Genomic DNA, 57,671 nt, shown 5'->3' on the forward strand with positions numbered 1-57,671 from the left:
GCCGTCAGCGGCAATCTCGACGTCACGGCGAAGGGCGGTGCCGGCGGCGGCGATGTGACTATCGGCGGGGCGGCCACCGCGTTCGGCGCGATGCAACTGCAAGCCGCGCGGGACGCTTCCGTTGCGGGTGCAATCAACACCGGCGGCACGACGACGATCAATGCGGCGCGCAGTGTCGCGCTTTCGGCCGTCAATTCGGCCGGCGATCTCGCCGTAACCGCTTCGGGCGGCAACGCGAGCGCGACGAGCCTGACGACGCAGGGCAACCTGAACGTCGTTGCGGCACAGGACATCGCGGTGACCGGGCAGAGTGTCGCGGGCGGCAATGCTTCGCTGAACGCGGGCCGCGACATGACGCTCGCAGGCGTTGGCGCGCAGCAAAGCGGCACGTTGACGGCGGGCGGCTCGGTGAATGCCGGCGCGATCGCGTTCGCGCACCAGGCGAACGTCAACGCGGGCGGCAATATTGCGGTAACGGGCAACGTCGCGACCAACGGCGATCTCGCGATGACCGCCGGCAACGACTTGTCGGCCGGCTCGGTTCAGGCGGGCGGCGCAATCGGATTGCAGGCGCAGGGCCGCAACGGCGCCGGCGACGTGATGGTGAACGGCGCGGTGACGTCGGGCACCGCGACGACGATCGCGGCCGCGCGCGATGCGGGTATCGGTGCGGCATCCAGCGGCGGTGCGCTGAACGTGACGGCGGGACGCGACCTCGGTGTCGCGGGCGCGATCCATTCGACCGGCGACGCGACGCTGACCGCGACGGCGGGCAATCTCGGCGTCGGCGGCGCGGTCGTGTCGACCGGCAATCTCCGGGCCAATGCGGGCGGCGGCCTCGCGCTGCTTTCCGGCGGGCTCGTGAACGGCGATACGACGTTGACGTCGGGCGGCGCGATGACGCTCGGCGGCGCGCTGTTCGGTCTCGGGGCCGCGACTATCGACGCGGGCGGTGCGCTCGGCGGCGGCGCGGCACTGACGTACGGCAAGGACATCGCCGTCAATGCCGGAAACAGCATCACGCTCGGCGCGATTCAGGGCGCCGGCAAGTTGACGGCGGTGTCCGGCGGCGACATGTCGCTCGGTGCGACCACCGCGGTCGGCGACGTGTCGGCAAAGTCGACCGCCGGCAGCGTGTCGTTCGGCGGGTTGTTGCAGTCGGGCGGCAATGTCGTGGTACAGGCTGCGAACAACGTGTCGCTCGCGGGCGGCGTGGGTTCGATGGGCACGGTCGACATCAACGGCATCGGCGGCAACGTGTCGGTCGCGGGCGTGTCGGCGAACGGCGACGCGACGCTGCATGCGGGGCAAACCGTCGCGTTGACCGGCAACAGCATCGTGGCCGGGCAACTGGGTGTGTCGGGCGGCAACGTCACGCTGAGCGGTTCGGCCGTCGGATCGAAGAACGTGACCGTTTCCGCGCAGGGAACGGTCGATGCCGGCAATGCATCGCTCGTCGCATCGCAGAACCTGCAGGTGAACGGCTCGAACGTGACGCTCGGCAATGCGACGGTCGGCGGCGCGCTCACCGCGCAGGCGTCGAACCAGCTCACGCTGGCGGGCGGCAAGGCGGTGAACGTCGTCGGCAACGCGACGCTGGCTTCGCAGAACGGGCTGTACAACGCCGCGAACGTGCTGGCCGGATCGCTCAACGTGTCGGCGCCGAGCCTGACGAACGCGGCCGGTGCGTCGCTCGCGTCGATCGGCACGACGACGGTCAATGCGTCGAGCTTCGCGAACGCCGGGCTGGTGAACGGGACGACGACCAACGTCACCGTCGGGGGCGCGCTGACGAACGTCGGTGGTTCGCTGATGGCGGTGAACGCACTCAACGTCAATACCGGTACGCTGAACAACCAGAACGGGATCGTTTTTGCCGGCAATCCGAAGGCCGCGACCGGTGCGACCGGCGACGTGTCGCTGACGATCAATGGCGGCAATGGCGCGTTCTACAACGCGGGCGGACAGTTGCTCGCGCAACGGGACATGGGGATCAGCGCGGTCAACATGGCCTTCGATCCGTCGCAGGGGACGATCAGCCAGGGCGGCAACCTGTCCATCACCGCCGGGTACGTGAATGTCGGCGGCACGTGGAATTACGGCGGGCAGAGCGTTTCGCTGACGGGGCTGAACGGGATCACGAACGACGGCACGATCACCGGGACGTCGCCGTTGACGCTGACGGCAGGCGGCAGCTTCGAGAATCACGGGCAGGTTACCGGGTCGGATGTGACGTTCAACGGCACGCTGAATAATGCGGCCGGGGCGGTGATGCATGCAGATAACGCGTTGACGCTGAACGGCGATACGACGAACCGCGGGACGGTTGAGGCGGGGAACGTTCTCAACGTCAATGGTGGCAACTACGACAACCAGGGCGCGACGACGCAGTCGAAGGGCGATGCGGTGTTTCGCTTGGGTGGGACGCTGCAGAACACGGGTGGATCGATCTTTGCGCAGCGGAATGTCGATATTTCGGCGGCATCGGTCGTGAACGATCAGACGGCCCCGGGTGTCGCTACTACGACGACGCGGGACGTTGTCGATCCCGAGTTGCTATGGTCGGGGGCGGTAGGGACGAAGACCGAGTGGCAGTTGCAGCGTGTTCCGGCGCCGGGCGATAGCGGTGGATATTATGTGCCCAGCCCGCATACCGTCAGCGCGACCCTGGGAGATCTTCTTTCGCCATCCGGGTTGTCGACGGACTCTGCCAATCGGCAGTGTGCCGGTTTGGACCGGTGCTTTATCGTGGGTACACAGCCCGCGGCTGGTTCTGGAGCTATCACGTTTGGCCAGTACAACGCGTACCTGGGAACAGGGAACGCCATTGATAGCGCTGCTCCCAGATGGGCGATCGAAACGGGCGCGACGACGCCTTCTTCCACTACGCAGACCTTCACGCTGCCGACTGTTCACGAAACGGTCACAAGCCAGCAGGCTGGTACTTCGGGCGTCATTTCCGCAGGAAATTCGATTTCGCTCACGGCATCGTCTCTCTCGAACCGAGGCGGTCAGATTGCGGCGCAGGGCGATATACGGCTGAATGTCCAATGGCTGGACAACAGTGCAGTAGCGCCTACACTCGTCAATCAAACGGTTCGGCAAGTCGATCAAGCACAGTACACGGCGTTCCTGACGCAGCTCAATGACACACTGGCGAAAACGGGATCGCAGAGTGCATGGCTCGGCGGGATGTACAGCACTTTTGGCCCGGTATTCGTGAAGGGGTCGGGCAGCCCGTCGGATGGTTTGCCGGTAACGACTTTTAAAATTGCGGTCAACAGTATTGCCCCAACGTCCACTGGGACCCTGAGCTCGTCTACACCGACCGGCATGATTGCGGCCGGAAATGACCTGTCAGTGGGCGGCGGAAATCTCGTCAACTCGGGCCTGCTTTACGCAGGCAACAATGTCGCGATTACATCGGGTACCCTGACCAACCAGGGGGGCAACCAGCAGAACTATTCGAGCCAGGTCGGCTGCGCCTCCGGCGTGCCGAACTCCGCCTGCGGCAACGCAGGCCAACCGCGCGGCAACAACCCGACCACGACGACGTTCGGCTACAGCCAGAACGACGCGACGATCTATGCCGGCCACGATCTCGTGATCGCAGCCGGCCAGATCAACAATACGTACGGCAACCTGCTCGCGGGCCACGACATCGTCATCGGCGGTGTCGGCACGACAGCGAGTTCGACCACGCCCGCACAGAGCCTGAACAACACGTCCGGCAACATCGTCGCGGGCAACGACATCAAGCTCAACGTTTCGGGTGCGATCACCAACAATCTGCCGCCGCCCGTGCCGGTACACGAGAACTACGGCAAGCACGAGCAATACTCGGGCTGCATGACAGCCGGCGGCTACAAGGAAAGCTACTGCGAGGGCTATGTCGACCAGCAGTCGGGCAGCTCGTCGGTGATCAGCGCGGGCAACAACCTGCAGATCAATGCGGGCAGCCTGACGAACATCGGCAGCCTGATCGCGGCCGGCAACAACGCGACGATCGCCGTCGCAGGCCCCGTCGTGAATGAGGCGCAGGTGCTGAACGCCTACTGGCACTCGCATTGGGTGCAGGAAACCGGCATGTTCAGCAGCGACAAGCGTCACGACATCTGGGCGTGCGGCACGCCGGAGCAGTGCAAGGCGTTGTACGGGAGCGCATACACGAGCACTGGCGGCACGATCGATCCGCCGACGCCGGTCGGCAATATCGCGGCGACCATTCAGGCGCCGAACCTGTCGATCTCGTCGAACGGACAGATCCAGAACGTCGGCAACGTGATCGGCACGTACGTGTCGCTGACGGGCCAGAAGCTGATCAACGGGATCACGACCGCGAACACCTACACGCCGCGTGTCAATGCGCCGTCGCAGGTCATTTCGCTGAGCCCGGTGGACTTGCCGGGGCTGAACCTGTCGGTGCCTCGTGCAGTCGGCACCGGCAAGCTGCCGACACCGGTCGCGGGCGCTGCGTCGTACGTCGACGCGTCGCTCGGCGGTTCCGTGCTGGGCTCGCTCGGGCCGCAGGACTTGCTGAACAATCTGCCGTCGGCGCTGCAGCCTTCGTCGACGCTGTTCTATTACAACCCGCAGGAAGAGGATCTGCTGTTGCAGCAGGCGGCGCTGAAGCAAACCGGCAAGTCGAGCTTCGTCGACGGGCTGACGTACGACAACGAGAAAAACCTGTCGGTGACGGCGCAGGAAAAGATGTACCTGTACCAGAACGCGGTCGATTACTCGAAGGCGCACGACCTGCAACTGGGCGCCGCGCTGACGCAGGAGCAGATCAACACGCTCGACAAGCCGATGCTGTGGTACGTCGAGCAGACGGTGCCGGACCCGACGTGTCACGCGACGGGCACGGCGTCGTGCCCGACGATTACGGCGCTGATGCCGCAGGTGTATCTGCCGCAGGACACGCAGGCGATGTCGGCGGGCGGCAACATCTCCGGACACGACGTCACGCTGAAGTTCAATCAGGACGGTAACGGCAGCATTCTCAACACGGGGAGCATCACGGCGTCGGGGACGCTGAGCGTCGACACGCACACGCTGACGAACCAGGCGAATCAGGTCAACGTGGGGGAGATCTGGCAGAAGGTCGATGGCGGGTATCTGAAGACGACGGGCACAGTGGTGCAGCCGGGCGGGTTCATGAGCGCGGCGAACATGGAGTTGAATGTTCAGGCGCTCAATCAGATTGGTGGGGCGCTGCAGAAGCTCAACGCGGACGGGACGGTTGACGCAGCTTCGACGCAGGCGATGCTTGCATCGCTGCAACATCAACTCGGCGGCGGCTTCGCGCAAGAGACGGTAGCGGACCATCTGCATTCGGATTTCGTACAGCAGGGTGGGTTCGGTCCGGAGCAACTTTTTTCGATGGCGGCCTCTGTCGCGCTGTCCGTGATGGGGATGCCTGTCGTTGGCGCCATGGTGGCGTCCGCGATGAATCAGGCGTTCAGCGATCAAGGGTTCAGCCTGGGGCAAGTTATCAAAGCCGGCGTGATCGCTGATTTGACGCAGGGGTTGATGGAAGGATTGGACCTCAACGCGTTGCCGATGCAGACGATCGGAAACAACATCGCATCGAATACGATCACCTCGGAGCAGCTTCTTCAGGGTGCGTTCGAAATCGCAGGTCGGGGGTTGGTATCGGCCACTGTGAATACGGTCGCGTATGGGGGTAGCTTCGGGACCGCGTTGAAAGGGAGCGTTGTTAGCGATCTCGCGGCTGTTGGGGCGAGTGCAATTGGGCAATTCGATCAACTCCACCTATTTGGGGATGGCGAGCTCGGCAAAGTCGGGTATGTGGCGGCGCATGCGGCACTCGGGTGTGCTGCGAGTGCTGCGAGCGGTACCGGCTGTGCGGGTGGGGCGATCGGGGGAGCAACAAGTGCGGTGCTGTCGCCTCTGGTACTAGGTGCGATCGACCCGACGCACGCGCCGCTTGATCAAGGACAAGTGGCGTTGCTCGGAGCAGTTGCGACGTTTGCAGGTGGTGGTCTTGCCGGCCTTGCAGGTCAGAATGCGGGGGCGGGCGCGACGGCTGCGCAGAACGAGGCGCTAAACAATAGCGCGGACCACTGGGGCCAAAACAAGAGCGAGGCCCAGCGCGAGCAAGATGAACTACATAAGCAACAGAGTAAGGAGAAAGCCCAACTCGGCGAAAGTTCGATCGTCGATGAAGGGGACGGCGTCAGCGTCCTTAGCCCGAATCCGATGGCGTTTGGAGGCGCCACAAAAAATGGCGTGCCGACCAGCCTAAGTGGTTTGGCGAATCCGAATTCGATTCGTTTTACGCAAGATAGCATTAGCTCAACGTTTAAGGACGGAACGTCGCTACAAGACACGATCGCGGCTTTGCAATCAGGTGTGGTCTCGCCGGCCGATTTGCCTGCCATTCGTGTGTATTTAAAAGACGGACTTGTGTACACGCTCGACAATCGGCGACTATTTGCTACGTATCAGGCCGGAACTCAGGTTAACATAACCCCGGCTACCCCCCGAGAGGTTTCGAAAGAGGGGTGGAAGTTTACGACCCGAAATCAAGGGTGCATCATTTGCGTGAAAGGTGGACCCAAGCCGTAGGAGAAAGACATGGAACTGTCGGAGCTGGTTGCAAGAATTGAATCCAAAGAGGAGTTGGCGGATTTTGTGGGCCAGCTGCTAAAGGATCTGGAGGAAAATAGAACCGAGTGGGAAAATCCAACGCTTGAGCGATTTCTTCTTGCAATGGAAAGTTGGATCAGATCTATGGATGGTTTTTACAAAAATACTAACCAAGAAGTTCCGGTAACTCCGAATTGGAGAACGTTGGGCGATATTCTCTATGCTGCGAAGATATACGAATGACGAAATAACGTAGCCTGATTGGGGGTCGGCGTCTCTCCGATATCAACCGATTATGCGAACTCGGCGGCGAGCCGAGTTCGCACTTTGTGGTGTTGAACGGCATTGTGTCGACGGCGGAACTTGGGCCATCCTCTTCACAGCAACCTATGATCACCGAAACCGTCATCATTTAACGTTTCGAAGTTCGCGTGGACCTGAACAATGTCGGCATCAACCACGCAAGATCGTCAACCCACCAGCACGAATTGCCGCTACGAAGCCCGTAAGGTCCGACAGGCTAAAGGAATTTTTTCATAATCGGCACCGCAGTGGAAACTTTGTTTAGGCATGTATGCTCTTTGATCCAGTTCGTACAAGAGAGGTGATGATTGAGGGAACTCTTCCCCGAGTTATGCGCACCGTTTGCCCGGACGGACAACCGATCGGAAATATTGCTGCGCATAACATGTCCGATGTGGTTCGGGCATGGCTGGTGGGGTTGGCTGAGGAGGCTACCCCAGTAATCTCTCGCTCGCTTAGTTGGATTGAAAAGGCAATCGCATCGGATGAGGACTTCGGGGTGAACAGAGATCTTCATCGAGTTACGTTGCATTGGGCGAAAGCGATCGCCGAGTGGATGGATACCGGCTGGAACAGTGCCGAGTGGGAGAACGCGAGAATCCTCGAAGAGGCCGCCTGGCGCAATGAAGCCCGCCCGTGGCCAATGAACGAGATCGTTCGAGAGTGCCTCGATGACTACATGGCGTTCGCCTATCAAACAGGCGACGATGCTACGCCGGACGGTATGGAGGGCTTCGAAAACGGTATCCAGATGTACGAACATTGGGTCAACGACAAGCCGCCCAGTCTTGCGAAGACGCTCAAGCCACGCGAGTACGCCTATGCCCTGTGTCTATATGGCTGCCGTCCAGAGATCGCTCACGCCAACGCTTACACGCCCGATGCTTTGTTCGAAGCGGGCCGACGTATGTTGAAGGCGAACCTCGAATCGCAATGGTTCGGTGCGGGGCAGTTCATACGCGGTGCGACATGGCTCAAGATCGTCTACGGGAATCGCGACCCATCGCTGACACCGTTGCAAACCGTCCTGAAGGCATACGATGACATGCCGAACGTAAAACGACCGCATTTTGTCACGGGCTAGTGAAGAACTCGGAACGAGGCGATAGCGACGAATAGCTCGTCCATCGCGCCTCGCCACGACGCTCGAATCATCATGTCCATCGGGTGCTATGGAGAATCAACATGAGCGATGCGCATTCGGCAACATTTGTCGAACGCATTATCGACAGCCGCGACATCGATTACATGACAAGCTACAGAAATTCGTAAATGCCGCCATAGCCTTCGCTGGTGAAGCGTCTCAATACGGGTTTTCGCTGCCTGTTGCGATGAGGGCTCTGAGCGGCCGCGCTGCGGCGTCGGTTGCATCGCAGAGTCCGCAGGAGACGGTGAACTGGGCAAAGGCGGCGGGATCGGCTGCTGCGTCGTCAGTGAAGGATGGAACTTGGAAGCAGTATCGCGGCTCTGGTCAAGACCATGGAAATATTGCACGCCCAAATGTCAAGGAAACTGGGATAAACAATGCTCCAGATGGGAGCCAGTTCATAGGAAAGCCCAAGGTGCGTGAGCCCCGATCAGATGAATTTCCAGGAGGAAGGTAATGTATAACGACAAGTCATTCGATTTCGCCTCATTTGTTGCTGCCAATCCGCCGGGTAGTGTTTCTGGGCTTGACTACGTGCATACTGTCTATAAGGCTCATGGGCTGGTGTACGACTTCGTCTTTCATTTTGCAAAATTATTCTTCCCGGATTCTAGGGTTTTTGGCGGTGGGGTATTTGTTTCTGAATTGTTCAGCGATGAAGAGTACGGGGATTTGTTGAGCAAAGGGAAGGCCATTCATGAGATTCAGTTCTGGATAAATCTGCTTGAAATAACCGGGATGTTCGATGACATTGATACCGACCAGGCTGCCGAACTCGCAAAATTGATCGTCGATGGCTGGAATGTGAAATTGCAGAGGGAGTTCGGTGATGTGTCGGTGCCGGCACGGGTTATGTGTGATGATGAAACTGGGGAGGTTTTTGTGACGATCGGATATCAAAAATAGACGGCGGGAAAGTGGTGATTTTCTGAGGGGCGATTGGGTTGCAATTTCCAAGCGGGAAATTGACTTTGCAGGTCTCCATGCTTAGGGGATTTGGCTGCAATCTGCTGTCCGCCTCTGCTTGCGCGGACAGCCGCTGCGGCATAAAGATCGGGGTAACCTAAGACGGTATTCCGAGTGACTGTCTGGAAAACCGGTTTTTACCAAATTTAGTTTGGCTCGCTACTTCGAGAGTTCTGCGGCTTCTCTTTATCTGAAGGAAAGCAATGTGTGGGTACTGTACTTCAGGGCGAGCCGATTACATTGACGAAGTATCCTTCTTGGAGCGGGTCGCACTACTTGGTGCGGTCTGCGAGTCGGCGAAGGAGTAACTTCTCCAGTTGCCGAGGAGAACGGTAACGAACGAGCTGTAGAGTTGCCCGAAGCAATGAGCAAATTTTCACGGCGGTTGCTGGTGTAAATAAGGCAACTGGAAACTTGGTGATTGTGCCTGTAAAAGTAAAGTGAAGGAGAGATTTGTGACGAAAATTCCAACTACCGAGGAAGCGGCTAATCGGTTGAATCATGTCTTGGAGAGGCGTGCGTTCGATGTTTCGAGTGGTGTGCTGGATAATTGTATTGCTAATATAGAAGGTGATTTGGGTGATCCGTCCGGATGTCTGCGTACGTTAATGAGTTATGCGGAGGCATCGGCAATTTCGGTATGGTATGAGACTGGCGATGTTGCAGCCTTTAAGCAATGGTTCTATGTCCGTGCAAAGCTGGAGTATATTCTCTCGCAGCCGAAATATAATGAGCCTATTGGCGCATTGGCATGTGAGTGCAGGGCGATTAATGGGATTTATTATTTGATTTCGGGTCATGAGGGATTGGTTGATTGGTATGCTGGAATTGATTCTGAATTCGACATCAAAAGAATAAATAATCATAATTTATTTGATTTTTGGACGGGGCAGTTTTTTGTTGCATTACGTGGGGATTGGGGTGTTTTGAGGGGGGCGCAGTGAACGGGTAATTTCAAATCCGCCAAAGGGCAGTAGGGAGAGGAAATTTTTAGTGGATCATAAATTTTATTTGGCACTCGCGGAAGGGGATATTAATGGGATGAAGGATGCAATTGATGAATTGGTTTCGCCGAAATCAATTTGCGAGCGTGCATCTCTGGATGGGGGTTTCTTTTTCAACTTAATTTGTGCTCCGGCGGTTATTTATAGCAAGCTTGTTTGGCGGAGTGGTTATGAGGTGGATGTTGATAGTGCATACGTGCCGATGGAATGGATTTCGGAAATTGGACCGAAGGCGTATTTCGATGAATTTGAGTTTATGTCGAGCTATATGATTTGAGTGGGTTTTGTTTTTGGTGGTGAGCTATCTAATTTTCAAGATGGATTTGAAACCCGGATAGTCTTTCGGCATTGTTGGCGCCGTTGGCCGCGGAGAATCAACACAAGTGATGCATATTCCACAACATTTGACAAACGCATTATCGACAGCCGCGACGTCGATTACAGCAGAGGGTGAACTCCCGGCCGCCACCCGAAAAGACCTTCTTCAGTTAATCGAAGCTCTATCGGTGACCGAACACGCCGATGCGGGGTACTTGCGCCGCGCGCGATTGGCTGTGATCTGTGCGAGAGAGGTGCTAGGCCGGCTGAGTCCGTATCCGAGCGTGTTGACGGCGGCCGAAGCGATCCTGGCGAGCGGCATCGACGCGTTATCGGGAAAATGCGATTTTCCCACCCTCGAAATAGCCAACGGCGAGTACCACACGAAGGTTATCGATCTTTTCCAACATGGCGAACCGGCCTTTGTCTCCGTTTATGCGGGCATGGCCGTTTTCTCGGCGATGAATACGATTTTGTACGACACGAACTTCGATGTAGTCGGCGAAAGCGAACAGAGCGTACCTCCGGACGATTGGGATGCCGGCTATTACGGAGCGCTCGCGGTATCGGGCAGTGCGATCTGGGAAGCCAAGGGAGGCGCCGAACGCCGTCGATCATACTGGCTCTGGTACTTGCAAAACGCTGCTCCCGTAGCCTGGGATGTTCTTGTGCCGCTGCGTCGCGACTGAAGTGTTTTCCCGATCGACAGATTGAATTCAAACGTGGGTTTGACTTCATCGCTCGAGCCAACGGCCGAGCAAGGGGCCTTACGGAGCCCCGGAACAAATCCCCTAGAAAATTCCCTCGATAAACCCCCCTAAAGAAATCCTCGCCGCCGCCGTTACCCTTCCTCGGTAGCTCAAAAAAAGTATTACCAGAGCTGTAGGACCAAACCACACGACCAGATAACCGAGGGGGCGCCCGGCCGGCGAGGCCGCGCGCATGACCAGAAGATGGGATGCACCGATTCGATGGGGCGCGCAGGCACCGGGGGCTCGCGCGCGCTGTGCCTTTGCCTTGCCGCGGCATGCCTGCTGCTGCATGCGGTTCTCACCGTTGCGTGCGCGTTCCCGCACGACCACACCTCCACGCTCGTATCCGTCGTGCCGAATATCCGGCAACCGACGAATCCCGCATTGCTCTTCCCCTACACATCACACCACGCACTCAACGTCACTCGAGGAGGCCCACACACCACACCCGAAAAGTAACCCGATTCGAATCTGAACCACTAAAAAAAACGCATCAAAAAAATCGAGGATTGAATTGAACAAGCATTCCCTTTGTCTGCTGACCGCAGCCGCGATCTCGGTATTCGTCGTCGCTGGTTGCGGCGGCGGCGACGGCTCGTCGAACGCAAGCAGCGGCACGCCCGCCAACACCGGCGGCGCCAACAACGCAGCCAGCGCACCGTCCGTCGCGTCCACGCCGCTCGCGGCTCCCCCGGCAAGCGCCCCCGTCGCATCGTCGCAGCCGGTGACGGTTGGCGAGGCGCTGCCTAGCCTGACGACCCCGCAAGACGGTTCGACGGCCGCAACGGCAACCGGCCCGGTCGGGATCTGGTCGGCATCCGGCAACCTCGGCTACTCGACCATCGCCCTGGTCGACCCGCACAACAACCTGAGCACGCTCAATCTGCTCGGATCGTTCGTGATGTCCGACGATTTCACGAATCTGACCGTCAACGGTTCGACGTGGTCGCTTGCCCCGGGTATCAACTTCGCAGGAACGAGCGGCATCGTCACGAAGATCGATTCGGGCTCGGGCGCATACAGCCCGAAGCAGACGTTGTCCGGCACGATCACCCGCAACGGTACGGCGTCGAATTTCACGTGGACCTACAACGCCGCGAACGCACTTGCCGTCACGCAGGACAGCGTGGTGGGCACGTGGGCGACGACCAACGCATCGTTCGCGATTGCATCGGGCGGTACGCTGACCGGCACGCTGAGCGGTTGCAACCTGAGCGGCACGTTGCTGCTTTCCACGCCCGGCTCGAGCCAGAACATGTACGACATGACGGTGACGGCCTCCGCATCGACGGGCTGCAAGCTGCCGGCCGGCGTTCCGCTGTCGGGCAATGCCGCGATCATGTTCGTGCCGATCACGGGAACCAACGGCTTCAAGCGCTCGATCCTCTACGTGCTGCGCGCGGCTGATTACAGCTTCATCGCGTACGGTCAGGTGATCAAACAGTAAACGCACGGTCGCACCGCACACGGCGCGTCGACGCGCCGCGTGCGGCGGCCCGATGAACACGTTCCGTCAACAACGAAAGCCACCCATCCAATGAAGAACTCTTCCAAAGCCACCCTGGTCGGTTGCGGCCTGCTCGTGACGCTGCTGTCCGCCTGCACCACGGTGCCGAACACGGACATGACGCCCGAGGCGCGTCAGAAGCTGCATTCGATCGCGATGCTCGACGTCATCGAGCCGAAGCGTGTCGCGGTCGTCAATTTCGGCGGCGCGGCGGCCGGGTTCGGGTTGATCGGCGCGCTCGCGCAAGGCGCCGTCAACGCAAGCCATACGAGCACGTACACGGACCACGTGGCCGCCGGCAAGATCCTCTTCGCACCGGACATCGCGGACGGCGTGGCGGGCCGCCTCACCGGCAACGGCTATCAGGTCGTGAAGCTGGACGGGCAGAAGGTGAAGCTTGCCGATGACGGCAAGTCGGACGACTACTCGGCGATCCAGACCGACGCGGATGCGATCATGAACGTGTGGTTCACGTCGTTCGGCTATATCTCGCCGCCTCAGCAGCTCGACTACATCCCGTGGGTCGTCATCCGCGCGCGCATTCTCGACGCGAAGACGAAGCAGGACCTCTATTACAAGACGTTCGCGTGCGGCTACGACGTCAAGGCGAACAGCGTCCACATCGACAGCGATTTCGCGTACACGTACGGCAGCTTCAGCGATCTCGAGAAGAATTTCGACAAGTCGGTGGAAGGGATCAAGTCGTGCGAGAAGTCGGTCGCGGACATGATCGGTCAGGATCTGGCGCGCACGCCGGCGTCGGCGCCGGCCAATGCCACCGCTTCCACGACGATGACGAGGCCCGCAGCCACTGCGACGGCCACGGTGTCGAAAAAACTTTGACGCGCCTGCAGGATCGTCGCGATACGCGTTCCGAATCCGGCAGTGCTTGAAGAAAAAGCGGGAAGGGAAGTACTGCACGCAGCCGGGCGGTTGTCACGCCGCCCGGCCGCTGGCGAAAGCGACTGGCTTACTTGTCGCTGTCGCCCTTGATCTGCGGCAGCGCCGACGCTTCACCCGGCGTCAGCAGCCCGACTTGCGAATACACGCGCAGTTTGTCGCGCGTATCGGTGATGTCGAGGTTGCGCATCGTCAGTTGGCCGATCCGGTCGCGCGGCGAGAACGTCGACGCCACCTTCTCCATCGACAGGCGTTCCGGCTGATACGTGAGGTTCGGCGACTTCGTGCTCAGGATCGAGTAGTCGTTGCCGCGGCGCAGTTCGATCTTCACTTCGCCGGTGATCGCGCGTGCGACCCAGCGTTGCGCGGTTTCGCGCAGCATGATCGCCTGCGGGTCGAACCAACGGCCCTGGTACAGCAGGCGGCCGAGGCGGCGGCCGTTCTCGCGGTACTGCTCGATCGTGTCTTCGTTGTGGATGCCGGTGACGAGACGCTCGTACGCGATGTACAGCAGCGCGAGGCCCGGGGCTTCGTAGATGCCGCGGCTCTTCGCCTCGATGATGCGGTTCTCGATCTGGTCGCTCATGCCGAGGCCGTGGCGGCCGCCGATGCGGTTCGCTTCCAGCAGCAGCTCGACCTGATCCTTGAACTCGACGCCGTTCAGCGCGACCGGCTGGCCGGCTTCGAAGCGCACCGTCACTTCCTCGGCGGCGATCTTCACGTCGTCGCGCCAGAACGCGACGCCCATGATCGGGTTCACGATCTTGATGCCGCTTTCGAGGCTTTCCAGATCCTTCGCTTCGTGCGTCGCGCCGAGCAGGTTCGAGTCGGTCGAATAGGCCTTCTCGGCCGACATCTTGTACGCGAAGCCGGCCTGGTTCATGAATTCGGACATTTCGGCGCGGCCGCCGAGCTCGTCGATGAACGTCTGGTCGAGCCACGGCTTGTAGATCTTCAGATCCGGGTTCACGAGCAGGCCGTAGCGGTAGAAGCGCTCGATGTCGTTGCCCTTGTACGTGCTGCCGTCGCCCCAGATGTTGACGCCGTCTTCCTTCATCGCGGCGACGAGCATCGTGCCCGTCACGGCGCGGCCGATCGGCGTCGTGTTGAAGTACGTGACGCCGGCCGTCGTGATGTGGAACGCGCCGCTTTGCAGCGCCGCGATGCCTTCGGCGACGAGCTGCGCGCGGCAGTCGATCAGGCGGGCGCCGGCTGCGCCGTATTCGATCGCGCGTTTCGGGATCGCGTCGTAATCGTCTTCGTCGGGCTGGCCGAGGTTCGCCGTGTATGCGTACGGGACGGCGCCCTTCAGTTTCATCCAGTGCAGCGCGGCGCTGGTGTCCAGGCCGCCGGAGAAGGCGATACCGACCTTCTGGCCGGTCGGGAGGCTTTCGAGAATCGTGCTCATAGGAATTACCGTGGATTGAAGCCGGTGGGATCGTATTTCGCGGAATATGCGAGTATCGGCTGTCCGGGAAGTTGGAGCAAGGGTTGATTTTGGTGCGGAACCGGCGTCGAGCCTGTCGCGGCGGGCCTGACGGGCGGTTAACCGGGTGGAGAACGCCGTGCTGGATGGCGTTGCATCGCCGCCGAAACACGCACGCCCGCGCCGGGGCGGCAGCGGGATTTCCGGGGCCGGATCGGGCGAGAGCCCCCGATCATCGCCGCCGGCGTGTCGTCGCGTCACACAGAAAGGCAAATGAAAGAAAGACGTGTGAACCCCGGATTCCCGGAACGTCAGATATTCCACGACCGCGCGGTATCGAGCAGCCGCTCGCGCAGCTGGTCCACTTCGCCGGCGAGCTTGGCGGTGATCGACACGTAGCCGGACAACTGCGGCGGCGGCGCGTCGTGCAGCGGCTCGACCGGCCGGCGGCGCGGGGCGAGCCGGCTCGGCGTGCCGAACTTGAGCGCGCGGCTCGCGCCGACCAGCGTGTCGCGGATGCGCCGGTTCAACGGCTTCATCTCGACGCGCATGTATTCGCGGGCCGCCGCGTCGTCGCGGGCCGGCAGCGCGCTCGACAGGATCTCCAGATAACCGATGCACAGGCGCAGGCTGCGCTGGATCGCCTCGAGCTGCGTCATCGACGTCTCGCATTCCTTCGACACCGACGGCATCAGCGAGCGCAACTGCACGAGCAGCGCGCTCAGCGCGGCCATTTCCTTCAGGTGCGCGTCGTCGCCGACCGGGCGGTCGCCCGCGAGCCGCGCATGCACGGCCGCGCACGCGCGCAGCGCGTCGGCGAGCTTGTAGCGCCACGAGTAGGTCGCATAGAGCGGCAGCGCGAACGAGAACGCCAGCGCGATCGCGATGCCGACCAGCACGTTCACCGCGCGCCACAGGCCGTCGACGATCTCGTTGTCGCCGTGCCCGGCGACGATCACCATCGTGATCGCCGACAGCAGCGCGATGTAGCCGGCCTTGCCGATCGCGTGATACGCGCAGACGCCGCACCCGACGGCCATCAGCAGGTAGATGACGAACGGCGCATGCAAAGCGGAATAGAGAAGGATCAGCGCGAGGCCCGCGAGCGCGCCGATCGACGTGCCGAGCGCGCGTTCGGCCGCCTTCTTGCGGATGTTGCCGTGGTGCTGCAGCCCGCCGACGACGATCAGCACGGTGATCGTCGACCATTCGCCGTGCGGTACGTTCAGCCCCGTGGACAGCGCGATCGACACCAGAATCGCGAGCGCGACGCGCGCCGCATGGATCAGCTTCGCGTGGCGGTAGCGGCGGTACGGATCGAGCAGCGGGCGAAGCGCGTGGCGCACGAGCGGCGGCAATCGGGTCGGGAGCGGGGCGGTCATGACGGAGCAGGAGTGGCCGGAACGCGCACGGCGGGCCGCGCGGGCCGGCGCCGCGCCGCATGCGCAGCAGACGTAACGCTAGCCGAACGCGCGCGGGCTGTCCACGGCGCGGCCGCGGGGCCGGGCGGCAGGCGGCCGCGTCACGTCACGCGGCAGCCAGCATCACGGCGCATCACGTCGCGTCAAGCATCGGCCGCGCTCGACTGCGCGTCCAGCACGCGGTTGCGGCCGCCGGACTTCGCGCGGTACAGCGCTTCGTCGGCGCGCCGCAGCAGCGTCGCGGCGTTCATCCGGCCGTCGGCGGCGGTGGCCGTGCCGATGCTGGCCGTGACGCGCCCGTACGGGCTCTTCACGTGTTCGATCTCGAGCCCCGCGATCGTACGCCGGATGCTTTCGGCGACGGTCGCCGCGCCTTGCGCGTCGGTGTCGGGGAGCGTGACGACGAATTCCTCGCCGCCGTAGCGCGCGACGTGATCGCTGTCGCGGCGCAGGCAGCGCGACAGCGATTGCGCGACCTGGCGCAGCACGTCGTCGCCGGCCGGGTGGCCGTAGTAGTCGTTGAACGCCTTGAAGTGATCGACGTCGACGAACAGCACGGACAACGGGCGCCCGCTGCGCGACGCGCGCTGGGCCTCCTTCGCGAGCACCGCATCGAACGTGCCGCGGTTGTCGAGGCCCGTCAGCGAATCGGTGTGCGCGAGCCGGTACAGCTTGGATTCGGCGACCTGCCGGCGCTTCAGCTCGCGCGACAGCGCGAGCGAGCCCCACGCGATGAACGCCGTGAACAGGCTCATCAGCACGACGGTCCAGACCGCGCGGTGGCGCCATGACGCGTAGATGTCGATTTCGGCGGGCGCGACGTCGACGATCAGCGGCAGCCCGGCGAGATGCTTGTAAACATAGACGCGCCGCACGCCGTCGATGGCGCCGACGCCGGTCAGCTCGCCGGCGCGTCCGCGCTGCGCGTCGACGAACAGCGGCGAGTCGTGCAGGTCGAGGCCGACCACCCGCGTGTCGTACGGCAGGCGCGACACGAGCGTGCCGTTGTCCTCGACGATCGCCGCGCTGCCGTGCCGGCCGACCGCGATGCCGTCGAGCAGCGCGCGGAAGTAGTCGATGCTGAGCGTGCCGACGACGATCCCGCCGAACGTGCCGTCGGGCCGGTTGATCCGGCGGCTCAGCGCGATCGTCAGCGCGCCGCCGCGCAGCCGCGACGCGTACGGCCGGCTGATGTAGAGGCCGGGGGCAAGCCGGTCGCGGTGCACGGCGAAATAGTCGCGGTCGGCGAAATTGCCTTGCCGCGCCGGCGACGCGCTGGAGTCGATCGCGATATTGCCGTGCGCATCCATCACGAAAATCGAGCCGAGATAGGCGCCGGTCGCCGCGCGGTCGAACAGCAGCCGGTGGCGCTGGCGCGGCGGCAATGTCATCAGTTCCGGATCGGCCACGCCGTCGACGACGTTTTGCAGCGACAAATCGTAGAGTTCGATATTGCGCGCGATGTCGCGTTCGATCAGCAGCATCAGGTTGCGCGCATTTTCGACCGCATGGTCATACGCGTCGCGTCGCGCCTCGATTAATAGCGACGTGGAAAGTCCCCAACTGAACATCAGCAGGACGATGCCCGCCACGAGTACGCCGCGGGGCGACAGAATGCGTGCCACGATCGACGCGGTTTGGCGGCGCAGCGTGGCGGGCAGCGGGAATGACTTCATCCTCGGGGGCTGGGGCGGCGGCGGTTCGCATCGTTGGCGGTTCCGCGCGCGGATTATTTCGAATTAAACGTCATTATCCCGCGAATTCCCGAATTTCGCGCGTACATGCAAAACATGCATGTAGACAGCGTGACGCGCGACGGTTACGCATCATTACCGCATCGCGTACGGGCAACTTGATTTGAATCAATTAACAGTGTCGGTCTTTTTGTCTGATTAATCGCATAATCATCAGTCGATTTTGCCTATTGCAGCGGTATTTGGCGGATCGGGACAGGATTACCTGCCGACCGCGACAAATGAAAATCGAATGACCCGGTCGCAATCGTGGTTTTTGCAACGTATGAGGAAATCGCGGCGGCCGACGCGGCCAACCCGTTGATTCCGCGAGATCTCCGGCGCGGCGGCGGGCGCTGACCTCGGCTGTCCCCCTGTCGAATCAGGTAGAATCCGCGCTTCGCCGCAGGCGCCCGCCGCGCAACGCGTATCGGGGCCGCATCGAATGCATCGCAGGACGCGCGCCGCGCTCCGATTCCGCATGCGCCGGCTACGGATGCCGGCTCGCTCAACGTTCGTCTCGTTTATGTCCGCAATTCCGAATTCCGACCCACCCGGTTCGCCCGCGAACCCACCCAAGCTTCATCGCGCGCTGAAGGCGCGCCACCTGACGATGATCGCCATCGGCGGCTCGATCGGCACGGGCCTGTTCGTCGCGTCCGGCGCGTCGATCTCGCAGGCCGGCCCCGGCGGCGCGATGGTCGCGTACATGCTGATCGGCCTGATGGTCTACTTCCTGATGACGAGCCTCGGCGAGATGGCCGCGTTCATGCCGGTGTCGGGCTCGTTCGCGACCTACGGCGCGAAATACGTCGACGAAGGCTTCGGCTTCGCGCTCGGCTGGAACTACTGGTACAACTGGGCGGTGACGATCGCGGTGGAGCTCGTCGCCGCGCAGCTCGTGATGCACTACTGGTTTCCGGACGTGCCGGGCGTGTGGTGGAGCGCGGCGTTCCTCGCCGTGATGTTCCTGCTCAACGCGCTCACCGTGCGCGGTTTCGGCGAGGCCGAATACTGGTTCGCGCTGATCAAGGTCGTCACCGTGGTCGCGTTCATCGGCGTCGGCCTGTTGATGATCTTCGGCATTCTGAAGGGCGCACCGGCCAACGGCTGGGGCAACCTGACGATCGGCGACGCACCGTTCGCGGGCGGCCTGCCGGCGCTGATGGGCGTCGCGATGATCGCGGGCTTCTCGTTCCAGGGCACCGAGCTGATCGGCGTCGCGGCCGGCGAATCGGAGCACCCGCGCACGACGATTCCGCGTGCGGTGCGCCAGGTGTTCTGGCGCATCCTGCTGTTCTACGTGTTCGCGATCTTCGTGATCGGCGTGCTGATTCCGTATACCGACCCGAACCTGCTGAAGACGGACGTGACCGACATCGGCGTGAGCCCGTTCACGCTCGTGTTCCGCCACGCGGGCCTGGCCTTCGCGGCCGGCGTGATGAACGCGGTGATCCTCACGGCCGTGCTGTCGGCCGGCAATTCGGGCATGTATGCATCCACGCGGATGCTGTACAACCTCGCCACCGAAGGCCGCGCGCCGAAGGTATTCGCGAAGCTGTCGCCGGGCGGCGTGCCGCGCAACGCGCTGTACGCGACCACCGCCGTCGGCGCGCTGTGCTTCTTCACGTCGCTGTACGGCGACAAGACCGTGTACCTGTGGCTGCTGAACACGTCGGGGATGACGGGCTTCATCGCGTGGCTCGGCATCGCCATCAGCCACTACCGGTTCCGCAAGGGTTACGTGAAGCAGGGTTACGCACTCGATCAACTGCCGTACCAGTCGAAGTGGTTCCCGTTCGGCCCGCTGTTCGCGTTCGTGCTGTGCCTCGTGATCGCGCTCGGCCAGGACTATCAGGCGTTCCTCGCGAACCGGATCGACTGGGCCGGCGTGGCCGCCACCTATGTCGGCATTCCGCTGTTCATCGTCGTGTGGCTCGGCTTCCGGTTCCTGAAGAAGAGCCGGTTCGTGCGCTACGAGGACATGGAGATCGCGCCGTGGGTCGCCGCCAATCGCGGCGCGCAGCGGGCGCCGGTGGCGAACCGCGAAACCGCGGGCTGACGCCGGCACGACAGGCGGCCGCGCGACGGGACGAAACGGGAAGCCGCGCGCTTCCCGTTTTTTTTGCCCGGCTTTTGCCTGCACGGGGTCAAAGCCGGTTATATTGCCCGACCCTACCGGGCCACGGCCCGGCCGGCGCGACAGGCGCGGCGCGGATCGGCATCCGGCGCGCGCCGCGTGCGGCGGCCGGCGAGTGGCCCGGCGTTTTCATCGTTCCATCCGGGCCGGCACGGCCCGCGGAGCGCGCAACTTAGAGGAATCCATGAGCGCATCACCCGCCGAGCGGAAGGCCGGACCCGTTTCCATCGTGCGAATCGAAGCCGCGATCAACGCGTGGCGCGAAGTCTACCCGCCGGCGCCGAACGGCGAAGACGGCTACGCGCTCGACGCGGGCAGCAACTGCCTCGCCGAGCTGTACGGCAAGATGATCTGCTACCAGTTGCCGGACGTGCCGCTCGACTCGTTGAGCCACGAGCAGCGCGACGCGCTGTACGCGACCGAGGTGTGATGCGCGGTCGCGCCGCCGCGGCCGCCGCGGCGATGAAACGACGGGAAGCTTGCGGGCTTCCCGTTTTGCTTGGGGCAGCCCCCGGACGTCGCCGCGGGCACGACGCTGCTTGCGCCAGGATCGGCGCCGGCTGAGGTATCGTGACGGGATCGGGAAGCAGGCGATCGAGGACGCCGGTACGGATGGCCGGCGACGGTGACCGGTGCGGGCGCTGTCCGTGCGGTGCCGAAGGAGCGTCCGGCGCCTGTCCCGGGAGGATTCGAACATGGAGTTGAGACACCTCCGCTACTTCGTCGCGGTGGCCGAAGAGCGGAATTTCACACGGGCGGCGGAACGGCTGCATATCGCGCAGCCGCCGCTGAGCCGGCAAATTCAGCAGCTCGAGGAAGCGCTCGGCGTGCCGCTGTTCGAGCGCAACGCGCGGCCGCTGAAGCTGACCGACGCGGGGCGCTTCTTCTATTCGCACGCGGTGCAGTTGCTCGCGCAGACGACCGAGCTCGAATCGATGACGAAGCGGGTCGGCAAGATCGAGCGCAGCATGTCGGTCGGTTTCGTCGGCTCGACGCTGTACGGGATGCTGCCGAAGATCATCCGGCGCTTTCGCAGCGAATATCCGGCCGTCGAGCTGAGCCTGCACGAGATGTCGACGATGGATCAGATCAAGGCGCTGAAGGAAGGGCGTATCGACGTCGGGTTCGGCCGCATCCGCCACGAGGACCCGAGCGTGCGGCGCGTCGTGCTGCGCGAGGAGCGGATGATCGTCGCGCTGCCGGTCGGTCACGTGCTCGACAGCGCGAAGCCCGTGCTGTCGCTGCACGATCTCGTGAACGACACGCTGATCATCTTTCCGAAGGCGCCGCGTCCGAGCTACGCGGACCAGGTGCTCGCGGCCTTCCACGATCGCGCGCTGCAACCGCGCCGGATCTACGAGACGCGCGAATTGCAGATCGCGCTCGGCCTCGTCGCGATGGGCGAGGGCGTGTCGGTCGTGCCGCATAGCGTGTACGGGCTGAAGCGCGACGACATCAGCTACAAGCCGCTCGACGATCCGAACCTCGTATCGCCGATCATCATGAGCATGCGCATGCTCGACGAATCGGAGGACATCCGCGCGATGCAGGCGCTGATCTACCGGCTGTACGACGAAGCGCAGATGGAGTATCTGCCGCCGCAGCCCGAATGAGTGCGTAGGCAAAAGAGGCTTGGGCTTGCTTGACGCCGCGCGCGCCGGCAGGCCACCATGTGCCGATTCGATGCGGCCGCCGACCGGCGGCCGCTTTCATGCGGACGACCGACACATGACCGATATCGTGACCGAGGAGATGACCGTCGAGACGCCGCAAGGGCGTCTCTTTGCGAAACGCTGGCGTGCGGAGCCGGCGCACCACGCGGCCGCGCCTGAGCCGGCCGCGCCTAAGCCGGCCGCGCCGATCGTGCTGCTGCACGATTCGCTCGGCTGCGTCGACCTGTGGCGCGACTTTCCCGCGCAGCTTGCACGCGCCACGCAACGCGACGTGATCGCATACGACCGCCTCGGTTTCGGCCGTTCGGATCGTCATCCGGGCCAGCTCGGCACGACATTCGTGCGCGACGAGGCCGATCATGCGTTCGTCGCGGTACTGGAACAGCTCGGCGTCGATGCGTTCGTCGCGTTCGGGCACAGCGTCGGCGGCGGGATGGCGGTCGGCTGTGCGGCCGCGCATCCGGCGCGTTGCCGCGCCCTCGTGACGGTCGCCGCGCAGGCGTTCGTCGAGGATCGCACGCTGGCCGGCATTCGCGACGCGGGGCGGCAGTTCGACGAGCCGGGGCAGCTCGACCGGCTCGCGCGCTATCACGGCGACAAGGCCGAATGGGTGCTGCGCGCGTGGGTCGACACGTGGCTGTCGCCGGCGTTCCGCGACTGGAATCTCGACCGCGACCTGCCGCACGTGGAGTGCGCGACGCTCGCGATTCACGGCGAGGACGACGAATACGGGTCCGACGTGCATCCGAAGCGGATCGCCGCGCGCGTCGCGGGGCCGTCGTCGTTTCTGTTGCTCGCCCGCTGCGGGCACATGCCGCACCGCGAGCGAACGGACGACGTGCTGGCCGCCGTCGCGACGTTGCTGCGCGACGCGAGCGCCTGAGCGCGCTCGCCATCGTCGGCGGGCGTTCGCCCGCCGGCCGTCAGAACGAAAGCTGGATCGCGAGATCGATCGCGAGCAACGCGATCGACAGGCCGATGCCGAGAACCACGTTCGGCAACCGGTGTTCGAAATCGCGATGATCCTTGCGCATCGCGGCGCCGAGCAGGAAGATCGCCTCGACGACGATCTGCAGCCCGACGAACAGCAGCATCAGCAGATACTCGTAGCCCATCTGCTTGAACGCGACGAATTGCATCCCGTGATCGCGGATCCACTGGCCGACGCGCAGCAGTTCGTAGACGAACAGCAACGCGGGGAACAGGTAACTGATGAAGTAGGTCGGCGCGGTGGCGTGCCGTAGTTCGAGGTGGAAGTGCTGATGCGTGGTAGCCATCACAACCCTCCTTGCAACGCATGATTGCGGTCGCGACGGCGGCGCGATTGCGTGCGAACCAGGGGATTGCCCGAGGCACAGTGCGCAGCCGTACGTCATCAGCATACTGCTGCGCGCGGAATTTGGCATGCAATGCGTGTGTTCGTTGTAACAGTGTGTATGCGCCGCGCGACGCGTTGGCCGCGTCCCGCTGCCGGTCGTGCTGCGTCACCGTTTCGCTTCCGCGCCTTCGATGAACAACTTCGCGACCGCCTGAAACTCCCGTTTCAGCGACAGTCCCGGCACGGTCAGCCAGCGCAGCATCGCCGCGAGATACAGGTGATGGAACCAGGTTGCGAGCTGGTCGGCCCGCAGCGTGCGGTTCAGTTCGCCGGCCTGCTGACCGGCTGCGATCAGTTGCCGCCACACCGGCGCGATATCGCCGCCGTTCTCTCCCGCACGCTCCGGTTCGGCCGCGCCGATGCCGAGGAAGCGATGCCGCAGGTACGCGAGCAGGTACGCCGGATGTTGCTCGCACCAGGCGGCCGACGCGTCGAGCACGCAGCCGATGCGCGACGCAAAGGTCTTGCGCCGCGCGACGTCGTGCTGCAGATGCGCGAGATCGCGCGCGAGTTCGCCTTCGAGCCAGTGCGCGAGCACGGCTTCCTTCGTCGGAAAGTGGTTGTACAGCGTGCGCTTCGCGACATCGGCCTCGGCGGCGATCTGCTCCATCGTGACGGCTTCGTAGCCGTGCGCGTCGAACAGGCGCGCGGCGGTGGCGGCAAGATGCGCGAGCATCTGAATGCGTTTGCGCGCGCGGCGGCCCGGATCGTCGGTCGGAATCGTCATGGCAGGGGTTGACTGAAAGTGTACGGATTGCATTAGTATACGACGTGCACGTTTTTTTGAATCCAACCTTTTCGGCTTTTCCGCCGTGTACGAGGCGCCCCGCATGAAACTCGTCATCGCCACCTACGGCACCGAAGGCGACACGCGTCCGCTCGCGGCGCTCGGCCGCGCGCTGATGGACGCCGGCCACGACGTCCGCCTGCTGGCCGATGCCGCGACGCTCGGGTCGGCCGACGCACTCGGCGTGCCGTCGGCGCCGCTGTCCGGCGACATCCGTCGCGCGATTGCGCCGGAAGGCGTGTTGGCCGATGCGGTGCGCGGGCGCGGCGGCTTCCACGATACGTCGAAGGCGCTTGCCGCGATCGCGAATGCGAACACGGCCGCGTGGATGCGCGAAGTCGCGGACGCGTCGGCCGGGCGCGACGCGCTTCTCGTGTCGGGGCTTGCATCGTTCGTCGGGTTGTCGGTCGCCGAATATCGCGGCATACCTGCGATCGGCACGGGCATGATCCCGATCACGCCGACCGCCGAATTCGCGTCTCCGTTCCTGCCGCCGGGGAAGTTGCCGCGCGGGCTGAATCGCGCGAGCCATCGGCTCGTGAACGCGTTGCTGTGGCAGGCGTTCAGGAAGTCGACGAATGCCGCGCGCGCCGGCGTATGCGGATTGCCGCCGCGCAAGCGCGTGTGGACCGATCATCCGATGCTGTATGGCGTGTCGCCGGCGCTGTTGTCCGGCCCGGCCGACTGGCCGGCCAACGTGCACGCATGCGGCCAGTGGCGAATCGATGCGCATGCATGGGCGCCGCCGCCCGACTTGTCGGCGTTTCTCGACGCGGGCGAGCCGCCCGTGTACATCGGGTTCGGCAGCATGGCCGGCTTCGATCGTGCGGCGCTGGCCGCCGCGCTGACGCATGCACTGGCCGGCCGGCGCGCGCTGTTTTATCCGGGCTGGAGCGGCATCGATGCGTCGCTGCTGCCCGCGCACATCCGCGTGATCGACGACACGCCGCACGACTGGCTGTTCCCGCGCGTCGCGATGGCGGTGCATCACGGCGGGTCGGGCACCACGCATTCGGCGGCGCGGGCCGGCATTCCGTCGGTGGTCGTGCCGTTCGCGGGCGATCAGTTCTTCTGGGCGAACCGGCTGCAGCGGCTCGGTGTCGCCGATGCGCCGATCGCCGGCAGGCGCATGGACGCTGCCGCGCTGGCGCGGGCGATCGCGTTTGCCGAGCGCGGCGACACGAAGGCGCGTGCGACGGAACTCGGTGCGCGCCTCGCGCGGGAGGATGGCTTGAAGCTGGCCGTCAGCGCGATCGGACGATGGGCGCAACCACGCGCGAGGTGAGCGCGCGCATCGGCATCAGAAATGCCCGGTGAACCGGTAACGGCTGCCAGGGTGCCACAGATTGGCGACCGACGCGACCATCCCTTGCGACCACGTGCGCCGGTGCAGCAGCAGGCACGGCTCGCGATCGTCCATCGTCAGGTGGTGGCGCGTTTCGGCGTCGGGCATCGCGGCCTCGATCCGGTATTCGACACGCTGCAGCGGCGCGACGCGCGTCAGGTACTGGTTCGGCGTCGTCGTCGTGAAGTCCTGCAACGCGTATTCGGGTGCGCAGGCCGGATTGACCCAGCGTTCCTCGAGTTGTACGGGCGTGTCGTTCTCGAAATGCAGCACGCGCGAATGGAAGATCGGGCTGCCGGCGTCGAGCCGCAGTTCGTCGGCGAGCTTCGCGTCGGCGACGGCCGCGCCGACCTGCAGCACCTGCGCGCGATAGCCGTGGCCGCGCGCGGCGACTTCGTCGGAGATGCTGCGGATCGCGACGAGCGTGGATTCGTATTTCGGCGACGCCACGTAAGTGCCCGAGCCGCGCGTGCGCGTGAGCACCTGTTCGGCGGTCAGTTCGCGCAGCGCGCGGTTGACGGTCATCCGCGCGACGTTGAATTCGCGCGCGAGCTCGTTCTCCGACGGCACCTGGTCGCCTTCCGCCCATTCGCCGGCATGAATGCGCGCGAGGATGAAGTCCTTGATTTCCTGATAGATCGGTGTGGTCATGGGATCACGATTCAGAGTCGGCGGCGGGCCGCCGCCGAATGCCGATCCGGCGCGCGCCCGGCGCCGAGTGTACCGGTTTCGCGGGCGCGCCGGCCCGGATTCCCCGAATGATCCCTGTTCGGCCGGCGCGCGTCCATGCGGGATTGCACAGAGCGGCGGGCCCGCGGCGGCTCGCGCGCGATCAGAACCGATGCCGGATGCCGACCGTTGCGACCACTTGCGTGCGCGTCGACGAAGCCGCGAGCCCCGTGACGTTCGCGAACCCGAGCGTCGCGCCCGACGGCACGCCGAACGCGTGCTGGTACACGGTTTCCGCGTACACGTCGGTGCGCTTGCTCAGCGCGTAGTCGGCCATCAGCGTCGCCTGGTGCCACTTCGGCCGGTGGCTGCCGGTTGCGTCGTCGTAGCGGCCGTCGGTGAACGTATAGGCGAGCGCGAACGAGACCGCCGGCGTCAGCGCGTAGCGCGCGTTGACCTCGTAGTTGTCGAAGCGCAGCGCGTTCAGCGCGCCGGGCAGCGACGACGCGGCCGTCTCGTCGAACATCGAGTGCGTCCACAACGCGCCGATCGTCAGCCGGGCGAACGCATAGCTGCCGCCGGCGCCCATCACGCGCTGCCGGACGGCCGGGAAGTTCGGCGCGTCGTTCGTCGACAGTGCGCCGCCGGCCGTCAGGCCGCCGCGATTGAGCTGCAGGTACGCGGCGCCGAGGCTGACCGGCCCGTTCGCGTACGACACGCCCGCGCTGTATGCGCGGTTGCTCGCGAAGCCGCCGGCCGCGTTGCTGAACCCGTACAGGCCGCCGAACTGCCAGCCGGCGAGCGTCGGGCTCGTGTATTTCACCGCGTTGTCGATGTAGAACGAATCGTCGATGTTGTCGTTGTCGAACGGATGCGACGCGAGGTTGTTGCCGTCGCCGTTGTTCGCCATCGCGAGCGGGCCGAGATAGTCGACCACGGCGTCGTATTGACGGCCGAGCGTCAGCGCGCCGTACCGGTCGCTCTGCAGCCCGACGTACGCGCGGCGGCCGAACGTCGTATTTCGATAGGACTGCGTGCCGTTGTTCAGATTGAAGCCGCTTTCGAGGCGGAACAGCGCGTGCAGGCCGCCGCCGAGATCCTCGTTGCCGCTCAGCCCGAAGACCGTATTCGACAGCAGCCCGCTGCCTTGCTGCCACGTACTTTTGCCAGACTGGTTGTTCGTATAGGCGATACCGGCATCCAGCATCCCGTAGAGCGTGACGCTGCTTTGCGCGTGCGCGGCGGCGCTGAAGAGTGCAAGCGAGAGAGTTCCGACAACTGCTTTTTTCATTGCATGTATTTCCTGGAAAGGCCCGTTGCGACGGGAACGGCGATCCGTCACGCGTGCCCGCGCGGGCACACGTGTGCGAATCGATGAAAGCGGGAGCGCGTGACACGTGTCACGCGCGGCGGCGAATGCCGGCTAGTGCTGCAACAGGCGGATCGTGCCGAACTCGGCGGCCGGCAGCACGCGCAGGATCGACAGGATCGCGGGCGACGCCTGCGAGCGCGCGACTTCGAGCTCGATGCACGCGCGCCCGGTGCGGCTGTCGAGCGAGGCCGCGTAGCAGTTGAGCGCGGCGCCGACGGCCTGATGCAACTGGCGCCGCACGAGCGCAAGGTCGTCCGATTCGACGCGGATCGACAGCAGCACGAGCGGGTCCGCGGCACAACGACGCCGCGAACGGGCGAGCGGCAGACCGCGTGAAGCAGCGCATTCGGTTCTGGTCGATTTCATGTGTTCATCCCCGGGTCGCATCGTGCTCCGCACTGCAGAGATCGCATATCGGACATGGCGCCCATTCTAGGAAGCGCGGTGACGATGCGGTGTATAGACTCGCGCCCACCCCGAAAAGAACCCGTAAAAACGCGATACCGCCTGGTTCCGCCCCGACGAGTTCGGTCTTCTCGTAAAGGCATTCGCTTGCGCGGCGTGCGCGGGTACACGGCGAACTTGCGCCGCACATGCCAACCGCGGCCGATTCGGCCCGGGCATCCACCAGCGGAATCGCCATTCGCCCGCCCGCTGGTCGGGCCGGGAACGGTCGGCTCGGCGAACGGGAAACCTGACGATGGCTGGATAAGTATAGACAAGTGAGGGCGCGTCTCTAGTCTGGGTCGATCGTTGGGAGAAGTCCCGTGTTTGACTTGATGTGATGCGCAATTGGTTGAAAAACAAGGGGAAAATTTCATCGATGCAAGAATCCGCCGACGACTAGAGATAAACCCGGATTGCCGGGCATTCCTCGAAAAAGGCAAAGTTGTATGTACAACTTTGAGCGTCGCCCGAAGGGGCGATCGCCGGGTTGGCAGGGTTCGCGGCGGGGGCGCGGTGCCGGCGGCGCCGGCGCGGGCTGCCCGACAGGGCCCGCCCAGTTCGCCTCTGACAGGAACGCCATGAAGAAACTCGCGCTCAGTATTGCCCCCGCTTGCATCGCGGTCGGTGCCCATGCCAACGATGGGTCGACGATCCGCTTCGGTACTTCGCATTCGACGTCTACGGCGGTTGATCGGCCCGCGCGCCGCGCGCTGCGCCCGGGCTGATGAGCAGGTGCATCAGTCAGCGCGCAAAACTCGTTTGATGCGCGGTTAATGGCTATTGACGATCCAGCCACATCGTTCCGGATTCTTCATATGATCTTTCAAGGATTTGGCCCGCTGCTGTGGGCCGGCACGGTCGAGACCGTGAAGCTCGCGGTGCTGTCGCTCGCCGCGTCGCTCGTGCTGGGCCTCATCGGTGCGAGCGCGAAACTGTCGACCCACCGCATGCTCAAGTCGATCGGCACCTTCTATACGACGCTGATCCGCGCGGTGCCCGATCTCGTCCTGATGCTGCTGCTGTTCTACGGGATGCAGATCCTGCTGAACAACGTCACCGACGCGCTCGGCTGGCGCCAGATCGACATCGATCCGTTCGTCGCCGGCGTCATCACGCTCGGCTTCATCTACGGCGCGTACTTCACCGAAACGTTCCGCGGCGCGTTCCTCGCGGTGCCGCGCGGCCAGCTCGAAGCCGGCTTCGCGTACGGCATGAGCGGCTGGCGCGTGTTTCGCCGCATCCTGTTTCCGCAGATGATGCGCTTCGCGTTGCCGGGCATCGGCAACAACTGGCAGGTGCTCGTGAAGGCCACCGCGCTCGTGTCGATCATCGGCCTTGCCGATGTCGTGAAGGCGTCGCAGGACGCCGGCAAGAGCACGCTCGATTTCTTTTTCTTCACGCTGGCCGCGGGCGCGATCTACCTCGCGATCACGACGGTGTCCAACGTCGTGTTGCATCACCTCGAGAAGCGTTATTCCGTCGGCGTCCGGAGGCTTGCACTGTGATCGAACTCGTCAGCCAGTACTGGCAAAACTTTCTCTATACCGACGGCTACCGCTTCAGCGGCCTCGCGATCACGCTGTGGCTGCTGGTCGTCTCGATCGCGCTCGGTTTCGCACTTGCCGTGCCGCTCGCGATTGCGCGCGCGTCGTCGAACCGCTGGATCTCGGGCCCCGTGTGGCTCTACACGTACGTGTTCCGCGGCACGCCGCTCTACGTGCAACTGCTCATGTGCTACACGGGCATCTACAGCCTGCAGGTCGTGCACGACCACGTGCTCCTCGACACATTCTTTCGCAACGCGATGAACTGCACGCTGCTCGCGTTCGTGCTGAACGAATGCGCGTATGCGACCGAGATCTTCGCGGGCGCGATCAAGGCGACGTCGGCCGGCGAGATCGAGGCCGGGATGGCCTACGGGATGTCGCGCTTCAAGCTCTATACGCGCATCATCCTGCCGTCCGCGCTGCGCCGCTCGCTGCCGAGCTACAGCAACGAAGTGATCCTGATGCTGCACGCGACGACGCTCGCGTTCACCGCGACCGTGCCCGACATCCTGAAGGTCACGCGCGACGTCAATTCGGCGACGTACATGTCGTTCCAGGCCTACGGCATCGCTGCCGTGCTGTACGCCGTCGTCGTGTTCGCGCTCATCTGGGCGTTCCGCAAGCTCGAGACGCGCTGGCTCGCGTACCTCGCGCCGCGCAGCCATTAACGCATTCGCATGATCCGCAACGAAGGACTCCGCATGTACAAGCTTACCGTTGACAACCTGCACAAGAAATTCGGCGACAACGAGGTGTTGAAGGGCGTGTCGATGAAGGCGAAGGCCGGCGACGTGATCAGCATCATCGGCTCGAGCGGCTCCGGCAAGAGCACGTTCCTGCGCTGCATCAACTTCCTCGAACAGCCGTGCTCGGGGCAGATCACGATCGGCAGCGAGCCGATCCAGACCACGCGCGAGCGCAACGGCTCGCTGCGCGTGGCCGACCAGAAGCAACTGCAGCGGATGCGCACGAAGCTGTCGATGGTGTTCCAGCACTTCAACCTATGGGCGCACATGACGGTGCTCGAGAACGTGATCGAGGCGCCGATGGCCGTGCTCGGGGTCGGCAAGGACGAGGCGACCGCGCGGGCGCGCACGTATCTGGAGAAGGTCGGGCTCGCGCCGCGCGTCGAGGGCATGTATCCATCGCACCTGTCGGGCGGCCAGCAGCAGCGCGTCGCGATTGCGCGCGCCCTCGCGATGGAGCCGGAAGTGATGCTGTTCGACGAGCCGACATCCGCGCTCGATCCGGAGCTGGTGGGCGAGGTGCTGAAGGTGATGCAGAAGCTCGCCGAGGAAGGCCGCACGATGGTCGTCGTCACGCACGAGATGGGCTTCGCGCGCAACGTGTCGAACCACGTGATCTTCCTGCATCAGGGGAAGATCGAGGAAGAGGGCGATCCGCAGCAGATTCTCGTGAATCCGAAGAGCGAGCGGCTTAGGCAGTTTCTGTCGGGACGGTTGAAGTAAGCCCGCGCGCGTTTCGCGCCGCCGCAAACTGGAACGCTAAATGCTTGTCTCGCGTGATCCTTTCGATGAAGGAGCACCGCGATGAGCACGCCGACCACCACTGCTTTTTCCCACGTGAAGCCGCAGGACACCGCCTTTCAAGGCGAGGGCCTGCGCGACTTTTTCCTGTACCGCGATCTCGGTATCGCCGCCGCGACGAACGGCAAGGTCGTCGCGCAACTCGTCAGGGCCAATCATGCACCGGAGGCGGGCACCGGCTGGCACCGTCACGAAGCCGAATTCCATATCGTGATCATGCTGAAGGGCTGGGCGCGCTTCATGTACGGCGAACAGGAAACGCTGGTGGCGGCCGGAGACTGCGTGCATCAGGCGCCGGGGATCGTTCACTACCTGTTCGACTACTCGCCGGACATGGAGTACCTGGAGATCGTCGGGCCCGCCGACTTCAAATCGATCGACGTCGAAGGCCCGTGCGCGGTGCCGGAGCCGACGCCGTGGGGTGAGGCCGGTGCCTAGCTGGCCGGTTGGGTGTGCGTTTTCGAAGAACCGCCTGCATTCAGGCGGTTTTTTATTGATCCGCTGACTTCTGCGGCCCGTTCTCCGCTCCCGCACATTGCTTCGAATTCCAAAGGGTTGCGAAGATCCGCGCGAGGGGTTTTGCTCGCACGCCGCTCGAATGTCGCGGCCAACATCACCCCGCATCTCCGGCGGCGCGGGGCAATTCACCGTGGCGCCAGCCGCGTTCAGTGCGCGTGATCCGATTCCGCCTCGGTCGCTTCGTCGATCCCGGATGCACGTGCATCGAGCAGCGCACGCAGCGTGACGTAGTGCGCGCCGCTCATGTCGCCTTGCGTATCCGCGGTGCGATCGTACGGCTCGTTGTCGTGGATCGTCGCCCGCACGATCGGATAGATCTGCGTGTCCCACCGACTGCCGTTGAACACGCCGTAATGTCCCACGCCCGTCTGTACATGGTGCGTCTTCAGGTACGACGGTAATCCCGAACACAATTCCTGCGCGGCCACCGTCTGGCCTACTGCGCAGATATCGTCTTTCTCGCCTTCGATCGTCAACAGCGCGGTGCGATGAATCGCCGCCGGTTCGACGAGCGTGCCGTCGATCGTCAGTTCGCCGCGTGCGAGCGCGTACTGCTGGAACACCTTCTCGACCGTTTCCAGATAGAACTCCGCGGTGAGGTCGGCCGTCGCGAAATATTCGTCGTAGAAGTGCCGCAACGTGTCGGCTTTCGCAGGGTCGCCTTTCGCGCGTTCGTAGTACAGATCGGCGAACGACGACGCATGCCGGTCCGGGTTCATCGACATGAACGCGCCGACCTGCACGAAGCCCGGATACACGCACCGCTGCGCGCCGACGAAGCCTGCCGGCACCACGCTGATCAGGTTGCGCGCGAACCAGTCGATCGGCTGGCTCGTCGCGAGTGCGTTGACCTTCGTCGGATTCACGCGGCAGTCGATCGGGCCGGCCATCAGCGTCAGGCTCGCGGGTTGTGCCGGATCGCCGCCGGCCGCCATCAGCGAGACCGCGGCCAGCGACGCGACGGTCGGCTGGCAGATCGCCAGCACGTGTGCGTCTGGGCCGATGTGACGGATGAAGTCGATCACGTGTGTGACGTATTCGTCGAAACCGAAACGCCCGGCCGCCAGCGGGATGTCGCGCGGGTTGTGCCAGTCGGTGATGTACACGTCGTGATCGGCCAGCATCGTGCGCACCGTGCCGCGCAGCAGCGTCGCGAAGTGCCCGGACATCGGCGCGACGATCAGCACGCGCGGCTGGCGCGCGACCGGCCGCGCCTTGCGGAAATGCAGCAGCGTCGCGAACGGCGTGGCCGCGGCCGCTTCCTCGACGATCGGCACCGTTTCGCCGTCGACGACGACCGACGCGATCCCGAACGGCGGCCGCCGATGCGAGAACGCGCAGCATTCGAGCAGTTCGCACAGCGCGTCGACCATGCGGCCCGTTGGCGTCGACGTCGCCGGCGGCCACAGCGACATCGTCGCGCGCGTGGCGGCCGCCCAAGCGCGCGCCGGGCGCAGGCATTCCGCAGACCATTGATAAAACGGATAGGCAAGCAGATTCATCAGACCGCCGCTCGTGACGCCGCATTGCAGGGAACGAGGCAAGCCGTATGCCAGCATGCGGCTGGCACGCGCGTTGCAGCGGTTCGGGAGCGCGGCGACGCGCGCGGTAGGTGATGAGCGGGCGAAGGCGATGCATTGCCTTGCTGGTCGGGCGCGCGACACCTGTCGCGATGCCGTGTGACGGTGCGCCACTTCGGCGAGCGGATTGCACGGGCGTGGTGCGCGCGGTCATGCGGCGCGTCCGTTTACGGTGCAGGGGCACGAACGACATTCAGCAGGGTGAGCGACATGGAATCCAACGCACGGACGACGCTGACCATCAGCAGCCGCAATTACTCGTCGTGGTCGATGCGCGGCTGGTTGCTCGCGAAGCTGAGCGGGCTCGCGTTCGAGACGATCAGCGTGCCGATCGATGCCGCTTCGCGCGCGGAGCTGCTGCTGCTGTCGCCGTCGATCCTCGTGCCGTGCCTCACGCACGACGGCAACGCGGTGTGGGACACGCTCGCGATCGCCGAATACCTGAACGAGATCCGGCCGCAGGCGCGGCTGCTGCCCGACGAACGCCATGCTCGCGCGCATTGCCGGTCGATCTGCGGCGAAATGCATTCCGGCTTCAGCGCCTTGCGATCCGCGCTGCCGATGAACCTGCGCGGGCATTTCCCCGGCTTCCGGATCTGGTCGCGCGCGCAGCACGACATCGAGCGGATCGTGACGATCTGGCGCGAGTGCCTGGCCGAGTACGGCGGCCCATGGTTGTTCGGGGACGAGATCGGCATCGCCGACGCGATGTATGCGCCGGTCGTCACGCGTTTTTTGACCTATGACGTGAAGCTCGAACCGGACGTCGCCGAGTACTGCATGCAGGTGCTCGCGCACCCGTTCGTCGCCGAGTGGATCGACGCGGCGAAGGCCGAGCACGAAGACATCGACGAACTCGATATGGAGTTCTGACCTGACGCGGGCGATCGTGGCAGGCATTTCAATGCTCGTCGCGGGGGACGATGCGGCATCAAGAGCGCGAAACCGGCGCGTGACGATTTCCGTCGCGTATTGATTGGCGTTCAGGTTGCGCCGTTTCTGCCTATATAGGCGGCCGCATATGCCAGCCCATCGACGACATAACGGATCTCGAATGATCGCTATCTGAAATCAGCGATGCGTTTCTGCGCCCGCCTGCCGATAACCCAATCTGGCTCAGACCGAGCGGTTATCGAGGGTTCCCCATGCATTTCTGGCGCAAGCTTTCCATTCAGAACAAGCTGATTCTCAGCATGACGAGTTGCCTGCTCGTGTTCGTCGCGATTTCGAGCGGGCTCAGCGTTCGTCTGATCGGCAACGCGGTGCGCGATCGTGTCGTCCGCGAAGAGTTGCCGACCGCCGTGAACGGCATTCGCGCCGACGTGCAGCGCCAGATGGCCGGCCCGATCGCCGCGTCGCGCATTCTCGCGCGCGATGCGTTCCTGCTGCAATGGGAAGCCGACGGCGAACCCGATGCCGGCACGCGCAACTGGATTCAGCTCGCGAAGAACGTGAAGGACGACCAGAAAGCCGCGTCCGTGCAGTGGGTGTCGGTGAAGAGTGGCAACTACTATAACGAAGCCGGCTTGCAGCGGAAGGTGACCGACAAGGATCAGTGGCTGACCAGCTTCCTGTCGTCCGGCAAGGCGTACGACGTGAACATGGATCGCGAGGTGACCGTCGGCGGCTACATGATGTTCATCAACAGCCGCGTGGAACTCGACGGCGTGCCGGTTGGCGCGGCAAGCATGAGCCTGTCCGTCGATGCGCTCGCGAAGGGCATCTCCGCTTACCGGATCGGCGAGACAGGGTTCGCGTACCTCGTGCGTCCCGACGGCGCGATCATGATGCATCGCGATACGTCGCTGATCGACGGCAAGCATTTCCTGAAAGATGAGCCGGGACTGCCGGGTGATGCGTCGTCGACGCTGCTTGCGGGCAAGCCGTATGCGTACCTGAGCTACGAGGGCGATGGCGGCGAGCGCTTCATCGCGACGTCGTTCATTCCGGAGCTGAATGCGTATGTGGTCGTTCAAGTGCCGCAGGCCGAACTGCTCGGGCCGGTGACGCGTGCGATTCGCAGCGCGGCGCTGGTCGCGGCGGTAGTGGGGCTTGGGGTTGCGTTGCTCGTGATCTGGCTGGTGGGGCGTGCGATTGCCGCGCCGATTCGCCGCGCGGCGACGCTGCTGTCGGAAATTGCCAGCGGCCAGGGTGATTTGACGCGCCGCATGACGGTCGAGAGCCAGGACGAGATCGGGCAGTTGTCGGATGCGTTCAACCGGTTCGTGTCGTCGTTGTCGACGCTGGTTCATCGGATTCGTGCGGCGTCGGCGTCGATCGCGACCGGGTCCGCGCAGATTGCTTCGGGGAATGCGGATCTGAGCGAGCGCACCGAAGGGCAGTCGAGCAACCTGGAACGGACGGCTTCGTCGATGGAAGAGATCACGGCCGTGGTGCGCAACAACACCGAGACGGCGACGACGGCCGCGAAGATGATCAACGGCGCGGCGGATACGGCGGCGCGTGGCGGGCAGGTGGTGGGCGAGGTCGTGACGACGATGGAGCAGATCAGTAACGCTTCGCAACGAATTTCCGAGATCATCGTGATGATCGACAGTATTTCGTTTCAGACGAATATTCTGGCGTTGAATGCCGCGGTGGAGGCGGCGCGGGCGGGGGAGCAGGGGCGCGGGTTTGCTGTTGTCGCTTCGGAGGTGCGGAATCTGGCGCAGCGCAGTGCACAGGCGGCGAAGGAGATCAAATCGCTGATCGAGCATAGCGCGGGAACGGTGGGTGCCGGATCGCGGCTCGTTAGTGAGGCGGGGAAGGTAATGAGTGATGTTGTCTCGCAGGTTCAAGGCGTGAGCGCGATGATGAGCGAGATTGCAGAGGCCAGCCTGGAGCAGAGTGCCGGGATCGATCAGATCGGGGATGCGGTGCAGTCGCTCGATCAGACGACGCAGCAGAATGCGGCTTTGGTCGAGGAAAGCGCGGCTGCGGCGGAGAGTTTGAAGCAGCAGGCGGCGGAATTGACGAAGCTGGTTTCGGCCTTTAAGGTGGGTGAGTAGGGGGTGATTCGGGGTTTGGAATGGGGGCGTTTCTAAGGCGGCTGCCGTGAGTTCACGGCGGCCATTTTTTTATGTCAGTGCCTGATTTGGCGGCGTTTACAGAAATGAAACGCATTTCCAAATTGGTAGTGGGCGTGGGGCGGCAGTGCTCGTTGCCGTCATTGCTGTGGTTGGGGGCGAAGGCGGCGTCTTGCATATGCCATTGATGTGTGGAATATTGCGATATGCTGTGAGGCATTTGTTTTGTGTTGTTAGAGGGTGCTGTCTAATTGTTGTGGTGTGGGAATTTGAAAATAATCCATAATCGGGGGTGTGAATTGACGGAGAGAGCGGGGGAGAAGAAGCATAAAAAGGTATCGCTAAATACATTTTTGCTCAAGAAGCCGGGCGGGAGTGCGTCCGGTAAGTTTTGGGCGAAGCGTGAATTTCTTGCGAAACCATTAGATCGAGATGGAAGGCCAAGGCAAATCGATGTGGATGAGTACTCGCTTGGAGATAAGGGCAAGTTCGGGACATTGTACGTAAGAAAGCCCTTGAGCGAATCAACTCCGGAGTGGGTCGGATTTATTGCCCCTCAAATGGGTCGATCGGGTGGGCTTGATGGGCTAAAAAATAAAAGTGTGTCGGCGCTGCTTGTGACGACTGTCAAGGGGAGGCAGTTTGCAATCGCATTCGGGCATGGTCGATATATGTTGGACGCCGAGTGCGTCGAAACTCGATTTGGAATTCGAGTGGCGCTTAATAGTATATCACCAGATAAAATTGCATCCATCGACCGTCATACATTCGAGGCAACGCCGAGAATAAGTAGGACGCAAGCGTTGCGTGCAACTTCTGTTGCGGAGTATGAAATTAATGAGCAACAAGATTTGCTGCGAGGGTTGGTTGGCTTTACTTTGGACGAGTATAAAGACGATCTCGGAGAAGTTTTGGCCGGGATGGATTCTCTTAAGGCAAGTGTCGGTATTGATCTTCCGCAGTTGGGGAAATTCCTCGAAGTTGCGCTTAAAAGATCTTTGGCGGCAGACTATCGGAAAATTGACAATGGGCAGGCTGGCGCATTTGCATGGGTGGATAATCTGGAGTCGGTTGATCGGCCGGATATTTTAGAAGAGTTAAATAAAATACTGTGGAAATTATTTGAAAGTGGCGACTTTTCGGCTATGTGGCTGGCTATTCCGGAAATTGTCAGCTGGGAGGAGGTTACAGGATTTTGTTACACTCGCGGAGAATTGGAATCGTCGATCCATGCTGCGCTGGATGTTAAGGATCTAAAAAAATCGTTGCGATCGAACGCCACTTTAGATACGTTGAGATATCGGGCAATTTATATGGTATTGGCGTCAGGGGTTCCTCCCAGAGTTTATTCTGCTTATAAGTGCTTGTATGCTGAAGTTAAATATAACAAGGCGCTGTATATTTTAAATGCAGGAAATTGGTATTGTGTAGATTCTTCGTTTAAAAATTTGGTGGATAAATATTTTGATAATATTTCGAGGCGTCATTTCGATAAGCCGTTTGTGGAGTATGAGCATGATGGTGAGGGAAAATACAACGAGGCGGTTGCGGCGAACCTTCCTCATAAGTATGCAATGCTTGATCGTAAATTGATTTCCTTTGGTGGTAAATCTAGTAAGATTGAAGTTTGTGATCTGTATGCGCTCGGCTCGTCTCGCACTGAGAGAAATCAACTTATTCATGTTAAACGAGGGCGAAGCTCTGCGACGTTGAGCCATCTTTTCGCGCAAGGACTTGTGTCGTCGACCCTGTTGGTAAGTGAGCCCGATTTTGTTGTTGAAGTTAATAAGCAGCTCGTCAAGCAGAATTTCGCTAAACTCCCTGCAAAACCGATCGGTAGTCGTTATGAGGTGGTTTTTGCGATTATTGATGGTCCATCCGGGGCGAAGCTTGATCTTCCGTTTTTTAGTAAGGTCAATCTTCGGGTGTGTGGACGAAGGCTCCAAAACTTTGGGTTTACTGTAAGCCTGCTGCATATACCGGAGTCCGCGAAATTTCTCGCAGAGGCCAGAAAACGAAAGGCAAAAAAGCAAGCAGTTGCAAAGGTTGCCGCGAAGGCCGCAGTTCGCCGGGTCACCCGAGCAAGGAAACCCTGAGAGCATTCTGCTCGCCCGTCTCAATGCTATCGGCATCGAAGAATGCCACCGGACCATCGTCTCAAGCGGGCGACTCTGCCAGCTCAGCGCCTCGGCCATTACCTTGTCGGTGACTGAGCTGATGAAGTCGGGAGACACCTCGAGGGCCTGTCAGGAATTTCGTGTTTAAGGCATAACATGCTCTCAAGGAGAGCGTATGCCTCGCAAACCGAAAGCCCAGCCGGTGGAACTGCCGGCGATTCCGGCCGAACTGCTTGAGCAGTTTGGCAACGGTCCGATGACAGCAGAAGCCGTCAATGCCGCGACGCTGGCGCTCAAGAAGGCGCTGATCGACTGAGCGCTGAGCGGCGAGATGAATCATCATCTTGGCTACCCTGCCGGTGCGGCCAAGCCGGCCAACGCCACGAATCAGCGCAACGGGCGGGGCGCCAAGACGGTCCTGACCGAAGACGGCCCGATTCGCATCGAGGTGCGTCGCGACCGCGACGGCAGCTTCGAACCCATCCTGATACCCAAGCACGAACGGCGCTTCACCGGTTTCGACGACAAGATCGTTGCCATGTATGCCCGGGGCATGACCGTGCGCGAGATTCAGGGCTTCCTGCTGGAGCAATACGGTACCGAGGTCTCGCCCGACTTCATCAGTTCCGTGACCGACGAGGTCATGGCCGAAGTGACTGCCTGGCAGGGTCGACCGTTTGAGCCGATGTATCCGGTCGTGTTCTTCGACGCCCTTCGGGTCAAGATTCGCGAAGACGCCGTCGTGCGCAACAAGGAGGTGTACCTGGCGCTGCTCAACCCGCCTTGCACACGGAAATCCTGATACCCCCGGTCTGCCTCGGAGCCGAGCGTGTGGCTGTCTTTCAGGTGGATCAATCGAGCCTTACTCGGCGAGAGCATTCGCGACTTCACGCAAGACGGTCCGACTTAGCCGGACAATTGCTTCAAGCAACGCAATAGCTGGGACAAGTAGTCGGGCCTGCTGCGGGGCGAACTCCTTTTCACCGTGAAACATGTTGCAACGAATTTGGTAAAGACATTCGAGGACTGCCAAGAGACTATGCCTTTGCAATCCCTCGGCCAGTCTCGCATCCCTTGTATGATCTGGCGCTCTTGTACCGCGAACGCTATGCAAGAAAAATTGGCGATTCAGCAACAGTGCTGAGATCGTCGTGCAAGAATCGGCTATTACGGGATTTCCCCGCACAACATCCGCGAATCGAGGCTGCTTTATGAGCAGAGCCATTACGGTAGTAGCTTCTCGACGGTCTCCCTGAAACATGATTTGCTGTCGCGAATCACGGGTGGCGCGATATAACTCAGCCGATGCAGAGTAAAGTCGATTGTAGGAAACGAATAACGTAAAAAATCGGTCGAATAAATCGTCTAGATTGTCGCACCGATATGCATCGGCTTTAGCGATCCAACGATCGCAAAACATTTCAATCTGAAAGATATCCATAGGGCGTTCTGTCGATTATTGAGCGAACCGGAAATATTGCTAGAGGAAACAACTTCTACTGTGCATTAAGCGGCTGGGAGCGAGCTTCTGTCGGTTCAACAGCTCCATTATGGGGCGGATGATCGATCCGCAACCTCAACACAGTATGCCTCTACCGAACGGCCAATCCCCCTCAATTCCCTAATTCTGAGATGCCAGCGCGGCTACACTGGTCATGAAGCCATGCTTCTCGTCATCGGAGCTGAACGCAGTCCCCTCCGCCCCGATGGTCGAACGAAAGCCGTCTTGCCCAACAAGACCCAGCGAAGAGGGGAGAAAGAAGGGGAAACCCGAGGCATCAAAGAAGCGCGGGCCGCATGGGCGGCAACCCATACGACCCGCTGACCACCACCAACTCGCCACAGGAGTCGGAAATGGCTGACGCCAATACTAAGCCACGTCGTAGAAAGAACAAACCCGTCAACATGCAAAAGACGTTTGAGCTGGTCCTGCGCAACTACCCGGACCTTCCCAAGCGGGGCTGGCCGTACCTGCCGTGGATGCAGGCGATCGACATTGATTTCAAGATCTTCGGATTCAAGCCTGGTGACCGCGTATACCTGGACACCAACTACGTGACCCGGCAGATCACGATCACGCCGGACTACAGCCAGTTGGCGTTGCGAGAGCAGTCGTACCACGATCCTGACCGGGGACCGTCGCCGCTATAACGTCTGCAAGGGCTGCTTGATGCGGCTCTAGCGACTGGGACGCAAGCGTTTCCCGAATGCGCTTGACCGCCGGGGCGACACCGCCCCGGCCATTGTCTCGAACGCCGCGACTCACACCGATAGCCATCGTCAACAACTGTCACGACTGTAAGGCCCGTGAGGCCGCACTGCGCCTGCCGAAACAACCGTACGGCCCCACATCACCGCCCGCCAACCCGCCGCTTCACAACCGCCCCCCGCTGCAACACATACTCGACCCGCGCCCCTTCATCGGCAACGACTCCGATATCCTCGAGCGGATTCCCATCCAGCACGACGAGATCGGCGATCGCCCCCACCGCAACCACCCCAAGCTGCCCGGTCATATTGACGATCTCCGCCGCCACCGTCGTCGCCGACCTGAGCGCTTCCAGATTCCCAAGCACCTCCGCCCGAATCCGGAACTCTCCAGACTGAAACGCATGCATTTCGCCGAGCAGGTCCGACCCGAACCCCATCTTCACGCCGGCCTTCGCATAGATCTCGAGCGACTCACGTCCTTTCTGCTGCACGGAAGCCACTTTCGCGATGGAGTCCGCCGGCATCCCGAATTCCGCCCCATGTTTCGCCAGCGCGTCATAAGTCACCAGCGTCGGCACCACAAACGCCCCCCGCTCCTGCATGAGCATCGCGGCCGCTTCATCCACGAGATTCCCGTGCTCGATCGTCCGCACGCCGCATCGCACGGCGCGCGCAATCGCCCGCCCCGTATACGCATGCGCCATCACATACGTATTCGCGGCCTCGGCCTCATCGACGATCGCCCGAATCTCGTCCTCCGAATACTGCGTGTTCGCGATCGGATCGGTCGGCGAAGCCACGCCGCCTGACGCCATGATCTTGATCTGCGTCGCGCCTTTCTGAATCTCCTCACGCACGGCGAGCCGCACGCCTTCGACGCCATCGACCACTCGCGCAATCGCCCCCGTCCTGAAACAGCAGGAGCAGGGCTCCAGCACATCGCCGCGTGGCCGGAAATCCCCATGCCCGCCCGTCTGCGACAGCGCTTTCCCCGACGGAAAAATCCGCGGCCCCGGAATCAGCCCCATTTCGACCGCCTGCATCAGGCTCCAATCCGCGCCGCCCGCATCCCGCACACTGGTAAACCCACGCGACAACATCGCATCGAGAATCGGCAGTGACCGAATCGCCGCGAGAATATTCGGCTGCGTCGCATTCGCGCCAAGGTTCGCATTCGACGCCAGCACATGCACATGGCAATCGATGAACCCCGGCATCACGGTCTTGCCGCGCGCATCGATCACCTGCGCATTCGGCAAATCCACCGGCCGATCGGTGACTTCGACGATCCGCTCGCCTTCGATCACGACATGATGATGTTCGAGCAACACGCCTCGTTCGAGGTCGAGCACGTTGCCGCCTTGAAGCACGGTAATGGTCATGGGAAAAAATCCTTATCGAGTCGCGGAAGCCGCACGCTTCGCATCCTTCACGAAGCGCGTACCGACGAAACTGACGGCCGCCGCGAGCATCACGTAGAACGCGGGCGCCATGTTGCTGCCGGTGCGGGCGATGAGCCACGTGATCAGGAACGGCGCGAACCCGCCGAAGATCGTCACCGCGAAGTTGTACGCCACGGACAACCCGGTCGACAGCACCTTGGTCGGAAACAGCTCCGCGAACGCCGCGAGGATCGGCCCCGTATAGGTCGCGATCAGCACGCCGAACACGGCTTGGAACACGATCAGCGACGCGAACCCGGGCGCATGGTTGATCCACGAGAACATCGGCCACGCGAGCACGAGAATCGCGAGCGCCGAGCCAGAGAGGAACACGCGTCGTCCCCACGCGTCGGCGAGTCGCCCGACGATCGGCGAGCAGCACATGATCATCAGCCCGCCGACCATGCCGGCCGTGAAGCCGGTCGATTGCGGCAGATGCAGCGTGCGCACGGAATAGGTCGGCATGTAGAACAGCAGCACGTAGGTGCAGACGGTCCACAGGATGACCATCGAGAAACTCGCGAACGTCTCGCGCGGATACGTGTGCAGCACTTCCTTCAGCGGCGAGCTTTCCTTCGCCTGCGATTCGACGGCGCTGAACGCGGGCGTCTCGTCGATATGGCTGCGGATGAAGTAACCGACCGGCCCGACGATGATCCCGAGCAGGAACGGCAGCCGCCAGCCCCAGCTATGCAGCGCCTGCGTGTCGAGCGACGTCGTGACGAACGTGCCGGTCGCCGCACCCAACAGCACCGCGAAGCCGATGCTTGACTGGATCCAGCTCGAGTAATACGCGCGCTTCTCCGGCGGCGCGTATTCGGTGAGGAACGCGGTGGCGCCGCCCATCTCGCCGCCGGCCGAGAAGCCTTGCAGCAGCCGCGCGACGACGATCATCAGCGGCGCGGCGATGCCGGCCTGTTCGTAAGTCGGCGCGATCCCGATCAGCGCGGTGCCGGCCGCCATCAGCAGGATCGTGAGCGACAGCGCGGCCTTGCGCCCGACCTTGTCGGCATAGACGCCGAGCACGATGCCGCCCACCGGCCGCATGAAGAAGCCTACGCCGAACGTCGCAACGGTGAGCAGTACGGATGTCAGTTCGTTGCCGGTCGGGAAGAACAGCTTCGCGATGATCACCGCGAAGAAGCTGTAGACGGTGAAGTCGAACCATTCGAGGCCGTTGCCGATGACGGTCGCGACGATGGCGCGGCGGCGCTGTTGCACCGCCGCATCGACGGAAGGCGCGGCGCGCGGGGAAAGCGTTCCTTGCATGGTCTCTTCCTTGGTCAGAAGGCGGGACGGCTGCCCCGCTCGAATCCCATACTAAGGAGAGCCGGATTTTTTTCTGAAACGAAAGATTCGCATGCAGGCATGCGCTGCACGCATGCGTCGTGTTCGGGCGTTCGGGGCATTCAGGCCCCGGTCTGCTGCTCCGCCTGTTCGAACAGCCAGCGGGTGAACAGGCGGGCGGCCTGGTTCTGCGCGCGGTCGTTCGGCGAGATCACATAATAGCCGCCGCCGTGGCTCGCGGACGCCTCCGTCACGCGCACGAGCAGCCCGGCTTCGATGCACGCGTCGATCATGTAACGCCAGCCGAGCGACACGCCCTGGCCGAGAATCGTCATCTGCACGATCTGCGGATAGGAGTTGATCGTGATGTCCTGCGGCTGCGCCTTCTGCCGGTCGACGTCGTTCATGTCGAACCATTCGGACCACGACATCCATTGCCGCTGGCCGTCTTCGAGGCGCAGCAGCGTTTCGTTCGCGAGATCGGCCGCGTCGAGCGTGCGGCCGGCCAGATAGCCGGGCGCGCAGACGGGGAACACTTCTTCGTCGAACAGCCGGCGTGCGGTGTATTCGGCCGGCGCCTGCTGACGCACGTAGTAGACGCCGACGTCGAATTCCGCGGGCGACATCGATGCAAGACTATCGCGCACGATCAGGCGCAGCTTGATGTTCGGATACGTGGCACGAAAGTTCGGTAGCCGCGGCGTGAGCCACAGCAGCGCGACGCCGGACGAGCACGCGATCGTCAGCTCGAGATCGCCGTACGGCTTCATCACGTCGTGCGTGGCTTGCGCGCATTGCGTGAGCAGATGGTGGACCTGCGCCGCGTATTGCTCGCCGGCGATCGTCAGCCGCAGCGAACGGTGTTCGCGAACGAACAGCGAGCGGCCGAGGAATTCCTCGAGCTGCTGGATCTGGCGGCTGATCGCGCTTTGGGTCAGGTGCAGTTCGGCGGCGGCTTTCGTGAAACTCGCGTGCCGCACGGCGGCTTCGAACGCGACGAGGCACTGAAGAGGCGGCAGGGGCGTGATGCGCATGGCGGGCAGGGAGTCGAGGGCGCTGCCTCCATGATACGGGGGGAGTCGACGGAAATCGTAATCTATGAAGGGCGTCGTGGATTCGCGATATTCGTGCGAAGATTGAGCGAAACAACCCCGACACGTTCCCGAGAACGACGTGACCCTATCAAACCCTGAGAGCAAAGTGAACGCCGTCCACCCACCCTGGATGCCCGTCGCGCTGGCCGAACTCGGCATCCGCCGCCACCCGCCGGGCAGCATCAACCCACGCATCGTCGAGTACAACAACCAGACGAACCTGGTCGGCTACGACGACAAGATTTCCTGGTGCTCGTCGTTCGTGAACTGGTGCATGGCGCACGCCGGATTCCGCGGCACCGGCTCCGCGCTCGCACGCTCGTGGCTGGAATGGGGCAAACCGCTGGAGCGTCCGGTGTACGGCTGCATCGCGATCCTGACGCGTGACGACCCGACGAGCTGGAAAGGGCACGTCGGTTTCTACCTGCGTCACGACGCCGAACACGTCCACCTGTTCGGCGGCAATCAACTGGAAGAAGTTCGCGAACTCGCGTACCCGCTGAACGAAGTGATCGGCTACCGCTGGCCGATGCCGGATAACCACCGCGCCGTGGTTGAGTAACGGTGCGAGCCGTCGACGCGGCCTGCATCTGTATCAGGCATCGGCTTCAATTCTTCGCGACCGCCTCCACCTCCGGCCCACCCGCCGCATCGTTCCTGCTCCACCCACCCCCAAGCGACCGATACAACGCCACCGCCGCCAGCGCGTGCTCGCGCTTGACCTGGTTGAGCGAATCCGAATCGCGCAGATATACCTCCTGCGCTGACAGCACATCCAGAAAATCCGTCGCACCGCCCTTATAAAGCTGATTCGCCAACCCAAGCGCCTTGTCCGAAGCCGAAAGCGCGCTACCCAACTTCCGCGTCGCCTCATCGGAACTGACGAGATTGGCGCGCGCATCCTCGACTTCCCGCAACGCTTGCAGCATCGTTTGTCGTAACCCGAGTTCCGACTCGCGCATCCGGCTTTCGCTCTGCGAGATATCGGCGGTAATCCGTCCCGCGTTGAAGATCGGACTCGTCGCACTCAACGCCGCGCTGAACAGGTTATCGGTCAACGTCGGCAACCCGAGATACGAAGCCGCGAGAATCCCGTCCGTCAGGTTCAACGAAAACTTCGGATACCGTTCGGCCTTCGCCACGCCGACTTGTGCCGCACGCCGCTCGACTTGAGCATAGGCGGTCAGCACATCCGGCCGCCGCAACAACGCTTGCGAAGGCAACGTCCCCGGCGCGCCCGCCGGCGGCGCGGGAATCTCGCCAGCCTGCGCCAGCACGAGCCGATCGACCGATTCCGGCGTGCGCCCGGAATACACGGCAATCAGATTGAGCTGATGCGAAATCTGCGCCTGCGTCGGCGGAATCCGGGCTTCGAGTGCATCGAGCTGGTTCTGCGCCCGCGTCACGTCGAGTTCCGTCGACAGCCCGAACGCCTGCCGCTTGCGCGTGAGTTCGAGCGCATGCTGGCGGATCTTCGCGTTGTCCTGCAGGATCTTCAATTCCTGCTGCGCCCAGCGCAGATCGACATACGCGGATGCCGCATCGGCTGCAAGCGCGAGCCGCATCGCATCTTCCGCATGCTTTTGCCCGACCAACTCCGCTTGAGCAGCAAGCAGATCGAGCCGCTCTCCGCCGAATACATCGGGCGACCAGCTCAGCGCGAGCCCGGCGCCCGCCTGCCGCACGTAGCCGAGCGGCGGCGGCGTGTTCTGCCGCGCATCGGCCGCGTGCGCGGTCGCGTCGAGTTCGGGCAGCAGCACCGCGCGTTTCTGCACGGTCAGCGCCTGCGCCTGCTTCACGCGTTCGGCCGCGGCTTGCAGATCGAGATTGCCGTCGAGCACCGCGGCGATCAGCTTGTCGAGCACGGGATCGTGGAATTGCGCCCACCAGGCGGCGGCGTCGATATCCGCGCGCGGCACATTGGTATCCCAACCATCAGGCGCGAGCGTTCGAACCGAATCCTGAAGCGCCGGATGCTGCGCGGGCTGCACCGCACACCCGGCGGCGAATGCGCTGACGGCCAGCGCGACGAGTAACTTCTTCATGATGACGATCCCTTGACCTCAGTGCGCGTCCGGCGGCGGCGCGTTCAACGTAATGGGTTTGGAAAACACGACGGCAAGCAGCGCGACGACGAAGCACAGCGACAGCGCGTAGTACGCATCCGCATAAGTCAGCGTCAGCGCTTCTCGGTAGATCAGCCGATGCAGGTTCGCGAGCCCGGCCTGCGCGGTATTCAGCGTATTGCCGGCCACCGATCCCCAGTACGCGGCCTGGCGGTCGAGCAGCGACGCGATCTGCGGTTCGCCGGCGCTCACGTGCTCGTTCAGCCGCAGATAGTGAAAATTCAGCCGGTCGTTCAGCATCGTCGCGCTCACCGCGATACCGATCGCGCCGCCGAGGTTGCGCATCAGGTTGAACAACCCGCTCGCCGATTTCAGCCGCGACTGCGGCAGCGAGCCGAGCGCCATCGTCACGATCGGCGGCACGCTGAATTGCTGGCCGATGCCGCGCAGCGCCTGCGGCAGCAGCAGCTCCCGCCAGCCCCAGTCGTGCGTGATCGGCGTGTACAGGTAGCAGCCGAGGCCGAAACAGATCAACCCGAACACGAGCAGCGCACGCATGCTGACGTAGCGCGCGGCGAACGCATACGCGCACAGCGCGATCAACTGGAACGCGCCGACCGACAGCAGCGCGATGCCGATCTGCAGCGAACTGAACGCACGCACTTGCGCGAGAAACAGCGGCGTCAGGAACACGGTCACGAAAATCCCGATGCCGGTCACGAACGACAGCAGGCTGCCGATTCCGAAGTTGCGCACGGCGAGCGCGCGCAGGTCGACGATCGGATCTTTGGCGGTCAGCGCATGCACGATGAACAGGAAGCCGCAGATGCCGGAGATCCACGCGCAGATCACGATCGCGTCGTCGCCGAACCAGTTCTTGCGCGGGCCTTCTTCCAGCACGTATTCGAGGCAGCCGAGGAAGCCGGACATCAACGCGATGCCGAGATAGTCGCCGCGCTTGATCAGGCTGAGATCAGGCGCGTCGATATGCACGTAGCGCGGCACGAGCACGGCCACCGCGATGCCCGGCACGAGGTTCAGGTAGAACAGCCAGTGCCACGACCATTGGTCGGTGATCCAGCCGCCGATCACGGGGCCGATCGCCGGCGCGAGCGACGCGAGCGCGCCGATGGTCGTCGACGCGATCAGCCGCTGCTTGCCGGGGAACAACACGAACGCGGTGGTGAACACGGTCGGGATCATCGCGGCGCCGAGCGCGCCCTGCATGCCGCGAAACAGGATCATCGAGTTGATGTCCCACGCGAGCCCGCACAGCATGCTGGTGATCGTGAATCCGACGGCCGACGCGGCGAACAGCCAGCGCGTCGACATCACCTTCGACAGCCACCCCGACATCGGGATCACGATGATCTCGGCGATCAGGTAGGCCGTCTGCACCCACGACAATTCGTCCTGGCTTGCGGACAGCCCGCCGCCGATGTCGCGCAGCGACGACGCGACGATCTGGATGTCGAGCGTCGCCATGAAGAAGCCGACGCACATCAGCGCGAATGCGAACACGCGCTGCCTGGTCGGTTGCGACGCGGGGTCGCCGGAAAACGCGGTGGTCATCGTCGGCTCCCGCTCAGTTCTTGTGGTCGGTATGCACGGTCACGACCGCGGACAGCCCGGGGCGCAGCACGTGCTCGAGGCCAGGCTGCGGATCGAGATGCACGCGCACGGGCACGCGCTGGACGATTTTCGTGAAGTTTCCGGTCGCGTTCTCGGGCGGCAGCACGCTGAAGGTCGCGCCGGTCGCGGGCGCGAGGCTGTCGACGCGGCCGTGCAGGCGCGTGCTCGACGCATCGAGCGCGACGTCGACGCGATCGCCCGCGCGCATCTTGCGTAGCTGGTCTTCCTTGAAGTTCGCATCGATCCACAGGCCGGAGGCCGGCACGACCGTCAGCAGCGGCACGCCGACGTTCGCGAGCATCCCGACGCGGCCCGTGCGGTTGCCGACGTAGCCGTCGACCGGCGAGCGGATCGTCGTGTATTCGACGTTGAGCGCCGCGACGCGCTGGGCGGCGAGCGCGGTGTTCACGCGGGCCCGCGCATCGGCGAGTTGCGCGCCGAGCACGTCGAGCTGCCGCTTCGATGCGAGCAGCGCGGCGTCGCTGCGTTCGACGGCCGCGCCGGCCTTCGAGTAATCTGCGTCCGCGCGCTCGACGATCTGGTTCGATACGGCGTCCGACTTCACGAGTTCGCGATAGCGCACGCGATCGGATGCCGCGCGCGTCAACTCGGCCGACGACGCATTCTTGTCTGCCGTGTGCTGACCGATCACCGCGAATTGCAGCTGCTGCTTCGCTTCGAGTTCGGTCACGGCGGAGCGCGCGCTGTCGACTTCTGCGCTGGCCTGAGCGAGCTTCGCGTCGTAGTCGCGCGCATCGAGCTGCACGAGCACGTCGCCGGCCTTCACGCGCTGATTGTCGGTCACGAGGATCTTGTCGACGAAACCGCTGACCTTCGGTGCGAGCACCGTCACGTCACCGCCGACGTACGCATCGTCGGTGCTTTCCTGGAAGCGCAGCACGAACAGCCAGTCGAGCGCGGCAGCCGCGACCACGACGACGACGGCGCCCGCCGCGATGCGCATCCACGGCACGCGGCGTTGTTGCTTCGCGGGCCGCTCGGTTGTGGCTGCTTCGCGTGACGAGGCAGCGTCTTGAGTCGTATCCATCGATTCACCTATGTATATGCACTGATCAAAACGATCGACGTCGTCGTGTCGATCGGGGAAGGGGTTAGCGTTCCGGCAGGTTGTGCGTGATCCGGAACAATTCGTCTCTCAGTCGGGCCGCCTGCGCCGACCCGAAGTACCGCTCGAACGCTTCCTGCGCGGCGAGCCAGTGCACGTGCGCATCGGCCACCTTGGTTTCGCCGTGCGCGGTCAGCGCGAACGTCTGGCCGCGGCATGGCGGCTCGATCCGCCCCGTCACCAGCGCCGCGCCGACGAGCGGCCTGAGCGCGCGCAGCAACGCGGTGCGTTCGATCACCAGCACGTTCGACAGTGTCGCCATCGTCAGGCCGGGCCGCTCGCGCAGCAGCGCGAGGATGCTGTACTGCGACGGCGTGACGCCCGCCCGCGACAGATAGCGCTCGTAGAACTGCGAGATTCGCCGGGCGGCTTGCCGGACCGCGAAGCAATCGTCATCGGTGAGCGTGGTCTTGTGCATGTGCACATGTTAGGGGGCGGGGCGGCGCGAAGCGAGGGGCGGGACAGGATCAGATTGGTATCGTGGTTGTACCAATCGGCGTCGCAAAGGCGCGTTCCCGCGCCCGGTCACGCCGCGGCCGGAACACTCCAGCCTTCGCGGTCGCAATACGCGGCCGTGTAGTCGATGAACGCCTTCACCTTCGCGGGCAGCAGCGAGCGGTTCGCGTACGCGAGCTTGATTTCGACGAACGCATCGACGAGATCGGCGCCTTCCAGCAACTGCACGAGCGCGCCCGATGCGAGTTGCGCCTCGACGAGCGTTTTCGGGACGACGCCGATGCCGAAGTCGTGCATCACCATTTCGCGGTTGAATACGGGGCTGTTCGACGAGATGTCGAAACGGAACGGCACGGTGACCGTGTCGCCGTCGACGCGGAAGGACAGCGCCGGGCGGCGCAGCGACGGCGAGATCGGCACGAACGGATGATCGGCGAGGTCGGCCGGGCTTTCGGGGCGCGCATGCGCGTGCAGATACGCAGGCGTGGCGACGATCACGACCGGAATGCGCTCGATCAGCCGCACGACGGTCGATTCGCTCGTCAGCATGTACGGCACGACGATGCCAATGTCGTAGCCTTCGCCGACCAGATCGACAGGGCGCTCGGTCAGCGTGACGTCGAGGCGCACGTTCGGGTGCGCGGCCTTGAAGCCGGCGATCAGCGGCACGAGCCGGTTCAGCGCGGCCGTCGTATGCGCGACGAGGCGCAGCAGGCCCTCGGGCTCGCGCGTGTGTGCCTGCGCTTGAACTTCCAGCGCGTCGAGCTCGTCGAGCACGGCCGCGCAACGCTCGTAGATTCGCTCGGCCGTCTCGGTCAGCGACACCTGGCGCGTGGTCCGGTGCAGCAGACGGCTGCCGAAACGCGCCTCCAGATCGGCCACCGCGCGCGAGACGACCGGCCGCGCGAGGCCGTGCATGTCGGCGGCGCGCGTGAAGCTGCGCATCTCCACCACCGACCGGAAGATCCGCAGCTTGTCGATGTAGTCCATGTCCGTCTCCTTGACGCGATGGTCGGCCGCCGGCCGTTGTTACCGCGGAGTGTACATTGACTTTATGCATATGCACATATAGATTCCGGAACATGAACGACATTCCGATTTCCGAGGCGTGCAACTGTCTCGCGCTGCGCCAGGCGGCGCGCTTCGTCACGCAACTGTACGAACGCCATCTGGCCCCGGTTGGCGTCACGCCCGCCCAGTTCTCGATCATGGTGAACCTCAAACGCCGGCCCGGCCTGCTGATGAGCGAACTCGCCGACGCACTTGTGATGGATCGCACGACCTTGCTGCGTGCGCTGAAGCCGTTGCAGCGCGATGGCTTCGTCGCGACGGCTGCATCCGAGCACGATGCGCGTGCGCATGCGCTCCATCTCACGAAGCTCGGCGAGCGCACGTTCGCGCAGGCGAAAGTTGCGTGGCAGGCCGCGCAGGACGAATTCGACACGCAGTTCGGCCGCGATCGCGCGAAGGCGCTGCGTGACGAGTTGTTCAGCCTGACTGCGGAGCGTTAGGGGGAATTGGATCGGAATGCGAGCCATTATGTGATTTGGTCGCCGAATTTCGCTGAAAGTGGTTTTGTTTGGGTCCGGATTCGTGAAAATCTGGACAGTTTTTATTTCCAGTTGTAGAGTCCTCTGACGGATTTCACGCAGCCGGCGCCGCCGGCACGCGTCACGAGGAGCAACCGGATGCTGCAGTTGAGTGACCGCGACGACGCGATGTTGCGCGGGGATTTCGGCGACGGCGTCGCCCGTGCGATGCGAATCGTCGCGCGCACCGCGCAAGTGATGTCCGCGCCTCACCTGATCGACATTACATCTGCGCATATCGATGGCTGCCTGTACCACGGCCAGACCAGCCTCGACTTCGTCGACTATTTCGTCGAAACGGGCGCGAAGGTCGCGGTGCCGACCACGTTGAACGTCGGGTCGCTCGACCTGATCCATCCCGAGCTGTACCACGGCGACCGCACGATCCAGCGCGATGCGCAGCGCCTGATGGACGCGCATTTGCGGCTCGGCTGCGAATCGAGCTTCACGTGCGCGCCGTATCAACTGAAGCATCGTCCCGCGCTGGGCGAGCAGATCGCGTGGGCCGAATCGAATGCGATCGTGTTCGCGAACTCGGTGCTCGGCGCGCGCACGAGCCGCTACGGCGATTTTCTGGACCTGGCCGCCGCGATCACTGGGCGCGCGCCGTATGCGGGGCTGCATGTCGACGCGAACCGCGCCGCGCGGATCGTGTTCAACGCGCCGGATTTCGCCGGCCTGCCGTCGCGCGACATCTATTTCGCCGCGCTCGGCTTGGCGGTCGGCAAGATCGCGGGCGCGGTCGTGCCGGCGATCGTCGGGCTGCCGGCGGACACCACCAAGGACGAACTCAAGGCGCTCGGCGCGGCCGCCGCGTCGAGCGGGGCCGTCGCGCTGTTCCATGCGGTCGGCGTGACGCCCGAGGCGCCGACGCTCGACGCCGCGTTGCACGGGCGCGCCGCGCAACGCGCAGTCGATATCACGATGGCCGATCTCGACGAGATTCGCCGCACGCTGAATCACGGCGCGGCCGGCGACGCGCTCGTCGCGGTCGCGCTCGGCACGCCGCATTTTTCGCTGGCCGAATTCCGCACGCTCGACACGTTGCTCGACGCCTTCGACGGCAAGCCGGCCTGCGATTTCTACGTGAACACGAGCCGTTTCATTTTGTGGGAACTGGAAGAAGCCGGCCTCGCGGAGAAATTCGCCGCGCGCGGCATCCAGATCGTCGTTGATACCTGCACGTACATCACGCCGGTGATGAAGCAGTTGTCGGGGCTGGTGATGACCAACTCGGGGAAGTGGGCGTCATATGCGCCCGCGAACATCGGCGTGACGGTCGCGTACGGCAGCATGCGCGAATGCGTGCGGTCCGCGTACGAAGGCAAGGTGCGATTCGATGACTGAAGCGACGGGCAAGTTCTTGGCGGGCGACACGCTCGTGCCGGGCAGCGCGTGTGCGCGTCCGTTCGTGCTCGACAAGCCGCTGAGCTTCTGGGGCGGCTACGACTCGGGCGCGGGCAGGATCGTCGATCGTGGGCATCCGCAAGCCGGCGCGAGCCTTGCCGGCAAGGTGATGGTGATGCCGCACGCGAAGGGCTCGAGTTCGAGCAGCAGCGTGCTCGCGGAAGCGGTGCGCAACGGCACGGGGCCGGTCGGGATCGTGCTGAAGGAGCGCGACCTGATCGTCTCGATCGGCGCGATCGTGGCCGCCGAGCTGTATGCGATCGCGGTGCCGGTGGTGTGCGTGACGGACGACGTGTACGACGCGATCGCCGCCGCGACGGGCGACGTGCGTATCGAGGCTGGGGAGGGGGACGGCGGGGCGCGGATTGATATCGGCTGCTGATACGTCGCGCGCTCGTCGCGGCATGCACCTCGGGCCACACGATCAAGCTGAACGCGACGCGCAGTACCGGTGAAATCGCGGGACGGTGTCTCGTGTCGCCAGTGGTTGCGTATCAGTCGCGCGCCGCACCCGCTTCCCGGTATGCGCTCGGCGTTTGCCCGGCCCAGCGCCGGAACGCGCGCGTGAAATTCGCCGGGTCGGTGAATTGCAGCCGCTCGGCGATCGTCTTCAGATCGAGGTCCGACGCGGCGAGCAACTGCTTCGCGTCGCGAAACCGCGCTTCGTCGAGCAATTGCCGATAGCTCGAACCTGCTTCCTCCAGCCGGCGCCGCAGTGTGCGCGTCGACACGAGCAGCGCCTCGGCGAGCATGTCGGGCCCCGGGTATTCGCCGGCGGCGCGCGCCAGCTCCGCGCGAACCCGCTCGACCAGATCGCCTTCCTCCTGCCGCACCTGCGCATATTCGCGCTCCACCTGCACGAGCGCCTGCCGGTGCGCGACTTCATCGGCGAGCGGCAGCGGCCAGTCGAGCACGTCGTGCGCGACCCACAGCGCATTGGCCGCGCAGCCGAATTCGACCGGCGGCAACGTATCGCGGTAGCGCGCGAAATACGCGGGCTCCGGCCACGCGAATTGCAGCCTGATCGGCGGCGACGGGCGACCGGCCCATTGCGCGATGTTCTGCGCGAGCCCCGTCAGCACGAATTCGAACATCACGTGATGCTGCAGCACGGGATTCGCCTGCACGCCGTGCAGTTCGAGCGTCGCGCCGCGTTCGTCTTCCGCATAGGTCAGCCGGTACTGGCGATTGCGCATGCGGAAGTAGCGCTGCGTGACCGACAGTGCTTCGCGGATGTCCCGCGCGGTCAGCGTCGCATAGCCGAGAAAGCCGTGCACGGTCGGCTTCAGCAGCAGCCCGAACGCGAGCCCGATGCCCGGATCGCCGCCGATCTCGATCGCGTTGAGCACGAGCCGCCCCCATTGCGACGGCGCGACGCGCGCATCCGGTTCGGCCAGCACCGCGTCGCGCAGGCCCGTGCCGGCACGCACGGCGGCCAGATCGATGCCGCGTGCGGCCAGCGCCTGCAGCAGCAGGCGCGTATAGGCGATCGGAATCGTCGGCCGGCGCAGCCCGAGGCGGTCCTTGCGAGACGGGGAGGTCATGTCGTTTTGGCCGGAAATGACAAGCATTATGGCTGTTTGCCCCCTCACGTTCAAGGCGCCGCCCGCCTACGATGGCAGGCATCGCTTACTGGCCGAATCATCATGACGACCCCCTTTCCCCACCTGCTCGCTCCGCTCGATCTCGGCTTCACGACGCTGAAGAACCGCGTGCTGATGGGCTCGATGCATACCGGCCTCGAGGACAGCCGCAAGACGCTGCCGCGCCTCGCCGAGTATTTCGCCGAGCGCGCGCGCGGCGGGGTCGGCCTGATCGTGACGGGCGGTTTCGCGCCGAACGTGGCCGGCTGGACCAAGCCGTTCGGCGGCACGCTGATGACGTCGGCCGCCGCGCGCCGGCATCGCGAGATCACGGATGCGGTGCATGCGGAGGACGGCAAGATCGCGCTGCAGATCCTGCATACGGGCCGCTACGGTTATCACCCGTTCGCGGTCGCGCCGTCGAAGATCAAGTCGCCGATCTCGCCGTTCGCGCCGCACGAACTGAGCGCGCGCGGCGTCGAGCGGCAGATCCGCGCGTTCGTGCGCTGCGCGACGCTGGCGCGCGAAGCCGGTTACGACGGCGTCGAGATCATGGGCTCCGAGGGCTACCTGATCAACCAGTTCATCTCGATGCATACGAACAAGCGCACCGACCAGTGGGGCGGGTCGTACGAGAACCGCATCCGCTTGCCGATCGAGATCATCGAGCGCACGCGCGAAGCGGTTGGCCGCGACTTCATCCTGATCTACCGGCTGTCGATGCTCGACCTGATTCCGGATGGCAGCGACTGGAACGAAACCGTGCAGCTCGCGAAGGCGGTCGAGCGCGCGGGTGCGACCATCATCAACACGGGGATCGGCTGGCACGAGGCGCGCGTGCCGACGATCGCGACGTCGGTGCCGCGCGGCGCGTTTGCGTGGGTGACGAAGAAGATGAAGGGCGAGGTCGGCATTCCGCTCGTGACGACCAACCGGATCAACCGGCCCGAAGTGGCCGAGCAGATTCTCGCGGACGGCTGCGCGGACATGGTGTCGATGGCGCGCCCGCTGCTCGCGGATCCCGAGTTCGTCGTCAAGGCGGCGCAGGGCCGGGCCGACGAAATCAACACGTGCATCGGCTGCAACCAGGCGTGCCTCGATCATGCGTTCAAGAACCGAATCGCGTCGTGCCTGCTGAATCCGCGTGCGTGCCACGAGACGGAGCTGAAATACACGCCTACGCCGCAGTCGAAGCGCATCGCGGTGGTGGGCGCGGGGCCGGCCGGGCTCGCGTGCTCGACGGTGCTCGCGCAGCGCGGCCATCAGGTCGACCTGTTCGACGCGGCGCCGGAGATCGGAGGCCAGTTCAACATGGCGAAGCGGATCCCGGGCAAGGAGGAGTTTCACGAAGCGTTGCGCTACTTCGGCCGGCAGGTCGAGTTGACCGGCGTGAAGCTGCACCTGAACCGCCGCGTCGACGCGAGCGACCTGATCGCGGGCGGCTACGACGAAATCGTGCTGGCGACCGGCGTCGCGCCGCGCGACCCGAAGATTCCGGGGCAGGACGGGCCGAACGTGCTCAGCTATATCGACGTGCTCGCGGGCGGGCAGCCGGTCGGCCGACGGGTCGCGGTGGTGGGCGCGGGCGGGATCGGCTTCGATGTCGCCGAATATCTGGTACAGGACGGCGAGTCGCCGGCGCTCGATCTGGACGCTTGGAAGGCCGAGTGGGGCGTGACCGACCCGGCCGCGACGCGCGGCGGCGTGACGCGTGCGCGGGTGTCGGCGCCCGCGCGGGAGGTGACGCTGCTGCAGCGCAAGGCCGCACCGCTCGGCAAGGGCCTCGGCAAGACGACCGGCTGGATTCACCGTGCGACGCTGAAGATGAAGCAGGTGAAGATGATCAGCGGCGTGAATTACGAACTGATCGATGCACGCGGATTGCACGTGTCGTATGGCGAGCAGCGCACCGATCACGAATTGATCGAAGCCGACACGGTCGTGCTCTGCACGGGGCAGGAGCCGCAGCGCACGTTGCTCGCCCCGCTGCAGGCGGCCGGGCGCTCGGTGCACCTGATCGGCGGCGCGGAACTGGCCGCCGAACTCGATGCGAAGCGTGCGATCGATCAGGGGGCGCGGCTGGCGGCGCGGCTGTAACGGGCGTTGCTGCGCCGTTCGCCCGGTGGCAGTCACCGGCGGTGATCCGCGGCGGGCGGGGCTTGTCGCGCGCTGCGCCGATGCGTCGAACCGCGGAAGCCGAACCGCGATGAGCGGCCGCGTCGATCGCGCTGCCACCCGACGTGCGGCAGAACGCAGCCGCGCAAGGCCCGCGCGGCTCAGGCCGCTTCGGCCCGTTCTTCCTCTTCCGCTTCGAGCATCGCCTTGACGATCAGATAGACGGCCGGCAGGTCGTCGTCGTCGCGGCGCCAGTCGACCGGCTCCTCGACGTCCGCGGCGACCAGCCGACTGTCGCGCAGTCGGATGAATGCATCGACGACGGCCGGCTCGTTGCGGCTCAGGAAACCGGCATTCGAGAATGCCAGCTCCTCGACGTTCAGCAGCGCCTGCCAGCTCATCGTGCGGACGGCGGCCGGGTGGGTGCGGCGCCGCAGGCCGAGCGCCCGCTGGGCAGGGCCGCTGACGACACGCTGCAGATCGACGACCGCCCGCTGCGCGGCGCGCTCGAAATGGACGGGATTGAAGCCGGGTTGCTCGGGATCGAATGCGGATGACTGGAACATGGTCGCCTCACTAAAGACCGTCTCGGGATGATGGAATTCGGGTCAAATGACGCAGAAACACTGTGAATATATACAGTGATCGACCGACTTTCAAGCCCCCGGTGACAGCAGATGTCAGCCGCGCCATGACCGGCGTGTCAGACCGCCGCCGCGATCGTCTCCCGCAGCCATCGATGCGCCGGATCGCGATGCATGCGCTCGTGCCACAGCATCGACATTTCATAGCCGGGCACCTCGACCGGGGCGTCCACCACGCGCAGCGCGGGCACGTCGCGCACCAGCCGTTCGGGCACCATCGCGACGAGATCGGTACTCGCGACGGCCGACATCACGAACAGAAAGTGCGGCACCGACAGCACGACGCGCCGGGCGGCGCCGACCTTCGCGAGCGCTTCGTCCGTCACGCCGAAGAAGCCGCCGCCGTCGGGCGACACGATCACGTGTTCGAGCGAGCCGAACTGCGCGAGCGTGGGGCGCCGCCTCAGCTTCGGATGGCCGGCACGGCCGATCAGGACGTAACGCTCGACGAACAGCGGCAGGCGCCGCATGCCGGGCGGCGAGCCTTCGGTCGTGTGAAAAGCCAGGTCGATGCCGTTTCGTTCGGCATCCTGCTCGATGCGCGGCGGCACGAGCTCGACGACGGCGAGCCGCGTGGCGGGCGCGGTCGAGCGCAGCGTGTGCAGCGCGGGCAGCACGATCGTCGATTCGCCGTAGTCGGTCGCGGCCACGCGCCACGTGTTCGTCGCGGTTGCAGGGTCGAACGGCGTGGCCGGAACCACGGCCCGCTCGACGGCCTCGAGCGCCTCCCGCAACGGCTCGCGCAGCGCTTCCGCGCGCGCGGTCGGCCGCATCCCGCGGGGC

The 57,671-nt window shown here is 63.6% G+C and carries 48 protein-coding genes and 2 pseudogenes (2 of these 50 cut by a window edge); 29 read left to right on the forward strand and 21 right to left on the reverse strand.

Annotated elements, in window-relative coordinates; genetic code table 11:
• The 9 genes from KPB06_RS24685 to KPB06_RS24725 all read left to right on the forward strand — a co-directional run.
• On the forward strand, positions 1-6,591 hold the 3' portion of the coding sequence (locus KPB06_RS24685) for a two-partner secretion domain-containing protein (RefSeq protein ID WP_275905970.1). It extends 4,848 nt beyond the left edge of the window; only the last 6,591 of its 11,439 coding nucleotides appear in the window; its start codon lies off the left edge, out of view; the stop codon is at positions 6,589-6,591.
• A gap of 9 nt (positions 6,592-6,600) precedes the next feature.
• Positions 6,601-6,855 (forward strand): DUF7660 family protein, encoded by a 255-nt coding sequence (locus KPB06_RS24690; RefSeq protein ID WP_081066629.1) that lies wholly within the window; start codon positions 6,601-6,603, stop codon positions 6,853-6,855.
• A gap of 364 nt (positions 6,856-7,219) precedes the next feature.
• Positions 7,220-7,999 (forward strand): hypothetical protein, encoded by a 780-nt coding sequence (locus tag KPB06_RS24695; protein ID WP_226094221.1) that lies wholly within the window; start codon positions 7,220-7,222, stop codon positions 7,997-7,999.
• Positions 8,000-8,518: 519 nt separating this feature from the next.
• Positions 8,519-8,968, forward strand: coding sequence for a hypothetical protein (locus KPB06_RS24700; protein WP_059575244.1), 450 nt, complete (start codon positions 8,519-8,521; stop codon positions 8,966-8,968).
• A gap of 515 nt (positions 8,969-9,483) precedes the next feature.
• On the forward strand, positions 9,484-9,972 hold the full coding sequence (locus KPB06_RS24705; RefSeq protein ID WP_143328746.1) for a hypothetical protein: 489 nt from the start codon (positions 9,484-9,486) through the stop codon (positions 9,970-9,972).
• Positions 9,973-10,021: 49 nt separating this feature from the next.
• Positions 10,022-10,309 carry an Imm49 family immunity protein gene (locus KPB06_RS24710; protein ID WP_179231764.1) on the forward strand — a complete coding sequence of 96 codons (288 nt, stop codon included), beginning with the start codon at positions 10,022-10,024 and terminating at the stop codon, positions 10,307-10,309.
• Between the two features lie 109 nt (positions 10,310-10,418).
• Complete coding sequence (locus KPB06_RS24715) at positions 10,419-11,039, forward strand: Imm5 family immunity protein (RefSeq protein WP_104012969.1); 621 nt, start codon at positions 10,419-10,421, stop codon at positions 11,037-11,039.
• 577 nt (positions 11,040-11,616) lie between these two features.
• Positions 11,617-12,549, forward strand: a complete 933-nt coding sequence (locus tag KPB06_RS24720) for a hypothetical protein (protein ID WP_081066527.1) — start codon at positions 11,617-11,619, stop codon at positions 12,547-12,549.
• 90 nt (positions 12,550-12,639) lie between these two features.
• Complete coding sequence (locus KPB06_RS24725) at positions 12,640-13,452, forward strand: hypothetical protein (protein ID WP_059575248.1); 813 nt, start codon at positions 12,640-12,642, stop codon at positions 13,450-13,452.
• 127 nt (positions 13,453-13,579) lie between these two features.
• On the opposite strand, the gene argG is transcribed toward KPB06_RS24725, so the two are convergent.
• From argG to KPB06_RS24740, 3 genes are all read right to left on the reverse strand, one after another.
• Positions 13,580-14,917: an argininosuccinate synthase gene (gene argG, locus KPB06_RS24730; protein WP_050018060.1), complete on the reverse strand. Its 1,338-nt coding sequence runs from the start codon at positions 14,915-14,917 to the stop codon at positions 13,580-13,582.
• A gap of 329 nt (positions 14,918-15,246) precedes the next feature.
• A complete protein-coding gene (locus tag KPB06_RS24735; protein WP_059575250.1) occupies positions 15,247-16,317 on the reverse strand; it encodes an FUSC family protein in 1,071 nt (356 codons plus the stop codon).
• A gap of 182 nt (positions 16,318-16,499) precedes the next feature.
• The gene (locus tag KPB06_RS24740) at positions 16,500-18,032 is read right to left on the reverse strand and encodes a GGDEF domain-containing protein (RefSeq protein ID WP_099317163.1); all 1,533 of its coding nucleotides are present in this window, start codon (positions 18,030-18,032) and stop codon (positions 16,500-16,502) included.
• A 583-nt stretch (positions 18,033-18,615) separates the two neighbouring features.
• Between KPB06_RS24740 and KPB06_RS24745 the strand changes: the two genes are divergently transcribed.
• The 4 genes from KPB06_RS24745 to KPB06_RS24760 all read left to right on the forward strand — a co-directional run bounded on the left by KPB06_RS24745 (position 18,616) and on the right by KPB06_RS24760 (position 22,785).
• A complete protein-coding gene (locus KPB06_RS24745) occupies positions 18,616-20,151 on the forward strand; it encodes an amino acid permease (RefSeq protein WP_059644706.1) in 1,536 nt (511 codons plus the stop codon).
• Positions 20,152-20,413: 262 nt separating this feature from the next.
• A complete protein-coding gene (locus KPB06_RS24750) occupies positions 20,414-20,659 on the forward strand; it encodes a DUF3717 domain-containing protein (RefSeq protein ID WP_059575255.1) in 246 nt (81 codons plus the stop codon).
• A gap of 265 nt (positions 20,660-20,924) precedes the next feature.
• A complete protein-coding gene (locus KPB06_RS24755; RefSeq protein ID WP_059237452.1) occupies positions 20,925-21,842 on the forward strand; it encodes a LysR family transcriptional regulator in 918 nt (305 codons plus the stop codon).
• A gap of 115 nt (positions 21,843-21,957) precedes the next feature.
• On the forward strand, positions 21,958-22,785 hold the full coding sequence (locus KPB06_RS24760; RefSeq protein ID WP_275905969.1) for an alpha/beta fold hydrolase: 828 nt from the start codon (positions 21,958-21,960) through the stop codon (positions 22,783-22,785).
• A gap of 40 nt (positions 22,786-22,825) precedes the next feature.
• On the opposite strand, the gene KPB06_RS24765 is transcribed toward KPB06_RS24760, so the two are convergent.
• Positions 22,826-23,179, reverse strand: a complete 354-nt coding sequence (locus tag KPB06_RS24765; RefSeq protein WP_060311510.1) for a hypothetical protein — start codon at positions 23,177-23,179, stop codon at positions 22,826-22,828.
• Positions 23,180-23,386: 207 nt separating this feature from the next.
• A complete protein-coding gene (locus KPB06_RS24770; RefSeq protein ID WP_060967847.1) occupies positions 23,387-24,007 on the reverse strand; it encodes a TetR/AcrR family transcriptional regulator in 621 nt (206 codons plus the stop codon).
• Positions 24,008-24,110: 103 nt separating this feature from the next.
• On the opposite strand from KPB06_RS24770, the gene KPB06_RS24775 reads away from it, so the two are divergent.
• The gene (locus tag KPB06_RS24775; protein WP_059575264.1) at positions 24,111-25,352 is read left to right on the forward strand and encodes a glycosyltransferase; all 1,242 of its coding nucleotides are present in this window, start codon (positions 24,111-24,113) and stop codon (positions 25,350-25,352) included.
• A gap of 15 nt (positions 25,353-25,367) precedes the next feature.
• Here KPB06_RS24775 and hutC read toward each other — a convergent pair whose 3' ends face one another.
• From hutC to KPB06_RS24790, 3 genes are all read right to left on the reverse strand, one after another.
• A complete protein-coding gene (hutC, locus tag KPB06_RS24780; protein WP_059575266.1) occupies positions 25,368-26,063 on the reverse strand; it encodes a histidine utilization repressor in 696 nt (231 codons plus the stop codon).
• 181 nt (positions 26,064-26,244) lie between these two features.
• Complete coding sequence (locus tag KPB06_RS24785; RefSeq protein WP_059575268.1) at positions 26,245-27,372, reverse strand: porin; 1,128 nt, start codon at positions 27,370-27,372, stop codon at positions 26,245-26,247.
• Positions 27,373-27,504: 132 nt separating this feature from the next.
• Positions 27,505-27,819, reverse strand: a complete 315-nt coding sequence (locus KPB06_RS24790) for a hypothetical protein (RefSeq protein WP_081066526.1) — start codon at positions 27,817-27,819, stop codon at positions 27,505-27,507.
• A gap of 659 nt (positions 27,820-28,478) precedes the next feature.
• Here KPB06_RS24790 and KPB06_RS24795 point away from each other — a divergent pair.
• The 5 genes from KPB06_RS24795 to KPB06_RS24815 all read left to right on the forward strand — a co-directional run bounded on the left by KPB06_RS24795 (position 28,479) and on the right by KPB06_RS24815 (position 31,432).
• Entirely contained in the window at positions 28,479-28,625 is a 147-nt protein-coding gene (locus tag KPB06_RS24795) for a hypothetical protein (RefSeq protein ID WP_226094222.1), read from the forward strand.
• 90 nt (positions 28,626-28,715) lie between these two features.
• Positions 28,716-29,405 (forward strand): ABC transporter permease, encoded by a 690-nt coding sequence (locus KPB06_RS24800; protein ID WP_059575273.1) that lies wholly within the window; start codon positions 28,716-28,718, stop codon positions 29,403-29,405.
• Positions 29,402-30,115, forward strand: coding sequence for an ABC transporter permease (locus KPB06_RS24805; protein ID WP_059575275.1), 714 nt, complete (start codon positions 29,402-29,404; stop codon positions 30,113-30,115). Before KPB06_RS24800 ends, KPB06_RS24805 begins: the two co-directional genes overlap by 4 nt.
• 33 nt (positions 30,116-30,148) lie before the next feature.
• The gene (locus tag KPB06_RS24810) at positions 30,149-30,916 is read left to right on the forward strand and encodes an ABC transporter ATP-binding protein (protein ID WP_059575345.1); all 768 of its coding nucleotides are present in this window, start codon (positions 30,149-30,151) and stop codon (positions 30,914-30,916) included.
• 81 nt (positions 30,917-30,997) lie between these two features.
• Positions 30,998-31,432, forward strand: coding sequence for a cupin domain-containing protein (locus tag KPB06_RS24815; protein ID WP_059575277.1), 435 nt, complete (start codon positions 30,998-31,000; stop codon positions 31,430-31,432).
• 227 nt (positions 31,433-31,659) lie between these two features.
• Here the strand turns inward: KPB06_RS24815 and KPB06_RS24820 are convergent, their stop codons facing one another.
• Positions 31,660-33,015, reverse strand: a complete 1,356-nt coding sequence (locus tag KPB06_RS24820) for a polyhydroxyalkanoate depolymerase (protein ID WP_275905968.1) — start codon at positions 33,013-33,015, stop codon at positions 31,660-31,662.
• Positions 33,016-33,303: 288 nt separating this feature from the next.
• On the opposite strand from KPB06_RS24820, the gene KPB06_RS24825 reads away from it, so the two are divergent.
• From KPB06_RS24825 to KPB06_RS24835, 3 genes are all read left to right on the forward strand, one after another.
• On the forward strand, positions 33,304-33,966 hold the full coding sequence (locus KPB06_RS24825) for a glutathione S-transferase family protein (RefSeq protein ID WP_099317170.1): 663 nt from the start codon (positions 33,304-33,306) through the stop codon (positions 33,964-33,966).
• A gap of 272 nt (positions 33,967-34,238) precedes the next feature.
• On the forward strand, positions 34,239-36,101 hold the full coding sequence (locus KPB06_RS24830) for a methyl-accepting chemotaxis protein (protein ID WP_275905967.1): 1,863 nt from the start codon (positions 34,239-34,241) through the stop codon (positions 36,099-36,101).
• A 317-nt stretch (positions 36,102-36,418) separates the two neighbouring features.
• Positions 36,419-38,215 carry a TIGR04141 family sporadically distributed protein gene (locus KPB06_RS24835; RefSeq protein ID WP_275905966.1) on the forward strand — a complete coding sequence of 599 codons (1,797 nt, stop codon included), beginning with the start codon at positions 36,419-36,421 and terminating at the stop codon, positions 38,213-38,215.
• Between the two features lie 31 nt (positions 38,216-38,246).
• Here KPB06_RS24835 and KPB06_RS24840 read toward each other — a convergent pair.
• Positions 38,247-38,356 (reverse strand): annotated as a pseudogene (locus tag KPB06_RS24840) (transposase); the annotation flags it as partial.
• A gap of 55 nt (positions 38,357-38,411) precedes the next feature.
• Between KPB06_RS24840 and KPB06_RS24845 the strand changes: the two are divergent.
• Positions 38,412-39,008 (forward strand): annotated as a pseudogene (locus KPB06_RS24845) (transposase); the annotation flags it as partial.
• Positions 39,009-40,033: 1,025 nt separating this feature from the next.
• Positions 40,034-40,387, forward strand: a complete 354-nt coding sequence (locus tag KPB06_RS24850; RefSeq protein WP_275905965.1) for a hypothetical protein — start codon at positions 40,034-40,036, stop codon at positions 40,385-40,387.
• A gap of 200 nt (positions 40,388-40,587) precedes the next feature.
• Here the strand turns inward: KPB06_RS24850 and KPB06_RS24855 are convergent, their stop codons facing one another.
• The 3 genes from KPB06_RS24855 to KPB06_RS24865 form a co-directional block, all read right to left on the reverse strand.
• The gene (locus KPB06_RS24855; protein WP_275905964.1) at positions 40,588-41,829 is read right to left on the reverse strand and encodes a metal-dependent hydrolase family protein; all 1,242 of its coding nucleotides are present in this window, start codon (positions 41,827-41,829) and stop codon (positions 40,588-40,590) included.
• Between the two features lie 12 nt (positions 41,830-41,841).
• Positions 41,842-43,158 carry an MFS transporter gene (locus KPB06_RS24860; RefSeq protein WP_059575287.1) on the reverse strand — a complete coding sequence of 439 codons (1,317 nt, stop codon included), beginning with the start codon at positions 43,156-43,158 and terminating at the stop codon, positions 41,842-41,844.
• A gap of 140 nt (positions 43,159-43,298) precedes the next feature.
• Positions 43,299-44,210, reverse strand: coding sequence for a LysR substrate-binding domain-containing protein (locus KPB06_RS24865; protein ID WP_059575289.1), 912 nt, complete (start codon positions 44,208-44,210; stop codon positions 43,299-43,301).
• 190 nt (positions 44,211-44,400) lie between these two features.
• Between KPB06_RS24865 and KPB06_RS24870 the strand changes: the two genes are divergently transcribed.
• Positions 44,401-44,832, forward strand: a complete 432-nt coding sequence (locus KPB06_RS24870; RefSeq protein ID WP_059575291.1) for a TIGR02594 family protein — start codon at positions 44,401-44,403, stop codon at positions 44,830-44,832.
• 46 nt (positions 44,833-44,878) lie between these two features.
• Here the strand turns inward: KPB06_RS24870 and KPB06_RS24875 are convergent, their stop codons facing one another.
• From KPB06_RS24875 to KPB06_RS24895, 5 genes are all read right to left on the reverse strand, one after another.
• Positions 44,879-46,315 (reverse strand): efflux transporter outer membrane subunit, encoded by a 1,437-nt coding sequence (locus KPB06_RS24875; protein WP_060009540.1) that lies wholly within the window; start codon positions 46,313-46,315, stop codon positions 44,879-44,881.
• Positions 46,316-46,333: 18 nt separating this feature from the next.
• Entirely contained in the window at positions 46,334-47,908 is a 1,575-nt protein-coding gene (locus KPB06_RS24880) for a DHA2 family efflux MFS transporter permease subunit (RefSeq protein ID WP_060009538.1), read from the reverse strand.
• Positions 47,909-47,921: 13 nt separating this feature from the next.
• Positions 47,922-49,016 (reverse strand): HlyD family secretion protein, encoded by a 1,095-nt coding sequence (locus tag KPB06_RS24885; RefSeq protein WP_060009535.1) that lies wholly within the window; start codon positions 49,014-49,016, stop codon positions 47,922-47,924.
• Positions 49,017-49,080: 64 nt separating this feature from the next.
• Positions 49,081-49,512, reverse strand: coding sequence for a MarR family winged helix-turn-helix transcriptional regulator (locus KPB06_RS24890; protein WP_059575300.1), 432 nt, complete (start codon positions 49,510-49,512; stop codon positions 49,081-49,083).
• Between the two features lie 107 nt (positions 49,513-49,619).
• Positions 49,620-50,540 (reverse strand): LysR family transcriptional regulator, encoded by a 921-nt coding sequence (locus KPB06_RS24895; protein ID WP_059575302.1) that lies wholly within the window; start codon positions 50,538-50,540, stop codon positions 49,620-49,622.
• 92 nt (positions 50,541-50,632) lie between these two features.
• On the opposite strand from KPB06_RS24895, the gene KPB06_RS24900 reads away from it, so the two are divergent.
• From KPB06_RS24900 to KPB06_RS24910, 3 genes are all read left to right on the forward strand, one after another.
• Positions 50,633-51,061: a MarR family winged helix-turn-helix transcriptional regulator gene (locus KPB06_RS24900; protein ID WP_060009532.1), complete on the forward strand. Its 429-nt coding sequence runs from the start codon at positions 50,633-50,635 to the stop codon at positions 51,059-51,061.
• Between the two features lie 177 nt (positions 51,062-51,238).
• On the forward strand, positions 51,239-52,486 hold the full coding sequence (locus KPB06_RS24905) for an aconitase X (protein ID WP_060009530.1): 1,248 nt from the start codon (positions 51,239-51,241) through the stop codon (positions 52,484-52,486).
• On the forward strand, positions 52,479-52,928 hold the full coding sequence (locus KPB06_RS24910; RefSeq protein WP_099317177.1) for an aconitase X swivel domain-containing protein: 450 nt from the start codon (positions 52,479-52,481) through the stop codon (positions 52,926-52,928). Before KPB06_RS24905 ends, KPB06_RS24910 begins: the two co-directional genes overlap by 8 nt.
• A 112-nt stretch (positions 52,929-53,040) precedes the next feature.
• On the opposite strand, the gene KPB06_RS24915 is transcribed toward KPB06_RS24910, so the two are convergent.
• The gene (locus KPB06_RS24915) at positions 53,041-54,117 is read right to left on the reverse strand and encodes an AraC family transcriptional regulator (protein WP_275905963.1); all 1,077 of its coding nucleotides are present in this window, start codon (positions 54,115-54,117) and stop codon (positions 53,041-53,043) included.
• Between the two features lie 75 nt (positions 54,118-54,192).
• Here KPB06_RS24915 and KPB06_RS24920 point away from each other — a divergent pair, with 75 nt between their 5' ends.
• Entirely contained in the window at positions 54,193-56,226 is a 2,034-nt protein-coding gene (locus tag KPB06_RS24920) for an NADPH-dependent 2,4-dienoyl-CoA reductase (RefSeq protein WP_275905962.1), read from the forward strand.
• 179 nt (positions 56,227-56,405) lie between these two features.
• On the opposite strand, the gene KPB06_RS24925 is transcribed toward KPB06_RS24920, so the two are convergent.
• The gene (locus KPB06_RS24925) at positions 56,406-56,810 is read right to left on the reverse strand and encodes a DUF2471 family protein (protein WP_059575323.1); all 405 of its coding nucleotides are present in this window, start codon (positions 56,808-56,810) and stop codon (positions 56,406-56,408) included.
• A 137-nt stretch (positions 56,811-56,947) separates the two neighbouring features.
• Positions 56,948-57,671, reverse strand: partial view of a LysR family transcriptional regulator gene (locus KPB06_RS24930; protein ID WP_226223907.1) — the 3' portion only. Its footprint extends 170 nt past the window's final position; only the last 724 of its 894 coding nucleotides appear in the window; its start codon lies beyond the right edge, outside the window — the gene reads right to left on this strand; it ends in the stop codon at positions 56,948-56,950.

Source organism: Burkholderia semiarida, from assembly GCF_029268935.1.
GTDB lineage: Bacteria > Pseudomonadota > Gammaproteobacteria > Burkholderiales > Burkholderiaceae > Burkholderia > Burkholderia semiarida.

Coding starts and splice junctions, on each gene's coding strand:
- KPB06_RS24860 (WP_059575287.1), bottom strand. CDS start 43,158: ATGCAAGGAACGCTTTCCCCGCGCGCCGCGCCTTCCGTCGATGCGGCG.
- KPB06_RS24895 (WP_059575302.1), bottom strand. CDS start 50,540: ATGGACTACATCGACAAGCTGCGGATCTTCCGGTCGGTGGTGGAGATG.
- KPB06_RS24855 (WP_275905964.1), bottom strand. CDS start 41,829: ATGACCATTACCGTGCTTCAAGGCGGCAACGTGCTCGACCTCGAACGA.
- KPB06_RS24770 (WP_060967847.1), bottom strand. CDS start 24,007: ATGACGATTCCGACCGACGATCCGGGCCGCCGCGCGCGCAAACGCATT.
- KPB06_RS24880 (WP_060009538.1), bottom strand. CDS start 47,908: ATGACCACCGCGTTTTCCGGCGACCCCGCGTCGCAACCGACCAGGCAG.
- KPB06_RS24740 (WP_099317163.1), bottom strand. CDS start 18,032: ATGAAGTCATTCCCGCTGCCCGCCACGCTGCGCCGCCAAACCGCGTCG.
- KPB06_RS24725 (WP_059575248.1), top strand. CDS start 12,640: ATGAAGAACTCTTCCAAAGCCACCCTGGTCGGTTGCGGCCTGCTCGTG.
- KPB06_RS24690 (WP_081066629.1), top strand. CDS start 6,601: ATGGAACTGTCGGAGCTGGTTGCAAGAATTGAATCCAAAGAGGAGTTG.
- KPB06_RS24900 (WP_060009532.1), top strand. CDS start 50,633: ATGAACGACATTCCGATTTCCGAGGCGTGCAACTGTCTCGCGCTGCGC.
- KPB06_RS24905 (WP_060009530.1), top strand. CDS start 51,239: ATGCTGCAGTTGAGTGACCGCGACGACGCGATGTTGCGCGGGGATTTC.
- KPB06_RS24885 (WP_060009535.1), bottom strand. CDS start 49,016: ATGGATACGACTCAAGACGCTGCCTCGTCACGCGAAGCAGCCACAACC.
- KPB06_RS24795 (WP_226094222.1), top strand. CDS start 28,479: ATGAAGAAACTCGCGCTCAGTATTGCCCCCGCTTGCATCGCGGTCGGT.
- KPB06_RS24790 (WP_081066526.1), bottom strand. CDS start 27,819: ATGAAATCGACCAGAACCGAATGCGCTGCTTCACGCGGTCTGCCGCTC.
- KPB06_RS24785 (WP_059575268.1), bottom strand. CDS start 27,372: ATGAAAAAAGCAGTTGTCGGAACTCTCTCGCTTGCACTCTTCAGCGCC.
- KPB06_RS24820 (WP_275905968.1), bottom strand. CDS start 33,015: ATGAATCTGCTTGCCTATCCGTTTTATCAATGGTCTGCGGAATGCCTG.
- KPB06_RS24745 (WP_059644706.1), top strand. CDS start 18,616: ATGTCCGCAATTCCGAATTCCGACCCACCCGGTTCGCCCGCGAACCCA.
- KPB06_RS24925 (WP_059575323.1), bottom strand. CDS start 56,810: ATGTTCCAGTCATCCGCATTCGATCCCGAGCAACCCGGCTTCAATCCC.
- KPB06_RS24830 (WP_275905967.1), top strand. CDS start 34,239: ATGCATTTCTGGCGCAAGCTTTCCATTCAGAACAAGCTGATTCTCAGC.
- KPB06_RS24825 (WP_099317170.1), top strand. CDS start 33,304: ATGGAATCCAACGCACGGACGACGCTGACCATCAGCAGCCGCAATTAC.
- hutC (WP_059575266.1), bottom strand. CDS start 26,063: ATGACCACACCGATCTATCAGGAAATCAAGGACTTCATCCTCGCGCGC.
- KPB06_RS24815 (WP_059575277.1), top strand. CDS start 30,998: ATGAGCACGCCGACCACCACTGCTTTTTCCCACGTGAAGCCGCAGGAC.
- argG (WP_050018060.1), bottom strand. CDS start 14,917: ATGAGCACGATTCTCGAAAGCCTCCCGACCGGCCAGAAGGTCGGTATC.
- KPB06_RS24915 (WP_275905963.1), bottom strand. CDS start 54,117: ATGCTTGTCATTTCCGGCCAAAACGACATGACCTCCCCGTCTCGCAAG.
- KPB06_RS24890 (WP_059575300.1), bottom strand. CDS start 49,512: ATGCACAAGACCACGCTCACCGATGACGATTGCTTCGCGGTCCGGCAA.
- KPB06_RS24750 (WP_059575255.1), top strand. CDS start 20,414: ATGAGCGCATCACCCGCCGAGCGGAAGGCCGGACCCGTTTCCATCGTG.
- KPB06_RS24760 (WP_275905969.1), top strand. CDS start 21,958: ATGACCGATATCGTGACCGAGGAGATGACCGTCGAGACGCCGCAAGGG.
- KPB06_RS24875 (WP_060009540.1), bottom strand. CDS start 46,315: ATGAAGAAGTTACTCGTCGCGCTGGCCGTCAGCGCATTCGCCGCCGGG.
- KPB06_RS24755 (WP_059237452.1), top strand. CDS start 20,925: ATGGAGTTGAGACACCTCCGCTACTTCGTCGCGGTGGCCGAAGAGCGG.
- KPB06_RS24775 (WP_059575264.1), top strand. CDS start 24,111: ATGAAACTCGTCATCGCCACCTACGGCACCGAAGGCGACACGCGTCCG.
- KPB06_RS24910 (WP_099317177.1), top strand. CDS start 52,479: ATGACTGAAGCGACGGGCAAGTTCTTGGCGGGCGACACGCTCGTGCCG.
- KPB06_RS24810 (WP_059575345.1), top strand. CDS start 30,149: ATGTACAAGCTTACCGTTGACAACCTGCACAAGAAATTCGGCGACAAC.
- KPB06_RS24715 (WP_104012969.1), top strand. CDS start 10,419: ATGCATATTCCACAACATTTGACAAACGCATTATCGACAGCCGCGACG.
- KPB06_RS24700 (WP_059575244.1), top strand. CDS start 8,519: ATGTATAACGACAAGTCATTCGATTTCGCCTCATTTGTTGCTGCCAAT.
- KPB06_RS24735 (WP_059575250.1), bottom strand. CDS start 16,317: ATGACCGCCCCGCTCCCGACCCGATTGCCGCCGCTCGTGCGCCACGCG.
- KPB06_RS24850 (WP_275905965.1), top strand. CDS start 40,034: ATGGGCGGCAACCCATACGACCCGCTGACCACCACCAACTCGCCACAG.
- KPB06_RS24800 (WP_059575273.1), top strand. CDS start 28,716: ATGATCTTTCAAGGATTTGGCCCGCTGCTGTGGGCCGGCACGGTCGAG.
- KPB06_RS24870 (WP_059575291.1), top strand. CDS start 44,401: ATGCCCGTCGCGCTGGCCGAACTCGGCATCCGCCGCCACCCGCCGGGC.
- KPB06_RS24695 (WP_226094221.1), top strand. CDS start 7,220: ATGATTGAGGGAACTCTTCCCCGAGTTATGCGCACCGTTTGCCCGGAC.
- KPB06_RS24920 (WP_275905962.1), top strand. CDS start 54,193: ATGACGACCCCCTTTCCCCACCTGCTCGCTCCGCTCGATCTCGGCTTC.
- KPB06_RS24765 (WP_060311510.1), bottom strand. CDS start 23,179: ATGGCTACCACGCATCAGCACTTCCACCTCGAACTACGGCACGCCACC.
- KPB06_RS24865 (WP_059575289.1), bottom strand. CDS start 44,210: ATGCGCATCACGCCCCTGCCGCCTCTTCAGTGCCTCGTCGCGTTCGAA.